General features: G+C 67.9%; 64 protein-coding genes, 1 tRNA gene and 1 riboswitch (1 of these 66 only partly in view). Of the genes, 37 read left to right on the forward strand and 28 right to left on the reverse strand.

The window, feature by feature from the left end:
- Positions 1 to 646, forward strand: partial view of an LLM class F420-dependent oxidoreductase gene (locus G6N47_RS12145; protein ID WP_083131309.1) — the 3' portion only. 344 nt of this gene lie to the left of the window's left edge; the window shows 646 of its 990 coding nt (coding positions 345-990); the start codon falls outside the window, past its left edge; its stop codon occupies positions 644 to 646.
- Here G6N47_RS12145 and G6N47_RS12150 read toward each other — a convergent pair.
- Complete coding sequence (locus G6N47_RS12150; protein ID WP_083131310.1) at positions 643 to 936, reverse strand: putative quinol monooxygenase; 294 nt, start codon at positions 934 to 936, stop codon at positions 643 to 645. The genes G6N47_RS12145 and G6N47_RS12150 overlap by 4 nt on opposite strands.
- A gap of 111 nt (positions 937 to 1,047) precedes the next feature.
- On the opposite strand from G6N47_RS12150, the gene G6N47_RS12155 reads away from it, so the two are divergent.
- Entirely contained in the window at positions 1,048 to 1,473 is a 426-nt protein-coding gene (locus tag G6N47_RS12155; protein WP_083131457.1) for a Zn-ribbon domain-containing OB-fold protein, read from the forward strand.
- Complete coding sequence (locus tag G6N47_RS12160) at positions 1,470 to 2,612, forward strand: thiolase family protein (RefSeq protein ID WP_083131311.1); 1,143 nt, start codon at positions 1,470 to 1,472, stop codon at positions 2,610 to 2,612. The genes G6N47_RS12155 and G6N47_RS12160 overlap by 4 nt, the downstream gene beginning before the upstream one ends.
- A 98-nt stretch (positions 2,613 to 2,710) precedes the next feature.
- Here the strand turns inward: G6N47_RS12160 and G6N47_RS12165 are convergent, their stop codons facing one another.
- The gene (locus tag G6N47_RS12165) at positions 2,711 to 4,360 is read right to left on the reverse strand and encodes a DNA repair helicase XPB (protein WP_083131312.1); all 1,650 of its coding nucleotides are present in this window, start codon (positions 4,358 to 4,360) and stop codon (positions 2,711 to 2,713) included.
- A 9-nt stretch (positions 4,361 to 4,369) separates the two neighbouring features.
- Complete coding sequence (locus tag G6N47_RS12170; protein WP_083131313.1) at positions 4,370 to 6,610, reverse strand: helicase-associated domain-containing protein; 2,241 nt, start codon at positions 6,608 to 6,610, stop codon at positions 4,370 to 4,372.
- A gap of 58 nt (positions 6,611 to 6,668) precedes the next feature.
- Between G6N47_RS12170 and G6N47_RS12175 the strand changes: the two genes are divergently transcribed.
- From G6N47_RS12175 to G6N47_RS12190, 4 genes are read left to right on the forward strand one after another with little or no spacing between them, the layout of a single operon-like run.
- Positions 6,669 to 6,869, forward strand: a complete 201-nt coding sequence (locus G6N47_RS12175) for a hypothetical protein (RefSeq protein ID WP_083131314.1) — start codon at positions 6,669 to 6,671, stop codon at positions 6,867 to 6,869.
- Positions 6,870 to 7,352, forward strand: a complete 483-nt coding sequence (gene moaC / locus G6N47_RS12180) for a cyclic pyranopterin monophosphate synthase MoaC (RefSeq protein WP_083131315.1) — start codon at positions 6,870 to 6,872, stop codon at positions 7,350 to 7,352.
- Complete coding sequence (locus G6N47_RS12185; protein ID WP_083131316.1) at positions 7,352 to 7,831, forward strand: MogA/MoaB family molybdenum cofactor biosynthesis protein; 480 nt, start codon at positions 7,352 to 7,354, stop codon at positions 7,829 to 7,831. The genes moaC and G6N47_RS12185 overlap by 1 nt, the downstream gene beginning before the upstream one ends.
- A complete protein-coding gene (locus tag G6N47_RS12190; protein ID WP_083131317.1) occupies positions 7,828 to 8,253 on the forward strand; it encodes a molybdenum cofactor biosynthesis protein MoaE in 426 nt (141 codons plus the stop codon). The genes G6N47_RS12185 and G6N47_RS12190 overlap by 4 nt, the downstream gene beginning before the upstream one ends.
- 3 nt (positions 8,254 to 8,256) lie before the next feature.
- Here the strand turns inward: G6N47_RS12190 and G6N47_RS12195 are convergent, their stop codons facing one another.
- The 4 genes from G6N47_RS12195 to G6N47_RS12210 all read right to left on the reverse strand — a co-directional run bounded on the left by G6N47_RS12195 (position 8,257) and on the right by G6N47_RS12210 (position 11,445).
- Entirely contained in the window at positions 8,257 to 9,258 is a 1,002-nt protein-coding gene (locus G6N47_RS12195; RefSeq protein ID WP_083131318.1) for a transglycosylase family protein, read from the reverse strand.
- Positions 9,259 to 9,267: 9 nt separating this feature from the next.
- A riboswitch (cyclic di-AMP (ydaO/yuaA leader) is annotated at positions 9,268 to 9,408 on the reverse strand.
- 280 nt (positions 9,409 to 9,688) lie between these two features.
- Positions 9,689 to 9,967: a MoaD/ThiS family protein gene (locus G6N47_RS12200; RefSeq protein ID WP_083131319.1), complete on the reverse strand. Its 279-nt coding sequence runs from the start codon at positions 9,965 to 9,967 to the stop codon at positions 9,689 to 9,691.
- A 3-nt stretch (positions 9,968 to 9,970) separates the two neighbouring features.
- Positions 9,971 to 11,053: a GTP 3',8-cyclase MoaA gene (gene moaA / locus G6N47_RS12205; RefSeq protein WP_083131320.1), complete on the reverse strand. Its 1,083-nt coding sequence runs from the start codon at positions 11,051 to 11,053 to the stop codon at positions 9,971 to 9,973.
- Positions 11,050 to 11,445 carry a YccF domain-containing protein gene (locus tag G6N47_RS12210; RefSeq protein ID WP_083131321.1) on the reverse strand — a complete coding sequence of 132 codons (396 nt, stop codon included), beginning with the start codon at positions 11,443 to 11,445 and terminating at the stop codon, positions 11,050 to 11,052. Before G6N47_RS12210 ends, moaA begins: the two co-directional genes overlap by 4 nt.
- Before the next feature lie 145 nt (positions 11,446 to 11,590).
- On the opposite strand from G6N47_RS12210, the gene G6N47_RS12215 reads away from it, so the two are divergent.
- From G6N47_RS12215 to G6N47_RS12225, 3 genes are all read left to right on the forward strand, one after another.
- Complete coding sequence (locus G6N47_RS12215; protein ID WP_083131322.1) at positions 11,591 to 12,001, forward strand: cold-shock protein; 411 nt, start codon at positions 11,591 to 11,593, stop codon at positions 11,999 to 12,001.
- A gap of 105 nt (positions 12,002 to 12,106) precedes the next feature.
- Complete coding sequence (locus tag G6N47_RS12220; RefSeq protein ID WP_083131323.1) at positions 12,107 to 14,044, forward strand: acyl-CoA dehydrogenase family protein; 1,938 nt, start codon at positions 12,107 to 12,109, stop codon at positions 14,042 to 14,044.
- Complete coding sequence (locus G6N47_RS12225; RefSeq protein ID WP_083131324.1) at positions 14,041 to 15,048, forward strand: glutathione S-transferase family protein; 1,008 nt, start codon at positions 14,041 to 14,043, stop codon at positions 15,046 to 15,048. Before G6N47_RS12220 ends, G6N47_RS12225 begins: the two co-directional genes overlap by 4 nt.
- Here the strand turns inward: G6N47_RS12225 and G6N47_RS12230 are convergent.
- Together G6N47_RS12230 and G6N47_RS12235 are read right to left on the reverse strand one after the other, a co-directional pair.
- Entirely contained in the window at positions 15,045 to 15,536 is a 492-nt protein-coding gene (locus G6N47_RS12230) for a DUF2771 domain-containing protein (RefSeq protein WP_083131325.1), read from the reverse strand. The genes G6N47_RS12225 and G6N47_RS12230 overlap by 4 nt on opposite strands.
- Entirely contained in the window at positions 15,533 to 17,074 is a 1,542-nt protein-coding gene (locus G6N47_RS12235) for an MFS transporter (protein ID WP_083131326.1), read from the reverse strand. The genes G6N47_RS12230 and G6N47_RS12235 overlap by 4 nt, the downstream gene beginning before the upstream one ends.
- A gap of 130 nt (positions 17,075 to 17,204) precedes the next feature.
- Between G6N47_RS12235 and G6N47_RS12240 the strand changes: the two genes are divergently transcribed.
- Positions 17,205 to 17,978 carry a DUF3027 domain-containing protein gene (locus G6N47_RS12240; protein WP_083131327.1) on the forward strand — a complete coding sequence of 258 codons (774 nt, stop codon included), beginning with the start codon at positions 17,205 to 17,207 and terminating at the stop codon, positions 17,976 to 17,978.
- Here G6N47_RS12240 and G6N47_RS12245 read toward each other — a convergent pair.
- Positions 17,975 to 18,427: an SRPBCC family protein gene (locus tag G6N47_RS12245; protein WP_083131328.1), complete on the reverse strand. Its 453-nt coding sequence runs from the start codon at positions 18,425 to 18,427 to the stop codon at positions 17,975 to 17,977. The genes G6N47_RS12240 and G6N47_RS12245 overlap by 4 nt on opposite strands.
- Positions 18,428 to 18,440: 13 nt before the next feature.
- On the reverse strand, positions 18,441 to 18,713 hold the full coding sequence (locus tag G6N47_RS12250; protein ID WP_083131458.1) for a DUF2530 domain-containing protein: 273 nt from the start codon (positions 18,711 to 18,713) through the stop codon (positions 18,441 to 18,443).
- A 125-nt stretch (positions 18,714 to 18,838) separates the two neighbouring features.
- Between G6N47_RS12250 and G6N47_RS12255 the strand changes: the two genes are divergently transcribed.
- From G6N47_RS12255 to G6N47_RS12265, 3 genes are read left to right on the forward strand one after another with little or no spacing between them, the layout of a single operon-like run.
- Positions 18,839 to 19,270: an Rv0880 family HTH-type transcriptional regulator gene (locus G6N47_RS12255; protein ID WP_083131329.1), complete on the forward strand. Its 432-nt coding sequence runs from the start codon at positions 18,839 to 18,841 to the stop codon at positions 19,268 to 19,270.
- Positions 19,267 to 20,082: a TrmH family RNA methyltransferase gene (locus tag G6N47_RS12260; RefSeq protein WP_083131330.1), complete on the forward strand. Its 816-nt coding sequence runs from the start codon at positions 19,267 to 19,269 to the stop codon at positions 20,080 to 20,082. Before G6N47_RS12255 ends, G6N47_RS12260 begins: the two co-directional genes overlap by 4 nt.
- A gap of 48 nt (positions 20,083 to 20,130) precedes the next feature.
- Complete coding sequence (locus G6N47_RS12265; RefSeq protein ID WP_083131331.1) at positions 20,131 to 20,409, forward strand: DUF2537 domain-containing protein; 279 nt, start codon at positions 20,131 to 20,133, stop codon at positions 20,407 to 20,409.
- On the opposite strand, the gene sepH is transcribed toward G6N47_RS12265, so the two are convergent.
- Complete coding sequence (sepH, locus tag G6N47_RS12270; protein ID WP_083131332.1) at positions 20,406 to 21,185, reverse strand: septation protein SepH; 780 nt, start codon at positions 21,183 to 21,185, stop codon at positions 20,406 to 20,408. The genes G6N47_RS12265 and sepH overlap by 4 nt on opposite strands.
- Before the next feature lie 89 nt (positions 21,186 to 21,274).
- Positions 21,275 to 22,393 carry a phosphoserine transaminase gene (gene serC, locus G6N47_RS12275; protein ID WP_083131333.1) on the reverse strand — a complete coding sequence of 373 codons (1,119 nt, stop codon included), beginning with the start codon at positions 22,391 to 22,393 and terminating at the stop codon, positions 21,275 to 21,277.
- Positions 22,394 to 22,551: 158 nt separating this feature from the next.
- Here serC and G6N47_RS12280 point away from each other — a divergent pair, with 158 nt between their 5' ends.
- The 3 genes from G6N47_RS12280 to G6N47_RS12290 are packed head-to-tail and all read left to right on the forward strand — an operon-like array spanning position 22,552 to position 25,557.
- Complete coding sequence (locus G6N47_RS12280) at positions 22,552 to 23,568, forward strand: AurF N-oxygenase family protein (protein WP_083131334.1); 1,017 nt, start codon at positions 22,552 to 22,554, stop codon at positions 23,566 to 23,568.
- Between the two features lie 8 nt (positions 23,569 to 23,576).
- Positions 23,577 to 25,265: a 4Fe-4S binding protein gene (locus tag G6N47_RS12285; protein WP_083131335.1), complete on the forward strand. Its 1,689-nt coding sequence runs from the start codon at positions 23,577 to 23,579 to the stop codon at positions 25,263 to 25,265.
- Between the two features lie 31 nt (positions 25,266 to 25,296).
- Complete coding sequence (locus G6N47_RS12290) at positions 25,297 to 25,557, forward strand: hypothetical protein (protein ID WP_139799440.1); 261 nt, start codon at positions 25,297 to 25,299, stop codon at positions 25,555 to 25,557.
- Here G6N47_RS12290 and G6N47_RS12295 read toward each other — a convergent pair.
- Positions 25,554 to 26,018: a VOC family protein gene (locus tag G6N47_RS12295; protein WP_083131337.1), complete on the reverse strand. Its 465-nt coding sequence runs from the start codon at positions 26,016 to 26,018 to the stop codon at positions 25,554 to 25,556. The genes G6N47_RS12290 and G6N47_RS12295 overlap by 4 nt on opposite strands.
- 73 nt (positions 26,019 to 26,091) lie before the next feature.
- Positions 26,092 to 27,222, reverse strand: coding sequence for a citrate synthase 2 (locus G6N47_RS12300; protein ID WP_083131338.1), 1,131 nt, complete (start codon positions 27,220 to 27,222; stop codon positions 26,092 to 26,094).
- A gap of 82 nt (positions 27,223 to 27,304) precedes the next feature.
- Here G6N47_RS12300 and pdxH point away from each other — a divergent pair, with 82 nt between their 5' ends.
- Together pdxH and G6N47_RS12310 are read left to right on the forward strand one after the other, a co-directional pair.
- On the forward strand, positions 27,305 to 27,964 hold the full coding sequence (gene pdxH / locus G6N47_RS12305; protein WP_083131339.1) for a pyridoxamine 5'-phosphate oxidase: 660 nt from the start codon (positions 27,305 to 27,307) through the stop codon (positions 27,962 to 27,964).
- A gap of 225 nt (positions 27,965 to 28,189) precedes the next feature.
- Complete coding sequence (locus G6N47_RS12310; protein WP_083131340.1) at positions 28,190 to 29,485, forward strand: citrate synthase; 1,296 nt, start codon at positions 28,190 to 28,192, stop codon at positions 29,483 to 29,485.
- A gap of 46 nt (positions 29,486 to 29,531) precedes the next feature.
- Here the strand turns inward: G6N47_RS12310 and G6N47_RS12315 are convergent, their stop codons facing one another.
- Both G6N47_RS12315 and G6N47_RS12320 read right to left on the reverse strand, forming a co-directional pair.
- On the reverse strand, positions 29,532 to 30,971 hold the full coding sequence (locus tag G6N47_RS12315; RefSeq protein ID WP_083131341.1) for a phytoene desaturase family protein: 1,440 nt from the start codon (positions 30,969 to 30,971) through the stop codon (positions 29,532 to 29,534).
- Between the two features lie 11 nt (positions 30,972 to 30,982).
- Entirely contained in the window at positions 30,983 to 31,246 is a 264-nt protein-coding gene (locus tag G6N47_RS12320) for a DUF2630 family protein (protein WP_083131342.1), read from the reverse strand.
- A 35-nt stretch (positions 31,247 to 31,281) separates the two neighbouring features.
- Between G6N47_RS12320 and G6N47_RS12325 the strand changes: the two genes are divergently transcribed.
- Genes G6N47_RS12325 through arfC form a run of 4 tightly spaced genes read left to right on the forward strand, consistent with a single transcriptional unit; the run spans position 31,282 to position 32,596 of the window.
- Positions 31,282 to 31,644: an FKBP-type peptidyl-prolyl cis-trans isomerase gene (locus G6N47_RS12325; RefSeq protein WP_083131459.1), complete on the forward strand. Its 363-nt coding sequence runs from the start codon at positions 31,282 to 31,284 to the stop codon at positions 31,642 to 31,644.
- A 44-nt stretch (positions 31,645 to 31,688) separates the two neighbouring features.
- Complete coding sequence (gene arfA, locus G6N47_RS12330) at positions 31,689 to 32,282, forward strand: channel-forming protein ArfA/OmpATb (protein ID WP_139799441.1); 594 nt, start codon at positions 31,689 to 31,691, stop codon at positions 32,280 to 32,282.
- 12 nt (positions 32,283 to 32,294) lie between these two features.
- Positions 32,295 to 32,447: a channel accessory protein ArfB gene (gene arfB / locus G6N47_RS29185; protein ID WP_169717254.1), complete on the forward strand. Its 153-nt coding sequence runs from the start codon at positions 32,295 to 32,297 to the stop codon at positions 32,445 to 32,447.
- Entirely contained in the window at positions 32,447 to 32,596 is a 150-nt protein-coding gene (gene arfC, locus G6N47_RS12335) for a channel accessory protein ArfC (protein WP_163659634.1), read from the forward strand. The genes arfB and arfC overlap by 1 nt, the downstream gene beginning before the upstream one ends.
- Here arfC and G6N47_RS12340 read toward each other — a convergent pair.
- Both G6N47_RS12340 and prrA read right to left on the reverse strand, forming a co-directional pair.
- A complete protein-coding gene (locus G6N47_RS12340; protein WP_083131343.1) occupies positions 32,593 to 33,933 on the reverse strand; it encodes a sensor histidine kinase in 1,341 nt (446 codons plus the stop codon). The genes arfC and G6N47_RS12340 overlap by 4 nt on opposite strands.
- A gap of 10 nt (positions 33,934 to 33,943) precedes the next feature.
- Positions 33,944 to 34,654: a two-component system response regulator PrrA gene (gene prrA, locus G6N47_RS12345; protein ID WP_099539585.1), complete on the reverse strand. Its 711-nt coding sequence runs from the start codon at positions 34,652 to 34,654 to the stop codon at positions 33,944 to 33,946.
- 102 nt (positions 34,655 to 34,756) lie between these two features.
- Between prrA and G6N47_RS12350 the strand changes: the two genes are divergently transcribed.
- Complete coding sequence (locus G6N47_RS12350; RefSeq protein WP_276036325.1) at positions 34,757 to 36,634, forward strand: ABC transporter ATP-binding protein; 1,878 nt, start codon at positions 34,757 to 34,759, stop codon at positions 36,632 to 36,634.
- On the forward strand, positions 36,631 to 37,179 hold the full coding sequence (locus G6N47_RS12355; RefSeq protein WP_083131345.1) for an AAA family ATPase: 549 nt from the start codon (positions 36,631 to 36,633) through the stop codon (positions 37,177 to 37,179). Before G6N47_RS12350 ends, G6N47_RS12355 begins: the two co-directional genes overlap by 4 nt.
- A gap of 17 nt (positions 37,180 to 37,196) precedes the next feature.
- Here the strand turns inward: G6N47_RS12355 and G6N47_RS12360 are convergent, their stop codons facing one another.
- Entirely contained in the window at positions 37,197 to 37,337 is a 141-nt protein-coding gene (locus G6N47_RS12360; RefSeq protein ID WP_371685286.1) for a hypothetical protein, read from the reverse strand.
- Between the two features lie 4 nt (positions 37,338 to 37,341).
- The gene (locus G6N47_RS12365) at positions 37,342 to 37,758 is read right to left on the reverse strand and encodes a MerR family transcriptional regulator (protein ID WP_139799442.1); all 417 of its coding nucleotides are present in this window, start codon (positions 37,756 to 37,758) and stop codon (positions 37,342 to 37,344) included.
- Positions 37,759 to 37,992: 234 nt separating this feature from the next.
- On the opposite strand from G6N47_RS12365, the gene G6N47_RS12370 reads away from it, so the two are divergent.
- Both G6N47_RS12370 and G6N47_RS12375 read left to right on the forward strand, forming a co-directional pair.
- Complete coding sequence (locus tag G6N47_RS12370) at positions 37,993 to 38,415, forward strand: Hsp20/alpha crystallin family protein (protein ID WP_083131348.1); 423 nt, start codon at positions 37,993 to 37,995, stop codon at positions 38,413 to 38,415.
- 260 nt (positions 38,416 to 38,675) lie between these two features.
- Positions 38,676 to 38,996 carry a J domain-containing protein gene (locus G6N47_RS12375; protein WP_083131349.1) on the forward strand — a complete coding sequence of 107 codons (321 nt, stop codon included), beginning with the start codon at positions 38,676 to 38,678 and terminating at the stop codon, positions 38,994 to 38,996.
- A 27-nt stretch (positions 38,997 to 39,023) separates the two neighbouring features.
- Here the strand turns inward: G6N47_RS12375 and G6N47_RS12380 are convergent, their stop codons facing one another.
- The gene (locus G6N47_RS12380) at positions 39,024 to 40,496 is read right to left on the reverse strand and encodes an acetyl-coenzyme A carboxylase carboxyl transferase subunits beta/alpha (RefSeq protein WP_083131350.1); all 1,473 of its coding nucleotides are present in this window, start codon (positions 40,494 to 40,496) and stop codon (positions 39,024 to 39,026) included.
- Between the two features lie 41 nt (positions 40,497 to 40,537).
- On the opposite strand from G6N47_RS12380, the gene G6N47_RS12385 reads away from it, so the two are divergent.
- The 5 genes from G6N47_RS12385 (at position 40,538) to G6N47_RS12405 (ending at position 43,897) form a co-directional block, all read left to right on the forward strand.
- A complete protein-coding gene (locus tag G6N47_RS12385) occupies positions 40,538 to 41,269 on the forward strand; it encodes an enoyl-CoA hydratase (protein ID WP_083131351.1) in 732 nt (243 codons plus the stop codon).
- Positions 41,270 to 41,273: 4 nt separating this feature from the next.
- A complete protein-coding gene (locus G6N47_RS12390; protein WP_139799443.1) occupies positions 41,274 to 42,401 on the forward strand; it encodes an MBL fold metallo-hydrolase in 1,128 nt (375 codons plus the stop codon).
- Positions 42,402 to 42,427: 26 nt separating this feature from the next.
- On the forward strand, positions 42,428 to 42,607 hold the full coding sequence (locus G6N47_RS12395; protein ID WP_062540463.1) for an antitoxin: 180 nt from the start codon (positions 42,428 to 42,430) through the stop codon (positions 42,605 to 42,607).
- Between the two features lie 3 nt (positions 42,608 to 42,610).
- Positions 42,611 to 43,051 (forward strand): type II toxin-antitoxin system Rv0910 family toxin, encoded by a 441-nt coding sequence (locus tag G6N47_RS12400; protein ID WP_083131352.1) that lies wholly within the window; start codon positions 42,611 to 42,613, stop codon positions 43,049 to 43,051.
- A gap of 72 nt (positions 43,052 to 43,123) precedes the next feature.
- Positions 43,124 to 43,897, forward strand: coding sequence for a VOC family protein (locus G6N47_RS12405; protein ID WP_083131462.1), 774 nt, complete (start codon positions 43,124 to 43,126; stop codon positions 43,895 to 43,897).
- Here the strand turns inward: G6N47_RS12405 and G6N47_RS12410 are convergent.
- Complete coding sequence (locus tag G6N47_RS12410) at positions 43,894 to 44,337, reverse strand: cupin domain-containing protein (protein ID WP_083131353.1); 444 nt, start codon at positions 44,335 to 44,337, stop codon at positions 43,894 to 43,896. The two genes, G6N47_RS12405 and G6N47_RS12410, sit on opposite strands and share 4 nt — an antisense overlap.
- A gap of 34 nt (positions 44,338 to 44,371) precedes the next feature.
- Between G6N47_RS12410 and G6N47_RS12415 the strand changes: the two genes are divergently transcribed.
- Positions 44,372 to 44,788, forward strand: coding sequence for a hypothetical protein (locus G6N47_RS12415; RefSeq protein ID WP_083131354.1), 417 nt, complete (start codon positions 44,372 to 44,374; stop codon positions 44,786 to 44,788).
- Here the strand turns inward: G6N47_RS12415 and G6N47_RS12420 are convergent.
- The 5 genes from G6N47_RS12420 to G6N47_RS12440 all read right to left on the reverse strand — a co-directional run bounded on the left by G6N47_RS12420 (position 44,774) and on the right by G6N47_RS12440 (position 49,512).
- The gene (locus G6N47_RS12420) at positions 44,774 to 46,291 is read right to left on the reverse strand and encodes a carotenoid oxygenase family protein (RefSeq protein WP_083131355.1); all 1,518 of its coding nucleotides are present in this window, start codon (positions 46,289 to 46,291) and stop codon (positions 44,774 to 44,776) included. The two genes, G6N47_RS12415 and G6N47_RS12420, sit on opposite strands and share 15 nt — an antisense overlap.
- 209 nt (positions 46,292 to 46,500) lie before the next feature.
- Positions 46,501 to 46,875: a type II toxin-antitoxin system prevent-host-death family antitoxin gene (locus G6N47_RS29650; protein WP_083131356.1), complete on the reverse strand. Its 375-nt coding sequence runs from the start codon at positions 46,873 to 46,875 to the stop codon at positions 46,501 to 46,503.
- Positions 46,876 to 46,903: 28 nt separating this feature from the next.
- A tRNA-Arg gene (locus G6N47_RS12430) sits at positions 46,904 to 46,979 on the reverse strand.
- Positions 46,980 to 47,185: 206 nt separating this feature from the next.
- On the reverse strand, positions 47,186 to 48,613 hold the full coding sequence (locus G6N47_RS29655) for a hypothetical protein (RefSeq protein WP_232080194.1): 1,428 nt from the start codon (positions 48,611 to 48,613) through the stop codon (positions 47,186 to 47,188).
- Positions 48,610 to 49,512 (reverse strand): site-specific integrase, encoded by a 903-nt coding sequence (locus G6N47_RS12440; RefSeq protein ID WP_083131464.1) that lies wholly within the window; start codon positions 49,510 to 49,512, stop codon positions 48,610 to 48,612. Before G6N47_RS12440 ends, G6N47_RS29655 begins: the two co-directional genes overlap by 4 nt.
- 179 nt (positions 49,513 to 49,691) lie before the next feature.
- On the opposite strand from G6N47_RS12440, the gene G6N47_RS12445 reads away from it, so the two are divergent.
- The 4 genes from G6N47_RS12445 to G6N47_RS29315 all read left to right on the forward strand — a co-directional run bounded on the left by G6N47_RS12445 (position 49,692) and on the right by G6N47_RS29315 (position 52,340).
- Complete coding sequence (locus tag G6N47_RS12445; protein ID WP_139799444.1) at positions 49,692 to 50,048, forward strand: XRE family transcriptional regulator; 357 nt, start codon at positions 49,692 to 49,694, stop codon at positions 50,046 to 50,048.
- A 133-nt stretch (positions 50,049 to 50,181) separates the two neighbouring features.
- A complete protein-coding gene (locus G6N47_RS12450) occupies positions 50,182 to 50,787 on the forward strand; it encodes a hypothetical protein (RefSeq protein ID WP_083131357.1) in 606 nt (201 codons plus the stop codon).
- A 34-nt stretch (positions 50,788 to 50,821) separates the two neighbouring features.
- On the forward strand, positions 50,822 to 51,370 hold the full coding sequence (locus G6N47_RS12455) for a DUF6932 family protein (RefSeq protein ID WP_083131358.1): 549 nt from the start codon (positions 50,822 to 50,824) through the stop codon (positions 51,368 to 51,370).
- Positions 51,357 to 52,340, forward strand: a complete 984-nt coding sequence (locus G6N47_RS29315; RefSeq protein WP_232080195.1) for a hypothetical protein — start codon at positions 51,357 to 51,359, stop codon at positions 52,338 to 52,340. The genes G6N47_RS12455 and G6N47_RS29315 overlap by 14 nt, the downstream gene beginning before the upstream one ends.
- Positions 52,341 to 52,417: the final 77 nt, after the last annotated feature.

The following is a 52,417-nucleotide window of genomic DNA, read 5'->3' on the forward strand; positions in this document are numbered from 1 at the left end:
CTGGTACGAACACGAATGGCGCGCTTACGGTTACGGCTTCCCGTCGGCGCGGGTACGGCTCGGCCGGCTCGACGAGGGTGTGCAGATCATGCGCGACGCATGGCGCAACGGGAAAGTCAGCTTGGCCGGCGAGCACTACCAGGTCGACAACGCGATCGTCGCGCCGAAACCGTTGCAGGAGTCCGGAATTCCGTTGTGGATTGCCGGTGGTGGGGAGAAGGTGACCCTGCGGATCGCCGCCAGGTATGCGCAGTACACCAACTTCACGCCCGAGCCCGAAACATTTGCCCACAAGTCCGACGTGCTGGCGCAGCATTGCCGCGACGTGGGCACCGAGTTCGACGCGATCGTGCGCTCGGTCAACGTCAACGCCGTGTTGGGCAGCTCGGATGCGGAGGTGCGTGATCGGCTGCAGCGGATCCGCGACCGGATGGTCGACTACGTGCCCGAGGCCGCGGCGGACTCGATGATCGCCGGCACCAGCGGACCGGAGTCGGCGACCGGCACCACCGAGCAGGTGATCGAGCGGCTGGAGCGCCTGCGCGATCTCGGCTGTCAGTACGTCATCTGCTACTTCCCCGAAGCCGCCTACGACCGGTCGAGCATCGAGCTGTTCGAGCGCGAGGTGATCCCCGCGCTGCGCTAGAGATCGGTGGTCGTGTACCTGGTCTTGACCGGAGGGGCGGCCAACAGGGGAGGGAGCTGCGTGAGCTTGCCTTCGCCGGCGCGAAACCTGCGATAAGCCTCGTCATGCTCGACCGATTCCCAGAGTTCGTAGATGATCCAGTGCGCCTCGTCGGTGTCGTCGACGAGCACGTCGGTGCGCACATTGCCGTCGAACGCGCGGGTGTCTTGCAGCGCGCGGCCCATGAGCTCGCGCCCCGCAGCGACCTCGTCGGGCTTGAACCTCAGTTCGAGTAACACCGTGACCGTCATGGTCGCCAACCTAATGCCACCCTGCCCGCTTGCCGGCTAGGAGAATGGGATTTCCAGTTTTCGGAAGGCTGTTATACGGTGCAGTAAACGGCGATGACGAAGGGATTGCTCATGCAAAAGGCGCTCGCCCCCGACATCTCGACCTGGCCCGACGACAACCCGCAGCTGATCGGCAGTAGATGCGGCGACTGCGGGGCCACCACCTTCCCCGTGCAGGAGCGTTGCCCGCGGTGCAGCGGCGCCGAGATGTCCGAGCTGCTGCTCCCGCGCCGCGGAAAGTTGGTGGCCTGGACGACTCAGGGCTTCCCGCCGGGGCCGCCCTACGCCGGCCCGACGGGCAAGGACTTCGTGCCGTTCGGCGTCGGGCTGGTCCAGCTCGAAGACGTCATCCGCGTCGAGGGTCGGCTCACCGAAAACGATCCGGCCAAGCTGCAATTCGGCATGGACGTCGAGCTGACCATGGTGCCGTTTACCACCGACGACGAGGGCAACGAGATCGTCACGTTCGCCTTTGCGCCAAGAGGAGTCGGGAAATGAACGACGTGGCGATCATTGGCGTGGGCCTGCACCCGTTCGGCAGGTTCGAGAAGACCGCGATGGAGATGGGCGCTGAAGCCATCCAAGCCGCGCTCACCGACGCCGGTGTGCAGTGGAAGGACATCCAGTTCGGCTTCGGCGGCAGCCACGAGGTGTCCAATCCCGACGCCGTGACACGGCTGGTCGGGTTGACCGGCATCACGTTCACCAACGTGTTCAACGCGTGCGCCACCGCCGCCAGCGCCATCCAGCAGACCGCCGACACGATTCGGTTGGGCAAGTACGACATCGGCATTGCCATCGGGCTGGACAAGCATCCGCGCGGTGCGTTCACCGACGACCCGGCCAAATTGGCGCTGCCGCAGTGGTATGCGCAGAACGGGCAATTCGTCACCACCAAGTTCTTCGGCATGAAGGCCAACAAGTACCTGCACGACCACAACATCTCGCAGGCAACGCTGGCCAAGGTCGCGGCCAAGAACTACCGCAATGGCGCGCTGAACCCGAATGCGTTCCGCCGCAAGGCGCTTTCCGAAGAAGAGATCCTCAACTCCACCGTGCTCAACTACCCCCTGACCCAGTACATGTTCTGCGCGCCCGACGAGGGAGCGGCGGCGGTGGTCATGTGCCGGGCCGACATCGCGCACAAGTACACCGACAAGCCGGTGTATGTGCGAGCATGCGAGATCCGCACTCGCCGCTACGGCGCCTACGAGGTGCATGCCACTTTCGCGCCACTCGACGAGGACGTCTCCCCAACGGTTTACGCGTCCCAGGCGGCCTACGAGGCGGCGGGTATCGGGCCCGAGGACGTCGACGTGGCCCAACTGCAGGACACCGACGCTGGCAACGAGGTCATCCACATGGCCGAGACGGGTCTGTGTGCCGACGGTGAGCAAGAGAAATTGCTGGCCGACGGCGCCACCGAGATTCACGGGTCGCTTCCGATCAACACCGATGGCGGTCTGATCGCCAACGGCGAACCCATCGGTGCATCAGGCCTGCGGCAGATGCACGAGCTGGTGCGTCAGTTGCGGGGCGAGGCGGGCGAGCGTCAGGTGCCCGGCAACCCACGCGTCGGTTTGGCGCAGGTGTACGGGGCGCCCGGTACCGCGTCGGCGACGATCGTGTCGCTCTGACCGATAGCCGACTCTGCGGTTTCATACGCGACACGCCGAGGGAGACGTCTCAAACCGCAGACTCGGGGTGCGCTGAACTGGACGGTGCGTGCTCGCGCTCAGATGGCCGGGCCCAGAAGGTCATCCGCGTCGCGGATGACGTAGCCGTAGCCCTGCTCGGCCAAGAAGCGCTGGCGGTGTGCGGCGTACTCGGCGTCCTGGCTGTCGCGGGCCACCACCGAATAGAATTTGGCGCCGCCGCCGTCGGCCTTGGGCCGCAGCAACCGGCCCAGCCGCTGCGCCTCCTCCTGCCGCGACCCGAAGGTGCCCGAAACCTGCACGGCCACGGACGCTTCCGGCAAGTCGATGGAGAAGTTGGCCACCTTGGACACCACCAGCGTGGTCACCTCGCCGCGGCGAAAGGCGTCGAACAGCGCCTCGCGTTCGGCGGTCTTGGTGGACCCCTGGATCACCGGCGCGTTCAGTACCTCGCCGAGTTCCTCGAGCTGGTCCAGATAGGCGCCGATCACCAGGGTCTGCTCGCCGGGATGGCGACTCAGGATCGAGCGCACCACCGCGATCTTCGAATGCGCCGTCGAGCAGATCCGGTAGCGTTCGTCGGGCTCGGCGGTGGCGTAGGTCATCCGTTCACTGTCGGTGAGCGTGACGCGCACCTCGACGCATTCAGCCGGCGCGATCCAGCCTTGTGCCTCAATGTCTTTCCACGGCGCGTCGTAGCGCTTGGGGCCGATGAGGGAAAACACGTCGCCCTCGCGGCCGTCCTCGCGGATCAGCGTGGCGGTCAATCCCAGCCGGCGCCGTGACTGCAGGTCGGCGGTCATCCGGAACACGGGCGCCGGCAGCAGATGCACCTCGTCGTAGATGATCAGTCCCCAGTCGCGGCTGTCGAAGAGCTCCAGATGCCGGTACTCGCCCTTGGTGCGACGGGTCATCACCTGGTAGGTGGCGATGGTGACCGGCCGAATCTCTTTGCGCTCACCGGAGTATTCGCCGATCTCGTTCTCGGTCAGCGACGTGCGGGCGATCAGTTCGCGTTTCCACTGCCGGCCTGCGACGGTGTTGGTGACCAAAATCAGCGTCGTCGCACTGGCTTTCGCCATCGCGGCCGCACCCACCAATGTCTTGCCCGCCCCGCACGGCAGCACCACCACGCCGGATCCGCCCGACCAGAACGACTCGGTGGCCATCTCCTGGTAGTCGCGCAGATGCCAGCCGTTCTGGCGCAGGCTGATCGGGTGCGCCTCGCCGTCGACATAGCCGGCCAAATCCTCCGCGGGCCAGCCGATCTTGAGCAGCATCTGCTTGACCCGGCCCCGCTCGCTGGGGTGCACGATCACGGTGTCGTCGTCGATGCGGGCACCCAGCATGGGCGCGATCTTCTTGTGCCGCAACACTTCTTCGAGCACTGCGCGGTCCAGGCTGACCAGTGTCAGGCCGTGGGCGGGGTTCTTGACCAGCTGGAGTCGCCCGTAGCGGGCCATGGTGTCGACGATGTCGACCAAAAGCGGCTGGGGTACCGCGTAGCGGGAGAAGCTGACCAAGGCGTCGACGACCTGCTCGGCGTCGTGGCCGGCGGCGCGCGCGTTCCACAGCGCCAGCGGCGTGATCCGGTAGGTGTGCACGTGCTCGGGTGCGCGCTCCAGCTCGGCGAACGGCGCGATCGCCGCGCGCGCGGCCCCGGCCAGCTCGTGCTCGACCTCGAGCAGCACCGTCTTGTCGGACTGCACGATCAACGGCCCGTCAGTCATAAAGCCCCATTATCCGGACTCCGCCGACACGGACGTGATGCGATGGATGGCGAACTCGCGGGCCTGCCCGGACGTCGAATCGAAGGCCACCAGCTGCCCGCCGACCACCGTGATCGGCGACACCACCCGCTGGGTGGCCACCCCGGCGGCATCGACGTAGCCGATCACCACGGTCTCGTCTCGCTGTGCGGCGCGCTGCAGCAGCGACATGGCGACCGCGGGGTCGACCCGCACGTTGGCGAACGGCGCGCTGCTCACCTTGCGCAGCACCGCGACGATCCCGCTCAGCGACTCGGTGCTTGGCCGGGGGATCGGCCGGGGCGCTCGACGCTGCTGGGGTGTGGGCACCCGCGCGCCGCGGGCCCGGATGTCGACGATGGTGCCGGTGGAATCCTCGGCGGCCGGCGCGAACCCGGCGTCGCGCAAGGCCGTCAGCACCTCGGCGATTGGCGCTTGGGAGATCGCCACCGTCGGCGCCAGCACCCGCAGTCCCAGGTGGTCAGCCGCGGCCACCGCCTGGGCCAGCAAGGCCGGGTCCTCGCAGCGGACGAACGAGGTGGCCATGCCGATCCGCAGCTGCCCGTGCCGACGGGCCACGTCGTCGATGAGGTAGCTAAGCGATTGCGGCACCGGCGTTTTGGAGTGCTTCTCGAACAGCGCGCGGATACTGTCGGCGGTTTTCCCGATGTCGAGCGCATGCCGGATCGAGGCTTCGCTGATCCGGTACACCATTGCCGCGCCGGCCGACTCGACGGTGGCGACCGCGGCGAGGTCGTCGGCCAGATGGCGTTCCAGCGGCCCGGGCACCACCACGGTCAGGTCGGCCTGGACCAGGAAGTGGTCGATCGGCTCGGGCAGCGCCCGGTTCATCGTGTCGACGACGGAGTCGTCGTGGTCCAGCAGCGCGCGCCCCGGTGTGCTGATTGCTCCGCGGCCGACCAGACCGAGGAAGTGCGCCTCGTCGAGCAGGTCGGCGACCGGCCCGGGCTGCAGCCGTTTGCCCCACCGCGGCCGCCGCCACACCAGGGCAGCCGACGCCGACGTCTCGTCGACACCGGTACCGGCGGGCAGCTCGGCCAGCAGGCCCAGCAACAGCCGACGATCCAGCGGCGCAGCCGTGGAATACACCGAATCTGACAGTGCGCCATAGGGTTTGGCGTCCGGACCACGGGTGCCGATCAGCCCTGGGCGTCGCGGCAGGTCGAGCCAGGTCCTGGCCAACAGATGCCAGCGCTCTGCGGTGGACGCCTCCGCGTAACGGTCGGCGGCCACCGTCGGCGCCCAGTAGGGCCCCTCGCCGTCCTCGGGTGGTGGTTCGGGCATGCCGACCGCGATCAGACCGGCCGCCGCTGCCAGTTCCAGGATCAGGCTCAGCCGGGCTTCGTCGATGCCGGTGATCTTGGCCAGCCGCTTGACTTCGCGTACCCCGAGTCCGCCGCTTCTCAGCTCGGGAACCGGTGCAGCGCTAAGGGTTTCCAGCAGCATGTCGAGTTCGCGCAGCAGGTCGATGACCGCTCCGGCGGCGGAGGCATCGACGTCGGCTTGGGTGGTGGCCGTGACGGCCGGATCGGGGGCGGCGAGCTGAGTCGGACCCGGGTCCTCGCCACGCAGCACGTGTCCGACCTGGCGCGGCAGGATCACCGTGTCGGCGTCGATGCGGCGCAGCAGACCCTTGGCCAGCAATCGGGGCACCGGGCGGTCCGGCGGGGCGCCCGGCGCGGCGTCGCGGGTGCGCCCCAGCGGCGACCCGTCCGACAGCTTGTCCAGCACGAGCAGTGCGTCGTCGTCGAGTTCGTCCAGCAGCTCGATGATCTGGTCGCGGGTGTGCGGCTCGTCTTCGAGGATCGCTTGCCCGGGATACCAGGGCAGTCCCGCACCGGCGTCGGCGGCCACCCGGACCTCGGTCTCACCCCACACCAGGGCGCGCTCCCTGAGGTCGTCGAGCGCACCCAGGACGTCGGCTTCGGCCGCGCGGTCGCCGATCAGCGCGACGAGCTTGGCGACCGGTACCGGCGCGGAGTCGGCGTGCAGCACCAGCAGCGCGTCGATGACCGCCAGCCGCAGGAAGTCCAGCTCGTCGGTGGCGGCCCGGATCGACTGGCGGGCCGCAGCGCGGGCAGCCAGCGCGGCGATGCTGCCGGGCGGCGGCTGGGCAAGATCCGGGCGCAGTTCCAGCAGGCGCACCAGCCGCTCGTCGGGCAGGTCGGCCAGCCAGGACCCCAGCGGGATGCTCGGGGTGTGTTCTGTCATTGCTGACCAGCGTAAAGCAGCCGCCCAATGTCCACGCGCCGCAAGACGACCTGTCAGAATGGACCGCGTGGCTGACAATGCTGACAAGAAGACCAGGTACGTCGACCCCGGCTGGCCGACGAGCGACCCCGACGACCACGCGGTGAGCGAACTGGCGACGGATCGCACGGGTGCGCTGTCCCCTTTTGGTGACCTGGTGTTCCCGCTGCCGTCCGACGAGCTGCCCTACGTACACCCGGTCACCGTCGTCAACCGGTAGATGTCCGGCTCCCCGTCTTCTCGGCTGTCGCATATCGACGAGGGCGGAGCCGCGCACATGGTCGACGTCACCGACAAGGGAGCCACCAAGCGCACTGCCGTCGCGGCCGGCACGTTCCACACGTCGGCGGAGGTGGTGTCGCTGGTCTCGGCTGGCGGACTGCCCAAGGGCGACGCGCTGGCCACCGCGCGGGTGGCGGGCATTCTCGCCGCCAAGCGCACCAGCGACCTGATCCCGCTATGCCACCAGCTGGCGCTCACCGGCGTCGACGTCGACTTCACCGTCGGCGAGTCCGCCATCGACATCACCGCGACGGTGCGCAGCACCGATCGCACCGGGGTGGAGATGGAGGCGCTGACCGCCGTCAGCGTGGCCGGCCTGACTCTCTACGACATGGTCAAGGCGGTGGATCCGGCCGCCCGCATCGACGACATCCGGGTGCTGCGCAAAGACGGCGGCAAGACCGGAACCTGGACGCGGTGATGGCCGGGCGATCCGCGCGCATCATCATTGCCTCGACTCGGGCGTCCGCCGGTGTGTACGAGGATCGCTGCGGGCCGATCATCGCCGAATGGCTTGAGCTGCGCGGCTTTTCGCCCGTTAAGCCGGTGGTGGTGCCCGACGGCGACGCGGTCGGTGCGGCGTTGCGCGAGGCTGTCGGTGACGGCGTGGACGTTGTCATCACCTCCGGCGGCACCGGGATCTCACCCAGCGACGACACCCCGGCCCAGACGGCCGCGGTACTCGACTACGAGATCCCCGGGCTGGCCGACGCCATCCGCCGTTCGGGGCTGCCGAAGGTGCCGACGTCGGTGCTGTCCCGCGGCGTGTGCGGGGTGGCCGGACGCACCCTGGTGGTCAACCTGCCGGGGTCGAGCGGCGGCGTGCGCGACGGCCTCGGGGTGCTCGCCGACGTGCTGGACCACGCGCTGGACCAACTGGCGGGCGGGGACCACGGATGACTCTGGTGTTGCGCGCCGCGCTGACCGAGCAGCCGATTGTGCTGGCCGAGCACGAAGAACTGGTGAGCCATGAGGCTGCGGGTGCGATCGTGGGGTTCGTCGGGATGATCCGCAACCACGACGGTCAGCGGCCCGTACTGCGGCTGGAGTATTCCGCGCACCCGTCGGCCGAACAGGTGATGGTCGACGTGTTGGCCGAGGTCGCCGAGCAGTCGAGCGGCGTGCGGGCCATTGCCGCCAGCCACCGCATCGGCGTCCTGCAGATCGGTGAGGCGGCGCTGGTGGCCGCCGTCGCCGCCGACCATCGCCGCGCCGCGTTCGAGACCTGTGCGCATCTGGTGGACACCATCAAGGCGCGGCTACCGGTGTGGAAGCACCAGTTCTTCGCCGATGGAACCGACGAGTGGGTGGGTTCGGCCTGACCGTTACGGCGTCGGGTTCGCCGGTTGCTGGGCCAGCGCGGCCAGCGCGTCGTTGCCGTTGACGCCCTGCGCCTGGATCGCCTGCCAGAGGTCCTTGAGGAAACCGGGATCCATGTTCTGCGGCGCCGCGGCGGGCAACCCGTTGGCGTCGGCGGGCAGGTTGGTCGCCTGGTCGAGCAGCGGCGCGAACTGCGACGGCACCTGCACGTCGTGCGCGGCCGAACCGGCGGCGGCGGGATCGACCGGCAGGGCGGGGTCGCTCGGGGCCGGGGCCGCCGGTGCGTCGGTGACGACCGTCCAGTTCCCCACCGACTGGGCCTCGTGAATCCCCTCGGGGGCGTCGGCGGGTGGCGCCTCGTCCAGGGCGGCGGGTTCGACCGGGGCGGGCTCGTCCACGGGCGCCGGCTCGTCTACAGGCGCGGGCTCTTCAGCGGGCGCTTCGAACGCGGCGGGCTCGGCCGGCTCGTCGGCGGGAACGGACTCGTCGACGGCTGCCAGCTCTACCGCCGGCGCGTCCTGCGGTGGCGGGGCGTCGTCGGCCGGGGGAGGCGCCGGGGCGTCGAACGCGACGGGCTCGGCCTCGGGAGCGGGGTTGTCCTCCGGCGGGTTAGCCGGGGCATCGGCGACGACTGTGCGCGGCGTCGGGGCGGACAAGCCGTGGCCGCATACCGGCCAGGCGCCGCGGCCCTGGGTGGCCAGCACCCGCTCGGCGACCGCGATCTGCTGTTCCCGGGTGGCCATGTTGGCGGCCGGGGCGAACTCGCCGCCGCCATGAGCGGCCCAGGTGCCGCGGTTGAACTGCAGGCCGCCCTGGTACCCGTTGCCGGTGTTGATCGACCAGTTGCCGCCCGACTCGCAACGGGCGACCTGGTCCCATTCGCCGTCGGTGGCCGCCGATGCGTGGCCCGCGAGGGCGATGCCGCCGCCGCCGATCACCGCGCCGGTGAAGGCGATCTTGGCGACGCTGACGCTAGATGTCGTGGGCTTACGATGCCGTCCACTCATACGCCGGTGCTGTCCTCTCTGTATGCGCCTGCGAGGTCAGCTGTCGGGTTCGGGCTCAAGAGAGGTTGCCCGGCCACTGCCGCTTGTCGGCGGTGGCTTCACCCCAAGGGGCCGCGCGCGGCCCCGGTCCGATCACGGCGGACTGGTTGGGTCCCCCGCCTCCATCCACGGTTGTCGTCGGCCCCCGCCTGCTGGATGGAGCTCGGCGCTACAAGCGGGGAAGGCCCGCCGCTCAACAAGATTCGGCAAGCCCGCGGAGAACGGTAGCGGGTCGTGGCGCTCGATGCACGTCTGCGCGAATGCCGCGTTTCCGAGCGCGATGCCCGGCTAAAATGCCAGGAAAGCGTTCGATTTGCGCAGGTCAGACCCCGTCGCAACCGGGTCGTTGCCGTGCTGTGATCAATCCGTTATGTGACGCAAATCACGTGCGTCAGCCACCGGCGAAGGGCGGGAGAACGTCGATCGTCTGGCCCGCGCGGACAACGGCGGACTCGTCGCGGACGGCGACACCGTCGCACAGATATGAGCATCGCTTCAGGACGGTCGCAAGCCGCTCGTTGTGTTCGGCGAGGGCTTCGACCAGCTGGGCGACTGTGGTGCCGGGCCGCAGCGTGGCGGTCTCGGTTTCGGTGCCGGCCGCCGCCCGCGCCGCCGCGAAATAGCGGACCGTGACCTGGATTCCCGTCAGCTCGTCGGGCACTTGGGTCATGGGTCAGCCGCCGATCGCGCTCATCGGCCGGGCCGGCTGGATGAAGCCGGGGTCGTTGATGCCGTGCCCGGCCGGCTTGCCCCACATTGCGGTACGCCACGCGGCTTCGATGGCGTCGTCGTCGGCGCCGGTGCGCAGCAGCCCGCGCAGGTCGGTCTCCTCGGTGGCGAACAGGCAGCTGCGGATCTGGCCGTCGGCGGTCAGCCGGGTGCGGTCACAGTCCGCGCAGAACGGGTGCGACACCGAGGCGATGATCCCGACCTTGCCCGACGGTCCGCCCGGGCCGGTGTCGACCAGCCAGAGTTCGGCCGGCGCCGAACCGCGGGGCGCGGGGTCGGGGCGCAGGCGGAAGTGCGGTCGCAGCGCGGCCATCACATCGTCGGCGCTCAACGAGGCGCCCCGGCGCCATTGATGTCCGGCATCCAGCGGCATCTGTTCGATCACCCGTAATTGGTAGCCATGTTCGAGGCAGAACCGCAGCAGCTCGACGACGTCCTGGCGGCCGGTCGCCGGGTCGAGCACCGCGTTCACCTTGACCGGTTCGAAGCCGGCCGCCTTGGCCGCGGCGAGGCCGGCCAGCACGTCGGAGAGCCGATCGCGGCGGGTGATCGCCGCGAAGTGGTCGCGGTCGACGGTGTCCAGCGACACGTTGACCCGGTCCAGACCAGCCTGCGCGAGGGCGGCCGCCCGCCGCTCCAGGCCGAGGCCGTTGGTGGTCAGCGAGATCTCCGGGCGGGGGCGCAATGCGGCGGCCGCAGCTACCACGTCTTCCAGGTGGCGGGCCAACAATGGTTCACCGCCGGTGAACCGCACATTGGTGATGCCGAGCCGCGTCACCGCGATGCCCAGCAGCCGGGCCAGTTCGTCGGGCCGGAGCAGCTCCTCGCCGGGTAGCCAGTCGAGCCCTTCGGCCGGCATGCAGTAGGTGCAGCGCAGGTTGCAGCGGTCGGTCAGTGACACCCGCAAGTCGGTGGCGACCCGACCGTACGTGTCGACCAGCGGACCGGTGGCGGGCGCCGGCCCGTGGCTGCCCGGGTCGTCTGCGGGGCGGCGTACTGTCGGCACGCCGAGCGCGATCACCGTCATGACAGCACCGATTCCGGACGGCTCACCGGAACGATCTCCTTGCCCAGCGGCACCAGCGACACCGGGATCAGCTTGAGATTGGCCAACGCCAGCGGGATGCCGATGATCGTCACCGCCATTGCGATGGCGCTGGCCAAATGCCCGATCGCGAGCCAGATGCCGAACAACAGCACCCAGATCACGTTGCCGATCAGCGCGCCGGTCCCGGCGCCCGGCTTCTCGACGATCGTGCGCCCGAACGGCCACAGCGTGTACGACGCGATGCGCAGTGCCGCGAAGCCGAAGGGAATGGTGACGATCAGCAGGAAGCAGACAAGCGCCGCCAGCAGATAGCCGACGGCCAACCAGAGGCCGCCGAAGATCAGCCAGATGACGTTCAGGATCAGGCGCATTTCTTCCTCCAGCGGTATTGCCAGGGTACCGGCCAATCAGGGGTGATCGTGCGCGCGGCATCCGAGTAGGATCACCAGTCATCGCGTCCTGCACTCGCGGGACGCTTCGTCGTGTAGGGATCCGTCAGACAAGCAGGTGAGACCAGTGCCGACCGGCAAGGTGAAGTGGTACGACCCGGACAAGGGTTTCGGCTTCCTGTCCCAGGAGGACGGCGAGGACGTCTACGTTCGCTCCTCGGCGTTGCCTGAGGGTGTCGAGGGGCTGAAAGCGGGCCAGCGCGTGGAGTTCGGTGTCGCCACCGGCCGCCGGGGGCCGCAGGCGTTGAGCCTCAAGCTGATTGATCCGCCGCCGAGCCTGTCGCGTGCTCGCCGTGAGGGACCCGCCGCCGAACACAAGCACAGCCCCGACGAGCTGCACGGCATGGTCGAGGACATGATCACGCTGCTGGAAAGCACGGTGCAACCCGAACTGCGCAAGGGACGCTACCCGGACCGCAAAACGGCCCGTCGGGTCTCCGAGGTGGTCAGAGCCGTGGCTCGCGAGCTCGACGGTTAGGCGTTTGGCGACGGCCATTCCGCCAAAGCGCGTGTAGAGAACTGCGCCACGGGCAACACTAGTTACTGGCGAGTAAACTAGTGTCGCAAGACCAGGGAGTGTCCGATGGCGCAGCAAGTACAGGTCACCGAGGAGCAGGCGAGAGCCGTAGCCGAAGAGTCACGCGAAAGCGGTTGGGATAAGCCATCTTTCGCCAAGGAACTCTTCCTGGGCCGCTTCCCGTTGGAGCTCATCCATCCGTTTCCCCGCCCGTCCGACGAGGAGGCCGCCCGCACCGAGGCGTTCCTGGCCAAGCTGCGGGAGTTTCTCGGCACGCTCGACGGTGCCGTCGTCGAGCGCGATGCCCAGATTCCCGACGAGTACGTCAAGGGCCTGGCCGACCTCGGCTGTTTCGGCATGAAGATTCCCGCCGAGTACGGCGGTTTGGGCATGTCGCAGGTCGCCTACAACCGGGCGTTGATGATGGCGTCGTCGGTGCATCCGAGCTTCGGTGCACTGCTGAGCGCACATCAGTCGATCGGGGTGCCCGAACCGCTCAAACTGGCCGGGACCGAAGAACAGAAGCGGAAGTTCTTGCCGCGCTGTGCCGCCGGGGGAATATCGGCGTTCCTGCTCACCGAACCCGACGTCGGTTCCGACCCGGCGCGGCTGGCCTCGACCGCGACGCCGATCGACGATGGCGCGGCGTACGAACTGGAGGGGGTCAAGCTGTGGACCACCAACGGCGTCGTCGCCGATCTGCTGGTGGTGATGGCCCGGGTACCCAAGAGTGAAGGCCACCGCGGTGGCATCAGCGCGTTCGTCGTCGAGGCCGACTCCCCCGGCATCACCGTCGAACGGCGCAACAAGTTCATGGGATTGCGCGGGATCGAAAACGGCTTGACCCGGCTGCACAAAGTCCGGGTTCCGCGCGAAAACCTGATCGGGCGGGAGGGCGACGGTCTGAAGATCGCGCTGACGACGCTGAACGCCGGCCGGTTGTCGATTCCGGCGATGGCCGCCGGTGCCGCCAAGTGGTGTTTGAAGATCGCGCGGGAGTGGTCGTGTGAACGGGTGCAATGGGGCAAGCCGGTCGGCGAGCACGCGGCGGTGGCCAACAAGATCTCGTTTATCGCCGCCACCACGTATGCGCTGGAGGCGGTGCTGGAACTGTCCGGCCAGATGGCCGACGAGGGCCGCAACGACATCCGCATCGAGGCCGCGCTGGCCAAGCTCTGGTCCAGCGAGATGGCCTGCGTGATCGCCGACGAGCTGGTGCAGATCCGCGGCGGTCGCGGCTACGAGAGCGCCGAGTCGCTGGCCGCGCGTGGTGAACGCGCAGTGCCGGTGGAACAGATCGTGCGCGACCTTCGGATCAACCGGATCTTCGAAGGCTCCAGCGAGATCATGCGGCTGCTGATCGCCCGGGAGGCGGTGGACGCGCACCTGACCGCCGCCGGCGATCTGGCCAACCCGAAGGCGGATATGCGGCAGAAGGCCAAGGCCGCCGCCGGCGCGAGCGGCTTCTACGCAAAGTGGTTGCCGCAGCTGGTTTTCGGCGAAGGTCAGCTACCCACCACATACCGCGACTTCGGCCGATTGGCAACGCATCTGCGCTTTGTCGAGCGCTCGTCACGCAAGCTGGCCCGCAACACCTTCTACGGGATGGCCCGCTGGCAGGCCGCGCTGGAGCAAAAGCAGGGATTTTTGGGCCGCGTCGTGGACATCGGGGCCGAGCTGTTCGCCATGGCGGCAGTGTGCGTTCGTGCTGAGGCGCAACGGGTTTCGGACCGGGCCGAAGGCGAGCAGGCATACGAGTTGGCCGAGGCGTTCTGCCAGCAGGCCACGCTGCGGGTCGAGGCGTTGTTCCATGCGTTGTGGTCCAACACGGATGCCACCGACGTCGGGCTGTCCCGAAACGTGTTGGGAGGACGCTACACCTGGCTGGAGGAGGGGGTCCTCGACCAGTCCGAGGGCACCGGGCCGTGGATCGCGCATTGGGAGCCGGGCCCGTCCACCGAGGAGAACCTGGCCCGGCGGTTCCTGACCGTATCGGAACCATGAGTGCCGCCTACGTGGCCGAGTCGGGTGAGTTCACCCGCGACACCAACTACATCGCGACTCGCATCACCGCCGACGGGCGTGACGGGTATCCGGTCGAGCCAGGCCGGTACCGGCTGATCGTCGCCCGGGCCTGCCCGTGGGCCAATCGGGCGATCATCGTGCGGCGCCTGCTGGGCCTGGAAAAGGTTATCTCCATTGGTTTTTGCGGGCCCACCCACGACGAGCGGAGTTGGACTTTCGACCTGGATCCCGGCGGCGTCGACCCGGTGCTCAAGATTCCGCGGCTGCAGGACGCCTACTTCAAGCGCTTTCCCGACTATCCGAAGGGCATCACCGTCCCTGCGATCGTCGACGTGCCGACCGGCGCGGTGGTCACCAACGATTTCGCGCAGATCACGCTGGACTTCTCCACCGAATGGACGGCTTATCACCGCGACGGCGCGCCGCAGCTGTACCCGGAGCCGTTGCGCGCCGAGATCGACGAAGTGGCGCAACGGATTTACACCGAGATCAACAACGGGGTATATCGGTGCGGGTTCGCCGGCTCACAGCAGGCCTACGACGCGGCCTACGACCGGTTGTTCGCCGCGCTGGACTGGGTGAGCGATCGACTGGCGCGACAGCGATACCTGGTGGGCGACACCATCACCGAAGCCGACGTGCGGCTGTTCACCACGCTGGCCCGGTTCGATCCGGTCTATCACGGGCATTTCAAATGCAATAGGTCCAAGTTGTCCGAGATGCCCGTGCTGTGGGCGTATGCGCGTGACCTGTTCGGTACGCCGGGTTTCGGTGACACCGTCGACTTCGTCCAGATCAAGCAGCACTACTACATGGTGCACACCGACATCAATCCCACCCGCATCGTGCCGAAAGGCCCCGACCTGGCCAACTGGCTCACCCCGCATGGCCGGGAAGACTTGGGTGGCAAGCCATTCGGCGACGGCACTCCACCCGGGCCGCCGCTCGAGGGCGAACAGGTACCCGCTGGCCACGGCGCCTAAGTCCAGTTTGTTCGCACCGACCACTCGGCGTGTGGGACATCGCGCAGCTCGCCCGCGGGGTCGACCACCAGGGTCATCAACTGCACGACGATGCCGCTCAGCCGCCCGCGCTGCGGGTCGACGGTGGCGATGGTGACGGCCAGTCGGCTGCCCGGCCGGAAGACGGTGGTCGTGGTGTTAGCCGGGTCCTCGTAGACCCGCAGCAGCCGCCACGGCGCCCGGCCGACCGCCGCCGGCACCGAAAGCTGCACGGGGTCACGGGAATTCACCGGCAGCTCGCCCTGGGCGTGTGGGGTTTTACAGTCGGTGAGGTCGAGCACGTTGCAGTACAGGTACGGCCCGACCCGGGTCAGGTGGCCGTGCGAATACGCGCTGATCTCGGGCAGCGACGGACCATGCTCGCGCGCAAGCAGCCACGCGCCGGCACCGGCAGCCGCCGATGCTGCCAGCACCAAGGCCGCGAGCAGCACGACGACGGGGCGCTTCACTGCGGCGTCGCCATTGCGCGGTCGCCCTCCTGCTCGACCATCACCGGCCGGTTACCGCCCAAGCCGGGGATCAGCGAGTCGCCGCGGAAGCTGACGATGGTCTGCGCCAGGCCCGGGATGAGCAACGCGCTCACGGCAGTGAACCCGATCCACAACTCGGTGTACACCAGCACGCCCAGCGCGCCGCCGAGCACCCACGCCAGTTGCAGTGTCGATTCGGAACGGCCGAACGCCGACGCCCGGGACTCCTCCGGCAGGTCGTCCTGCAACGAGGCGTCCAACGCGGCCTTGGCGATCGCGCTGGCCCCCGACGTGATCAAGGTGGCGACGGTCGCGACAACCAGGGTGCCGGCGACCGCCCCGGCCAGTGCGGCGACCGTGACCGCGACGGTGCAGCGCACTACCAGCACGGCGGGCCGGCCCAATTGCAAACGGGCACTGGTGAAGTTGCCGACGAAGTTGCCCACGGCGGCGGCCGCACCGATGAGCCCCAGCATGCCCAGCTGCACCCATCCGCTGGCGTCGTGCGCCTTGGCGACGAACGCCGGATACAAGAACAGGAACCCGACCATGACCTTGATCGTGCAGTTGCCCCACAGCGAAGTAATGATGTTGCGGCCCAACGGTTGTCGAAGCGCCCGCCGCAGCGAGTTGCTGTGCCGGCGATAGCTCAGCGTGGCGGGGACCTCGCCCGCGGTCACCTCCACCCAGCGCGGAATGCGCATGGACAGCCACGCGCCGGCCAGTGTCACCGCGACGATCACGAACAACGCGCCCGGCAGCTCGAACAGGTGGTCGCAGACGAACTCGACGCCGCTGGCGATCGCGCCGCCGGCGATGGTGCCGCCCAGCAGACCGAACATGGTCAGCCGCGAGTTGACCCGCACCAGGTCGATGGTCGGCGGCATCACCCGCGGGGTCACCGCGCTGCGCAGCACCGAAAAGGATTTCGACAGCACCATCATGGCCAGCGCACACGGGTAGAGCACCCACGACGGGAAGCTGCCGCTCACCCCGTCGTAGTTGGCGATCAGCACCAGGGCCAGCGCCGTGCGCAGCACGAACGAAAGCGCCAGTGCGACGCGCCGGCCGTGCTGCAGCCGGTCCAGCGCCGGACCGATCAGCGGCGCGATCACGGCGAACGGCGCGATCGTGATCAACAGGTACAACGCGACCCTGTCCTTGCTCTCGCCGGTGGCCGCCGCGAAAAACAGCGTGTTGGCCAGCGCGACGGCCATCGCGGCGTCGACCGCGGAATTGGCCACCACCGGCCAGGTCAGCGCGGTCAGCCCCGACTTGTCGGCGCCGTCGGCCGTCGCGGCCCGGTGCACCAATCCGTACATGCGCGAACCCATTTCGCGGCTGCGCTGCGCCGCCACCCGGGTGACGGTGACGCGCTCGGAAGTGGGCGGCGGTTCGCTGCGACGGCTGGGTGGCGGCTCACGGTGCAACGGCGGCAAGTAGCGGTTGGCGCTGGGCATCGTGGTACGGGGCGACCGCCGGCGGTAGCCCGGATCGTCAGCCGGATAGTTGGCCATGCCGGGGTGCTGGGTGTGTTGATCACGCCGCCGTCCGGACACGCATCAATTCTCACCCATCGCGGGTGATCGAGCGCGCAGGCGACCGGTGTGGCTGGCCACTCGGCCGTTACGGCAGTATTGAAGACGTATGGAAACAGCGGACAGCGTGACCACGGCCGAGTGGGCGGAGGGCCTGGCGCCGATCCTCACCGGCGCCGTCGAGCAGGCGCGCGCCGCCGTCGCCGAATTCAGCGGCGCCGACACGGTAGGCGACTACCTCGGGGTCAGCTACGAGGATCCGACCGCAGCCACCCACCGGTTCCTGGCCCATCTGCCCGGTTACCAGGGATGGCAGTGGGCCGTCGTGGTGGCCGCCTACCCGGGTGCCGACCACGCCACCGTCAGCGAGGTGGTGCTGGTGCCCGGGCCGACGGCGTTGCTGGCGCCGGAATGGGTGCCGTGGGAACAGCGGGTCCGGCCCGGCGACCTGAGCCCGGGCGACCTGCTGGCGCCGCCGCCGGACGACCTGCGTCTGGTGCCCGGCTATCTGGCCAGCGGCGATCCGCAGGTGGACGACGTCGCCGTCGAGCTCGGGCTCGGGAGGCGACGGGTGATGAGCGCCTGGGGCCGCGCCCAGGCCGCCCAGCGTTGGCACGACGGTGACTACGGTCCCGGCTCGTCGATGGCGCGCTCGACCAAACGGGTGTGCCGCGACTGCGGCTTCTACCTGCCGCTGGCGGGCTCGCTGGGCGCGAAGTTCGGGGTCTGCGGCAACGAGATGTCCGCCGACGGGCATGTCGTCGACTCCGAATACGGCTGTGGCGCACACTCCGACACCCCGGCCCCGGCGGGCAGCGGTTCGCCGATGTACGACCCCTACGACGACGGGGTGCTCGACATGGTCGAGAAAACCGACGACTAACTTTCGGCGGCGGCCTTGATCTTGGCCAGCGAGGTGTTCATGCCGTCGACCAGTTCCCGCTCGAAGCTGTCCACTCCGCCGAACAGCGCGTTCACCGTCATCGTGGAGATCGGTTTGACGCCGTTCTCGGCGTGCCGGCTTTCGATCAGCCGGGTGCCCTCCGGAATCGGCTGCAGCTCGTAGCTCCAGATGACGCCGTTGGCGTGGACCTTGAACGCCAGCTTCTGCTCGGGAATGACCTCGGTGAGCGTGCACGTCGTCGGCCAGAACAAGAAGTTGCGGCGGTTCAGGTTGAGCGTGCGGGTGCCCTGGCGTACCGGACCGAGCGGCATCATCGCGCGGCACTGGGGACTCCACTGCGGCATCCGGCGGACATCCGACACCAACTCCCACACCTTTGCGACCGGCGCGTTGATGTCGACCTGTGCTTGCAATAGCGGCGCTGCCATCGACCGTTCCCTCCTACTTGGTGGTCCGCAAGTGCCCGAGCCCGGTTTGCGCACCGCGTGCGCCGCGCCGGACGGCGTCGCGCTGCCACAGGAAGATACCGGTGCCCAACAGCCCGACGCCCAGCCCGGCCAGCGTCACGGGTCGCCAGCCGTCCAGGCCCGGGACGAGGAAGGCGGCGACCGCCGCGCCCAGCCAGGCCAGCGCGCCGACCCCGACCACCGGCCACACCTCGAGCAGCACAGCGGGAAGCATCGGCGGGTTGGGGGTGGAGCCGGGCTCGGACATCGAGATCACGCTAGCCCGGCGCCGATGCGGGCCGTGAAGCGGCCTGAGGAGAAGCCGGGCAATCAAACCTAGCTGATCGGTGGTTCGGTGTTGACGCTGCAAGGTTGTGTCGTAACCTTCGCGCTGTGACCGACGGCGACACGCGGCTGGCCAGCGACCTGTCGCTGGCGGTCATGCGACTGTCGCGGCAGCTGCGTTTCCGACGGCCGCAGTCGCCGGTGTCGTTGTCGCAGCTGTCGGCGCTGTCGACGCTGTCCAAGGAAGGGCCGATGACGCCCGGCGCGCTGGCCATCCGGGAGCGGGTCCGTCCGCCGTCGATGACACGGGTGATCGCGTCGTTGGCCGAACTGGGTTTCGTGGACCGGGTCGCCCATCCCGACGACGGGCGCCAAGTCCTGGTGTCGGTGTCTAAGGCCGGCGCCGAGCTGCTGGAGGCCGAGCGTCGGGCCAGCCAGGAGTGGCTGGCGCAGCGGCTGGCGGGTCTGGGCCGCGCCGACCGTGAAACCCTGCGCGACGCCGCCGATCTGATGCTGGCCATCGTCGACGAAACCCCGTGAGCGCCGTCTGCGACGTCAGCGATCCCGACGATCCACGGCTCGACAACTTCCGCGACCTGAACAGCATCGATCGCCGTCCGGATCTGCCGACCGGCAAGGGCCTGGTGATCGCCGAGGGCGTGCTCGTGGTGCAGCGCATGCTGGCGTCGCGGTTCACGCCGCTGGCGTTGTTGGGCACCGACCGCAGGCTCGCCGAACTGCGGGCCGACCTGGATGGCTGCGACGCACCCTATTACCGGGTCTCGGCCGACGTGATGGCCCAGGTGGTCGGTTTTCACCTCAACCGCGGCGTGCTGGCCGCGGCACGCCGAGCTCCCGAGCCGAGTGTGGCCGAGGTGCTCGACGGCGCCCGCACGGTCGCGGTGCTCGAGGGTGTCAACGACCACGAGAACCTGGGGTCGATCTTCCGCAACGCAGCCGGTCTCGACGTCGACGCGGTGGTGTTCGGCAGCGGCTGCGCCGATCCGCTCTACCGGCGGGCGGTGCGGGTGTCGATGGGCCATGCGCTGCTGGTGCCGTATGCCCGTGCCGCGAACTGGCCCGGAGACTTGAACCTGTTGCGGGAGAAGGATTTTCGGCTGCTGGCGATGACGCCGAGCGTCGATGCCGTGACGCTGCCGGCGGCGATGTCGACGGTCGCCGACGAACGGGTGGCGGTGCTGGTGGGCGCCGAAGGCCCGGGTCTGAGCCATGCCGCGATGCGGGCAAGCGACCTGCGGGTACGCATCCCGATGTCGCGTGGCACCGACTCGCTCAATGTCGCCACCGCCGCGGCGCTGGCGTTCTACGAGCGCGTTAGGCTCGGTTCGTGACCCGCGCCGGCGACGATGCAGAGCGAAGCGATGGGGAGGAGCGGCGCCATGACCGACGAATCCACGCCCTGGGCAACGGGTTTGACGGTCGCCGCCTTTGTCGCTGCGGTCACGGCGGTCGCGATCGTGGTGCTCAGTCTCGGGCTCGAGCGCGTGCATCCATTGCTGGCCGTCGGACTGAACGTCGTGGCGGCCGGGGGATTGGCGCCGACGCTGTGGGGGTGGCGGCACACGCCGGTGCTGCGCTGGTTCGTGCTGGGCGCGGGCGTGGGCGTGACGGGCGCGTGGCTGGCGTTGCTCGCGCTGGCGATCGTCGGATCCGGTTAGCGCTGTCCGCCGGAGCGGACACCGAGCAGCACGTCCTCCCACGCCGGCACAGGTGGCTTGCGGCGACGGGCACGCGCCGACTCGCGTTGCGGTTCGGGCGCGGCTTCTTCGGCTGGCGCGGCTTCGGGTTCGGGCTCGGGTTCGTCGAAGTCCAGTTGGGCGACGGTGGCCAGCGGCCGTAGCGGACGGTCGAAGTCGGGGTCGACCAGCTCGCTGGCAGCGTCGTCGACCGCGGTCACCGTCCCGCCGTGCGCGCCCGGGGCGAAGCGGAAGTGCGCGACGTTGTCCGAGCGGCCGGCCTTCCAGCCCAGCTGCACGGTCCAGCGCCCGTCCTCATTGCGCCAGGCGTCCCAGGTGGTGCTGTCCGGGTTGAGCCCGCGGGCCACCAGCGCGGCGGTGACCGTCTCCAACAACGTCAGCACCGCGGGCCCGTCGGCGAGGACTGGATGCGCGGCGGTTGCCAGCTCCGCGGCCCGGGACCGCTCCAGCAGCACCGGGTGGGCGAATCGCTGGACGCGTTCGATGTCCACCCCGGCGGCCGCAGCGACCTGCTCGACGGACGCCCCGGCGCGGATCCGGGCCTGAATTTCCTTGGGACGCAGCATGCTTGGGACCTCGTAGTCGATCTGGGTTTGTGCTACCCGCGCGCCGTCGCCGCGTACCGCGGCGCGCAGCCGGTCGTCGACTCGCAGCTTGAACTTCTCGGCCGGTTCGTCACTTTCGCAGATGATGTGTTTGCCATCGACGTCGAGTCCAACGACCTTGAGCTCCCGCATGGCACCTCCTCCGGGCCGCTGAACCGGACCCGATTGCTGGGCACTCTAGTGCAGTGAACGGCCGAAACAGCGCTGCCACGCCGGAGCGGTTAGAGTCGCTCGACCACCCAGTCGATGCACTCGGTGAGCGCGCTGACGTCGTCGGGCTCCACCGCGGGGAACATCGCGACCCGCAACTGGTTGCGGCCGAGTTTGCGGTACGGCTCGGTGTCGACGATGCCGTTGGCGCGCAGCACCTTGGCGACCGCGGCCGCGTCCACCTCGTCGCTGAAGTCGATGGTGCCCACCACCTGGGACCGCAGCCGCGGCTCGGCCACGAACGGAGTGGTGTAGGGCCTGGCGTCCGCCCAGCTGTACAGCCGCTGCGACGAGTCCGCGGTGCGCTTGACCGCCCAGTCCAGCCCGCCGTTGCCCAGCAGCCAGTCGATCTGCTCGGCCAGCAGCACCAGCGTGCCGATCGCCGGGGTGTTGTAGGTCTGGTTCTTGCAGCTGTTCTCGACCGCGATCGGCAGCGACAGGAAGTCGGGCACCCAGCGGCCGGAGCCGGCGATGGCCTCGATGCGCGCCAGCGCCGCCGGGCTCAGGATCGCCAACCACAGGCCGCCGTCGGCGGCGAAGTTCTTCTGCGGCGCGAAGTAGTAGGCGTCGGTCTCGGTGATGTCGACCGGCAGCCCGCCGGCGCCGGAGGTGGCATCGATGACGACCAGCGCCTCGCCCGAACCCGCGGGACGCGCCACCGGCACCGCCACCCCGGTCGAGGTCTCGTTGTGCGCCCAGGCGATGACGTCGACCGCGGGATCGCTCTGCGGCTCGGGGGCACTGCCCGGATCGGCCTTGACGACGATCGGTTCGCCGACGAACGGGTTCTTGGTGACGGCGCTGGCGAATTTCGAGCTGAACTCGCCGTAGGACAAGTGCAGGGACCGCTTGTCGATCAGCCCGAACGCCGCGGCGTCCCAAAACGCCGTGGCCCCGCCGTTGCCGAGGATGACCTCGTAGCCGTCGGGCACCGAGAAGAACTCACGCAGCCCGGTGCGTACCCGGCCGACCAGGTCTTTGACCGGCGCCTGCCGGTGCGACGTGCCGAACAGCCCGGCGGCGCTGGTCGCCAGGGTCTGCAACTGCTCGGGCCGGACCTTGGACGGCCCCGATCCGAAGCGGCCGTCGCGGGGTTTGATGCCGTCGGGGATCGTGAGCGTCTCAGCCATGGTGACCAGGCTAATGAACCCGGTAGTGTGACTCAGACCACATCAACGTCGCGAATCGCGGCTGCGCCACAGTGCTCGCATTGGGTATGGAAAGTTGCCGATACCTGCGGTACTGTGTACATAACACGTCCAAATGTAAACCTCATCGGGAGGCTTCGATGGCTCGGACGAAAATCGTGCAGCGCTGGCGCCGCAACATGGAAGTACAGGACGACACAGAGTACGTCGAGATGTTGCGCACGCTGTCCGAGGGGTCGGTGCGTCGCAATTTCAACCCGTACACCGACATCGACTGGAAAGCGCCCGAGTTCGCGGTCACCGAGAACGACCCGCGCTGGAAGCTTCCGGCGACCGACCCGCTGGGCCGCCACCCTTGGTACAAGGCGCAGCCCGAAGAGCGCCAGATCAAGATCGGCATGTGGCGTCAGGCCAACGTAGCCAAGGTCGGCCTGCACTTCGAATCGATCCTGATTCGCGGCCTGATGGAGTACGCGTTCTGGGTGCCCAACGGCTCACCGGAGTACCGGTACTGCCTGCACGAGGCGGTCGAAGAGTGCAACCACACCATGATGTTCCAGGAGATGGTCAACCACATCGGCGCCGACGTGCCCGGCATGCCGCGGCTGCTGAAGTGGGTCCAGCCGCTGATCCCGCTGGTTGCCGGCCCGTTGCCGATTCCGTTCTGGTTCGGCATTCTCGCCGGCGAGGAGCCTATCGACCACACGCAGAAGAACATCCTGCGTGAGGGTAAGGAGCTGCACCCGATCATGGAACGGGTGATGGCCATCCACGTGGCCGAGGAGGCCCGCCACATCTCGTTCGCCCACGAGTATCTGCGCAAGCGTGTGCCGCACCTGCCGCGCCGCAAGCGGTTCTGGCTGTCGCTGTACGTGCCGGTCACCATGCGGATCCTCTGCTCGGCAATTGTGGTGCCGCCCAAGGCTTTCTGGCGTGAGTTCGACATCCCGCGCGAGGTGCGCAAAGAGGTGTTCTTCCGGTCGCCGGAGTCGCGCCAGATGCTGCGCGACATGTTCGGCGACGTGCGGATGCTCTGCCACGACACCCGCCTGATGAATCCCGTCGCCAAGCTGATGTGGCGGATCTGCAAGATCAACGGCAAGCCGTCGCGGTATCGCAGCGAGCCGCAGCGCCAGCATCTGACCGCGGTCGCCTAGAGGGGTCCATGCCGCACGTCATCACCCAGTCGTGCTGTAACGACGGGTCCTGTGTTTTCGCTTGTCCGGTGAACTGCATTCACCCCACACCGGACGAGCCGGGGTTCGCCACCTCCGAGATGCTCTACATCGACCCGGATGCGTGTGTGGATTGCGGCGCGTGTGTGAGCGCGTGCCCGGTCGGCGCGATCGCGCCCGACAGCCGGTTGGATGCCAAGCAGTTGCCGTTCGTCGAGATCAACGCGTCGTTCTACCCTGAGCGGCCGCCCGGCACCAAGCTGCCGCCGACCTCGAAGCTGGCGCCGGTGATTCCGGCCGCGGAGGTGCGTCAGGACGGGCACCGGCTGACCGTGGCGATCGTCGGCTCCGGCCCGGCGGCGATGTATGCCGCCGACGAACTGCTGACCCAGCCTCGGGTCCGGGTCAACATGTTCGAAAAACTGCCGACGCCTTATGGATTGGTGCGTGCAGGCGTGGCGCCGGACCACCAGACCACCAAGCGCGTCACGCGGTTGTTCGACAAGGTCGCCGCTCGGCGGGGTTTCCAGTTCTTTCTCAATGTCGAGGTCGGCAAGCATCTGAGCCACGCGGATCTACTCGCCCACCACCATGCTGTCATCTACGCCAGCGGCGCACCCAACGACCGCCGGCTCGACATCGAGGGAATGGGCTTGCCCGGCACGGCCACCGCCACCGAGGTGGTGGCGTGGTACAACGGCCACCCCGAATTCGCTGACCTGCCAGTCGATCTCGGCCACGAGCGGGTGGTGATCATCGGCAACGGCAACGTGGCGCTCGACGTGGCCCGGGTGCTCACTGCCGACCCCGACGACCTGGCCCGCACCGACATCTCCGATCACGCGCTGGAGATGCTGCGCGCATCCCAGGTCCAGGAGGTGGTGATCGCAGCACGCCGCGGTCCGGCGCACTCGGCGTTCACGCTGCCCGAGCTGATCGGGCTGACAGCCGCGTCCGACGTGGTGCTCGACGCCGAGGACCACGAGTTGGTGCGACGGGACTTGGCAACCGCCTCCGACGCCCTGACCCGCCAGAAGCTCGAGATTCTCAGCAAACTCGGCCAGGCCTCGGTTCCACCGCGACGGCCGCGCATCCGGCTGGCTTACCAGCTGACACCGGCCCGTATCCTGGGCGAAGACCGCGTCACCGGGATCGAGTTCGCCGTCACCGGCACCGACCAGACGCGCCGGCTCGACGCCGGCCTGGTGCTGAGCTCAATCGGCTACCACGGCAAGCGGATTGCCGATCTGCCGTTCGACGACACCGCCGGAGTGGTACCCAACGACGGTGGCCGCGTGGTCGACCCGGACACCGGCCAGCCGGTGACGGGTGCGTACGTCGCGGGGTGGATCAAGCGCGGCCCGACCGGATTCATCGGCACCAACAAGTCCTGCTCGCTGCAAACCGTGCAAGCGCTGGTGGCCGACTTCAACAAGGGCCTGCTGTCCGACCCTGTGGCCGGGCCGCGGGCGCTGGCCAGGCTGGTGCACGCCCGCCAGCCCGACGTCGTCGACGCGGCCGGATGGCACGCCATCGACGCCGCCGAGGTGGCGCGGGGCAGCGCCGAAGAACGGCCCCGCGACAAGTTCACCTCGGTCGCCGAGATGCTCGCGGCTGCGACGTCCGCGCCGGCAGTGCCGCTGCATCGGCGACTTCTGGCTGCGGTGCGGGGACGATAGCCGTAACCCGTTGTGTGCCATGCTGTCCCGCATGACCAACTACCCGCCCTATCCGCAGAGCCCTCCACCGCCGCAAGAGACCCAGCCCGCACCGACCGTAAAGCTGCGCGGCAGACGGATTTCCACGTTCTGGATCTGTCTGTGCATCCTCGCGGCCGGTCTGTTCATCGGGTTGATGGCGAAGCATCCCGATCCGAACAAGGAGCCGGTAGAGCATTCGGTCGGCTCGGGAGACAACCATGGGGTCTGCTGGACTAGTGAGTCCGGCATCTCCTGTTACCCGACGCGCTAGCCGGAGGGCTGGCCCATTGCCGCGGCAGCTGCGGCGATCTGGTCGTAGTCGACCTCGCGCACCGGCTGCCCCAGCGACCAGCGGTGGCCGAACGGATCCTCGACCATGCCGTAGCGGTCGCCCCAGAACTGGTCCTCCAGCGGCATCACGACGGTGGCCCCGGCGTCCAGCGCCCGCTGGAACTTAGCGTCGACGTCGGTAACCGTCAGATGGATGGTGACCGGGGTCCCGCCGAGCGATTTCGGAGTCATCGACTTGCCGCCGGACATTTCCGGGAAGTCGTCGTTGAGCATCACCAGAAAGCCGTTGATGCGCACGGCGGCGTGGATGAGTTTGCCGTCCGGCCGGGGCACCCGGCCCAGTTCGACGGCGTCAAATGCCTTGACGTAGAAGTCGATTGCCGCGGCGGCATTGTCGACGACGAGGTGCGGGGAAACTGCGGGTTCGACGGCGATTGCCATGGTGGCCTCCTCGGGTCATAGGGACAGACACCGGTATAGACCACTGCACCGACAAAAAGTCATCAGCAGGGCGTCACGCCGTGCGAACTTGGTCCCACCCTTCGACCGATTCCGGGCTGCGTGGCTCGGGGCCGACATAGATGGCCGACGGGCGCACCAGCTTGCCCAGCTTCTTCTGCTCGAGAATGTGCGCGCACCAGCCTGCGGTGCGACCGCAGGTGAACATCGCCGGCATCATCTTGGCGGGGACCCGCGCGAAGTCGAGGATCACCGCGGCCCAGAACTCGACGTTGGTCTCGATGGCGCGGTCCGGGCGTCGCTCGCGCAGTTCGGTCAGCGCGGCCTGCTCCAACGCCTTTGCGACCTCGTAGCGCGGTGCGCCCAGCCGTTCGGCCGTCGCCCGCAGTACTCGCGCCCGCGGGTCCTCGGCGCGGTAGACGCGGTGCCCGAAGCCCATCAGCTTCTCGCCGCGGTCCAGGATGCCCTTGACCAAACCGCGCGCGTCGCCGCTGCGCTCGACCTCTTCGAGCATCGGCAGCACCCGGGCGGGCGCGCCGCCGTGCAAGGGGCCGCTCATGGCCCCGATCGCCCCGGACAGCGCCGCGGCCACGTCGGCGCCGGTCGACGCGATCACCCGGGCGGTGAACGTCGAGGCGTTCATTCCGTGCTCGGCAGCCGAAACCCAGTATGCGTCAACGGCCTCGATGTGGCGTGGATCCGGTTCGCCCTGCCATCGGGTCATGAAACGTGCTGTGACAGTGGGACATTCGTCGATGATCCGCTGCGGCACCGCCGGCTGGTAAATGCCGCGGGCGGACTGGGCGACGTAGGACAGCGCCATCACCGACGCCCGGGCGAGTTGCTCGCGGGCGGTGGAGTCGTCGATGTCGAGCAGCGGTTGGTAACCCCAGATCGGCGCCAACATCGCCAGACCCGCCTGCACGTCGACCCGCACGTCGCCGCTGTGGATCGGCAGCGGGAACGGTTCGGCCGGCGGCAGTCCGTGACCGAACTTGCCGTCGACCAGCAAAGCCCACGCATCGCCGAAAGTGACCCGCCGACTCACCAAGTCTTCGATGTCCACCCCGCGGTAGCGCAGCGCGCCGCCGTCCTTGTCCGGCTCGGCGATCTCGGTGGTGAAGGCCACCACTCCGTCGAGGCCGGCGACGAAATTCTCCGGGATATTGTCCGGGATCACAGTCATAGCTGAATTCTCGCACGCCGGTCCCGGCTGGTCGCTACCGGTCGGTAACGACGGGCCGCCCACCGGTAGTAGCGTTGGCGCGGTGGCCGGACCAGACAACGAGCACTTGGCAGCAATGCGTGTCGAGTACGGCTCCGCCGAAAAGGACGGCAGCCCGGACCTCGACACCGATTGGCTGGCGGACGGTTGGGTTGCCCTGCTGCGCAAGTGGATTCGCGATGCCGAAGACGCCGGTGTCGCCGAACCCAACGCCTTTGTGTTGGCCACTGTCGCGTCCGGGAAGCCAGTCAGCCGCTCGGTGCTGTGCAAGAGCATCGACGAGCGCGGCATCACCTTCTACACCAACTACGACTCGGCCAAGGGGGCGGAGCTGGCCGCCACGCCCTACGCGTCGGCGACCTTCCCGTGGTATTTGCTGGGCCGGCAATTCCACATTCGCGGTCGGGTGACCAAGGTCGACCCCGAGGAGACGCAGGAGTACTGGTCGAAGCGACCCCGCGGCTCGCAGCTGGGCGCGTGGGCGTCGCACCAGTCCCGGCCGATCGCGTCGCGGGCGGCGTTGCTCGAGCAACTCGCCGAGGTGACCGCCCGGTTCGCCGACACCGAGCACATCCCGGTCCCGCCGAACTGGGGAGGTTACCGCATCGCGCCTGAGGTGGTCGAGTTCTGGCAGGGCCGGGAAAACCGGGTGCACAACAGGATTCGCGTGGTAGACGGCCGCATCGAGCGCCTGCAGCCGTGAGGCGCCCCTTGGCGCGAGCGTGCGTGTTTGTCCGCGACACGCCGCGCAGATGCGGACAACCGCGCACGCTCGCCGCAGAAGGGGCCCGGCCGGGCCCGCTGGTGGCCGCGCCGGCGTTCGTCGGCTACCGCAGGCCAGCACCCCGGTCAGGCGCGTCGCCGCGATAGCGACTACCTTCAGCTATACGCAACCTAGGCAGCATCAGCAGAGCGCAAAGGGGTTCTTGTGGCCGCAACCGACGACACCGCCACTCTCAAATACCCGGGTGGTGAGTTGGACCTGGAGATCGTCCACGCCAGCGAGGGGGCCGACGGGATCGCGCTCGGCTCGCTGCTCTCCAAGACCGGATACACCACGTTCGACAGCGGGTTCATGAACACCGCGTCGACGAAGAGCGCCATCACCTACATCGACGGCGACGCCGGCATCCTGCGTTACCGCGGCTACCCGATCGAGCAGCTTGCCGAGAAGTCGACGTTCCTCGAGGTGAGCTATCTGCTGATCTACGGCGAGCTGCCGAGCAAGGACCAGCTCGTCGAGTTCACCCGGCAAATCCAGCGGCACACGATGCTGCACGAGGACCTCAAGCGGTTCTTCGACGGCTTCCCACGCAACGCCCACCCGATGCCGGTGCTGTCCAGCGTCGTCAACGCCCTGAGCGCCTACTACCAGGATTCGCTGGACCCGATGGACAACGACCAGGTCGAACTGTCCACGATCCGGCTGCTGGCCAAGCTGCCGACCATCGCCGCATACGCGTTCAAGAAGTCGGTCGGTCAGCCGTTCCTCTACCCGGACAACAAGCTGACCCTGGTGGAGAACTTCCTGCGGATGACGTTCGGGCTGCCGGCCGAGCCCTACCAGCCGGATCCCGAGGTAGTACGGGCGCTCGACATGCTGTTCATCCTGCACGCCGACCACGAGCAGAACTGTTCGACGTCGACCGTGCGGCTGGTGGGCTCGTCGCGGGCCAACCTGTTCACCTCGATCTCCGGCGGCATCAACGCGCTGTGGGGCCCGCTGCACGGCGGCGCCAACCAGGCGGTGCTGGAGATGCTCGAGCAGATCCGGGAAAGCGGCGGCGACGTCCGCGAGTTCGTCCGCAAGGTCAAGAACCGCGAAGAAGGCGTCAAGCTGATGGGCTTCGGCCACCGGGTCTACAAGAACTACGACCCGCGGGCGCGCATCGTCAAGGAACAGGCGGACAAGATCCTCGCCAAGCTGGGCGGTGACGACGACCTGCTGACCATCGCCAAGGAACTCGAAGAGGCGGCCCTGACCGACGACTACTTCGTCGAGCGCAAGCTTTACCCCAACGTCGACTTCTACACCGGGCTGATCTACCGGGCGCTGGGCTTCCCGACGCGGATGTTCACCGTGTTGTTCGCGCTCGGTCGGCTACCCGGTTGGATCGCGCACTGGCGGGAGATGCACGACGAGGGCGATTCCAAGATCGGGCGGCCCCGCCAGATCTACACCGGCTACACCGAGCGCAACTACGCGACCATCGACTCTCGCTAGACGCCGAGTGTGGCCTTGTGCCACGCGAATTCGCCTGGCGCGTGCATTAAGTCCACAGTCGGCGCAAGTTAAGCACAGCCATCGCGGCGTTGTGGCCGCCGATGCCCGACACCGCCCCGCCGCGGCGCGCACCCGAGCCGCAGAGCAGGATCCGGGGATGCGCGGTCGCCACGCCCCATTGCCGTGCGGGGGTGTCCAGCGGGTCGTCGTCGTCCGCGAACGGCCAGCACAATCCGCCGTGAAAGATGTTGCCGCCGGGCATGTTCAGGGTCTTCTCGAGATCCAGCGTGGTAATGGTTTCGATGCACGGCCGGCCGTTGACGTCGTCCATCAGCACGTCCTGAATCGGTTCGGCCAGAACAGAATTCAGCGATGCCATAACCGCCTCGGTGTGGTTGCCGGGCAATCCGTGCGGCGTGTGCAGGCCGAACACGGTCAGGGTGTGAGCGCCGCAGGCGCGCAGCGCCGGCGACAAGATGCTCGGGTCGGTCAGCGAATGGCAATAGATCTCGCATGGCAGCGGATCCGGTAACCGGCCCGCGGCCGCTTGCGAAAACGCCGCGTCCAGTTGCGTCCAGCTCTCGTTGACGTGCAGCGTGCCGGTGAACGCCTGCTCGGGTGTCGCGGCGGCGTCGCGCAGCCGCGGCAGCCGTCGCACCAGCATGTTGACCTTGACCTGCGCGCCCGCAGCGCCCGGTGGCGCCGGTTCGCCGAGCAAGTCGGCCAGCACCGCCGGGGCGACGCCGGCCAGCACGAACCTGCCATGGACCACACACTCGTCGTCGCCGCAGCGGTACCGCACCTCGCCGTCCGGATCTATCGCGTAAACGTCTGCGCCCGTGACGATTTCGGCACCGAAACCAGCCGCCGCCGTGGCCAGCGCCGCCGTCACCGCACCCATCCCGCCGACCGGGACCCGCCACTGTCCGCCCAGCAGGTGATAGAGGAAGCAGACGTTCTGCTGCAGCGACGGATCGTCGAGCGGGGCGAAGGTGCCGATCAGCGCGTCGGTGGCGACCAGCCCGCGCACCAGGTCATCGCTCAGTCCTTCGGCGATCGCGTGACCGATCGGCTGCTCGATCATCGCCTGCCAGGCGGCGGCCGCGTCGGGATCGCGGTCAACCAGACGGCGGGTCGCCTCTCGGGTGCGCAGCGGCTCCAGCAGCGTCGGCCAGAGCCATTCGGTCACCAGCCGGCAGCGCCGATAGAACTCACGGACATCGGCAACCTCGTCGACAGGGGGATACGACGAATAGCGGCGCCGCGCCAACTTCACCGGTGTGCCCAGGTCGTCGACGATGCGCGGCGGCAACAGGCTGACCAGGTAGGCGTACCGCGACAGTCGGGCGTCCACACCATCGAAGAGCTGGGCCGACACGGCCGCCCCGCCGACCTGCCCCAGCCGCTCCAGCAGCCGCACCCGCAGCCCGGCCCGGGCTGGATACGCCGCCGCGACAAGGCCGTTGTGCCCGCCGCCGACGACAATCGCGTCGTGCGTCAGCTGAGGTAGCCCTCGACCTGGCCGGGCGGGCGCACCGACGCCTCGCGCGGATCACCACCCGTGTCGCGCAGGGCCCGACGCTGCCGCAGCAGGTCCCAGCACTGGTCGAGCTCGGTCTGGACCACGCGCAGCCGCTCGTGCTCGTCGGAGGCGCTGATGTCGCCGTGCTGCAGTTGCTCACGCAGCGCCTTCTCCTCGGCGACAAGGTCGTGGATACGTGCCAGGGCATCTGTGTCGGTCGGTTTTCTGTCCTCTGCCACGTGTCCAGTGTGCACCCATCAGTAGGGTGGGCCCGGTGACGCAGAAACCAGAGATCGATTTCCCGACCGGCCCGGCCCCCGCAGAACTCGTCATCAAAGACCTGGTGATCGGCGACGGCCCCGAAGCCGTTCCGGGCGGCACCGTCGAGGTGCACTACGTCGGTGTCGAGTACGACACCGGCGAAGAGTTCGACAGCTCGTGGAACCGCGGCGAATCCATCGAGTTTCCGCTGCGCGGCCTCATCCAGGGCTGGCAGGACGGCATTCCCGGAATGAAAGTGGGCGGCCGGCGTCAACTCGTGATTCCGCCCGCGCAGGCCTACGGGCCGGCGGGTTCAGGCCACCAGCTGTCAGGCAAGACGCTGATCTTCGTCATCGACCTGCTCGCCACTCGGTAACCTGCAAGTCACGCGGCGGGACGAACTCGATGACGGAGGGGCCCATGGCGGATTCCGACGAAGCAGCCGAAACCACACAGGCCGCCAAGTTCTACCGACGGCCCCTCGGGGTGCCCTGGCTGATCGCCCTGGTGGTAATTCCGCTGCTGCTGGCGGCAATCGGCTACGGCTTGTCGGAACGAACCAGGTCCCAGACCACCGGACCCACCGGCGCCTTGCCGACGCTGGCCCCGCCCACCTCGGCCGGCGCCTCGCCGTCGGCGCCGACCATTCCGCCGATATCGTTGGCGCCGGCGTCAATCACCCGCAACGGCAAGGACATTACGCTGCGCGGCGAATTTCCCGACGAGAAAGCCAAGAGAGCGTTGCTCGACGCGGTGATCGCATCGGTGGGCTCGGAAGCCAACGTCATCGACAACCTCGGCATCAACCCGGATGTCAACGCGCTCGACTTCTCCGATGCCGAACCGGTTTTCAAAGCTGCGGCGTCGATTCCTGATTTCAGTCTGTCGGTCAGCGGCGACACCGTCACACTGACCGGCACCGCCGCATCGGTGGATCAGGCCGACGCCGTTCTGCAGGCCGCCGACGACGCCTGGCCCAACCTGAATATCGACAACCAGATCGAGGCGAGCTGAGGAGGATCCGACGTGGACTTCGTCATCCAATGGTTGTGGTACCTGCTGGCGTTCGTGGCGGGCTCGGCGGTGGCGTGGGTGATCACCGTCGTATCGATTCGGCGCACCAGCGAAGAAGAAGCCCTGGCCGACCTGCCCGGCTCGCGCGAGATAGGAGCGCGGTAATGCACGACCCGAACTGGTGGCTGATGGTGCTGTCCTTTGTGCTCGGGTTGGCGCTGACCTTTGCGCTGACGGTTCGTCGAGTGAAACGCGAAGTGCCGCTAGGCGCTTCGAACCCTGAGGCCGCCGAGAAGAGCGACGACGCGTCCTAACTGGGCGCGGGCAGACGCAATAGCAGCCGCACCCCGCCCAGCGGGCTGTCCTCCAACGACGCTGTCCCGCCGTGTAAGTGGGCCTGCTGGGCTACCAGCGCCAGCCCCAAACCCGAGCCGGAATGCGAGGCCGTCGACCCGCGGGAGAACCGCTCGAACACCACCTGCCGCTCGTCCTCGGGAACTCCGCTGCCGTTGTCGTCAATGGCGATTTCCACGCCCTCCCGCGAACTGACCGCTGACAGCTGAACCCGGCTGGCGCCACCATGTTTGACGGCGTTGGCGATCGCGTTGTCGACTGCAAGACGCAGTCCCGCCGGCAGCCCCACGATGATGCAGGTCGGCGACGGGACCAGCGACACGTCGAGGTTGGGGTAGATCCGCATCGCGTCGTGTGCGGCGCGGTCCAGCAGCTCCGTAATATCAACCGGCACATGGTCGTCCGACGTCGACAGCTCGCCCTGGGCCAGCCGTTCCAGCGCGGAGAGCGTGGATTCGATGCGCGACTGGGTGCGCACGACGTCGTTGAGCACTTCCTTGCGCTGGTCGTCGGGCAGGTCGAGGGTGGAGAGCACTTCGAGGTTGGTGCGCATCGCCGTCAGCGGCGTACGCAGCTCATGCGCCGACACCGACGCGAAGTCACGTGCCGACGCCAGCGCCTCCTTGGTGCGTTCCTGCTCCTTCCAGATGCGCTGCAGCATGCCCCGCATCGCCTCGGCGATCTCAACCGCTTCGGTGGCGCCGCGAACCGCGACCTGCGGCGCCTCGTCGCCGGCGTCGATCGAGCGGGTCTGCTGGGCCAGCCGTTTGAACGGTCGCACCGCGAAAGCGGCCAGCAGCCAAGCGAATACGGCCGAAGCGCCGATCGCCAAACCGCAGATGATGATGACCCGACGGTGCCGGTTGTTGGTCCGCGCAATCGTCTCGTCGTAGGTCGCCCCGACTTCGACCGACGTGGCCTGCGGCGCCGGGATCTCTACCGTCCGAACCCGGTAGCGCACCCCGTTGACGTAGGTGTCGTCGTATCCGGGAGGCAGCTCCGGCAGCACCACCGTCGAGTTGGACGTGACCTGGTTGCCGCGACGCACGGTGATGACGGTGTCCTGGTCGTTGGGCGATCGCGGAATCTCGTCCAGGCCGCGCGGCAGGAACGGGATCGCGAACCCCGCGGCCTCGTCGAGGCGGCGGTCCAGGCGCTCCTTGCTGTCGCCGGTGATGCCGAACCATACGACGGCGCCCACAATGAGCACCGGAATCGCCGCGCCGATCGCCGTCGCGATCACCACCCGGGTACGCAGCGAGGGCGTACGGGTCAGGATCCGGGACAAGACGTTCATGGTCGCGGTGCTACTGCATGCGCAGCACGAATCCCACTCCTCGCACGGTGTGCAGCAGCCGCGGCGCGCCGTTGGCCTCCAGCTTGCGCCGCAGGTAGCCGATGAACACGTCGACGACGTTGGTGTCGGCGGCGAAGTCGTAGCCCCAGACCAGCTCCAGCAGCTGCGCGCGGGACAGCACCGCGGTCTTGTGCTCGGCCAGCACGGCGAGCAGGTCGAACTCCCGCTTGGTCAGGTCGACGTCCACGCCGTTGACTCGGGCTCGGCGGCCCGGGATGTCGACCTCCAGCGGACCGACCGTGATGGTTTCCGACGACGACGTCGCCGTCGATCCGCGTCGGCGCAGCAGCGCCTTGACCCGCGCCACCAACTCGGCCAGCACGAACGGTTTGACCAGGTAGTCGTCGGCGCCGGCCTCCAGGCCCATCACCCGGTCGTCGACCGAGCTGCGCGCCGACAGCACGCACACCGGCACGTCGTTGTCCATCGCGCGCAGCGCGGTGACCACGCTCACGCCGTCCAGCACCGGCATGTTGATGTCGAGCACAATCGCGTCCGGCCGGGTCTCGGTGGCACTGCGCAGCGCCTCGGCGCCGTCGACCGCGGTCGACACCTCGAATCCGGACAGCCGCAGCCCGCGCTCCAGCGACGCGAGCACGTCGGAGTCGTCGTCCACCACCAAAACCCGGGGTGAGGTCACACCAGTGTCCATGCCGCCCATAATGCCTGATCGAGCCGCGTAGCAGTGGGAAGGATCCGCCCGCGGCCCGGCGCGTCGGTTGACCTCATCCTTTGTTGAGGTTTTACCGTGAAGCGCGTGAATATGGAATCGGCGGCCAGCCGCGCCCTGTACCGGCAGATGCATGCGCCGTCGGGCGAGCTTCGCTCGTTGGTGGGACGCGATCTGGTCGGCCGGATCTGGCGCTTCTCGGGCCGCCATCACCGCAGGCTGGGCGCGTTTGTCGGGGTCAGCGTGGTCAGCGCGCTGTTGACCGTGGCCACTCCCATGCTGGCCGGCAAGGTGGTCGACCGGATCGTGGCCGGGTCGTCGACCACGGCGGTGGTGCTGCTGGCGGGTGTCATCGCGCTGGTGGCGGTCGCTGAGGCGGCGGTGTCGCTGGTCACCCGGTGGCTGTCGTCGACCATCGGGGAGGGTCTGATCCTGGACCTGCGGACCGCGGTGTACGACCACGTGCAGCGGATGCCGGTGGCGTTTTTCACCCGCACCCGCACGGGCGCGCTGGTCAGCCGGCTGGGCAACGACGTGATGGGCGCCCAGCGGGCGTTCTCCGACACGCTTTCGGGCGTCGTCTCCAACCTGGTCACGCTGACGCTGACGCTGGCGGTGATGGCGGGGATCTCCTGGCAGATCACGGCGTTGTCGTTGCTGCTAGTGCCGCTGTTCGTGGTGCCGGCGCGGCGGATCGGCACCACGATGGCGCGGCTGAGCCGGGAACGCGCCGCGTACAACGCGACGATGAACAGCCAGATGACCGAACGGTTCTCCGCGCCGGGCGCCACCCTGGTCAAGCTGTTCGGCGACCCGCTGCGAGAGTCGCGCGAGTTCGCGCTGCGCGCCGGGCGGGTGCGCGACATCGGGGTGCGCTCGTCGATGTTGCAGTCGGTGTTCATGAACTCGCTGACGCTGATGTCGGCGCTGGCGCTGGCACTGGTGTACGGGCTGGGCGGGGTGCTGGCCATCGGCGGTCATCTGCAGGCCGGCGCGATCGTGTCGCTGGCGCTGCTGCTGACCCGGCTGTACGCGCCGCTGACCGCGCTGGTCAACGCCCGAGTGGAAATCGCCAGTGCGCTGGTCAGTTTCGAGCGGGTTTTCGAAGTGCTGGATTTGGAGCCGCTGATCGTCGAGCGACCGGGCGCCGTGGCGGTGCCCGACGGTCCCGTCTCGGTGACCTTCGACGACGTGCGATTCGGCTACCCGTCGGCCGACAAGGTGTCGCTGGCGTCGCTGGAAGAGGTCGCGGTGCTCGACGCGCGCGGGGGAGACGAAGTGCTGCACGGGATTTCGTTCACCGCAGAGCCGGGACAGATGGTGGCGCTGGTCGGGTCGTCCGGGGCCGGCAAGTCGACGATTGCGGCTCTGCTGGCCCGGCTCTACGACGTGGACTCCGGCGCGGTGCGGCTGGCCGGGGTCGACGTGCGCGACCTGACCACCACGTCGCTGCGCCAGACCGTCGGCCTGGTCACCCAGGACGGCCACCTGTTCCACGAGTCAATCCGGTCCAACCTCCGGCTGGCGGCACCCGGTGCGTCCGACGACGAGCTGTGGGCGGCGCTGCGGCGCGCGCGGCTGGCCGACGTCGTCGCCGAGATGCCCGACGGCCTGGACACCGTGGTCGGGGAGCGGGGCTATCGCCTGTCGGGCGGTCAGCGGCAGCGGCTGACCATCGCCCGGTTGCTGCTGGGCCGGTCACGGGTGGTGGTCCTGGACGAGGCGACGGCGTCGCTGGACTCGGCTTCGGAAGCCGCTGTGCAGCAGGCGCTTTCGGAGGCGCTGGCGGGCCGGACGTCGATCGTCATCGCGCACCGGCTGTCCACCGTGCGGGCCGCCGACCAGATCCTGGTCGTCGAGGGCGGCCGGATCACCGAGCGCGGCACGCATGACCAGCTGCTCGCTCGCGGCGGGCGCTACGCCGAGTTGTATCTCACCCAGTTCGGCGGCGACGACGAGGCCGCGGCATGAGCCGGCTCGGGCAGGTGGTCGTTGTCACCGGCCCGCCCGGATCCGGAAAGTCCACGGTCGCAGAGGTTCTCGCCACATCGGCGCAGCGACCGACTGTGCACATGCTCACCGACACGTTCTACCGGTGGATCCGGACCGGTTACATCGCGCCCTACCTCGAGGAAGCGGCGCAGCAGAACGAAGTCGTGATCGGTGTCATCGCCGACGCGGCAGCCCGATATGCAATCGGAGGCTACGACGTCATTCTCGACGGGATTGTGGGCCCATGGTTTCTCGACAAGCTGCATACCGTCCTTCGACGGCATGAGATAGCGACGTCGTATGTGGTGCTGCGGCCTCGGCTGGACGTTGTGCTATCCCGGGCCACTGGTCGCGGCCATGACGAATTGACTCTGCCCGAACCCATTTCGCAGCTGCATGCACAATTCAGCCACCTCGCGAAGCTGGAGCGCCACGTCGTCGACTCGAGTGAGCAGGCCGTCGAGCAGACCGTGGCGCAGATCAGGGATGGCTTGGCGCGCGACGACTATTTACTCCCGCGTTGAGCAGGAACCGCCGGCGCTCACTCGTCCTCTGGCACCGGGACCACGATCGCCTGGTCGATCAGGTCGGCAGGGTTGGCATCGCGCTCGGCGACATCTGCGACATACGAAGTGTCCAGACCGGTCTGGTCGTCGGCATCGACGAGGCGTTGCTGGTCCATCGCATCAGCTTCGGGTGTTTCGTCGACCGGCACGATTCCCTCGACGTTCTTCATGGTCGGTGTCCCTCCTTCCCCTTCGCGATGCGTTGCCGCCGGGCGCGGCGCGACGAGCCTTGAGTTCGGCGTTGTCGGACCGTAGTTGAGTGTTGTCGGACTCTAGCTGGGAGTTGCGCTCTTCCAGATTGAGGATCTGCACGACACCGGCTAGGTTTATCCCTTGGTCGACCAATTCGCTGATTCGCTTCAGCCGGTCGAGGTCGTCATCGCTATAGCGTCTGGTGCCGCCGTCGGTGCGCGACGGGGTCAGCAGTCCCCAACGCTCATAGAGCCGCAAGGTTTGCGGCCCAATGCCCGACAACTCGGATGCCACCGAGATGCCGTAGACGCCCCGCGCAGAGCGCGGTGTTGCGTCGCTGGTCAACTGCATCTCCATTCGTCGTCAGAGCCTCGTGGTTGGCGTATACACAAAGCTATCATAACGGATACGACAAAGCTGTGTCAGCAAGCATAGATTTCCGATCTTAAGAGCTGGATGCCCTTGGCCGGTTTTTCTAGAAATCTGCTGACTACCTCTTGCATAATACTGTCGCTAGTGCTATCACAAAGTTATGTCAGTAGACATAAGTCATCTGGCAACGACTCGGGAGGTTAAGTCATGGCGCTGATGCGTACCGATCCGTTCCGTGACCTCGACCGGTGGACCCAGCAAGTGCTCGGGACCGCAGCCCGGCCGGCGGTCATGCCGATGGACGCCTGGCGAGACGGCGACAAGTTCATCGTCGAGTTCGACCTGCCTGGCGTGAACGCCGATTCGCTGGACCTGGACGTCGAGCGCAATGTGCTCACTGTCCGTGCCGAGCGGCCTGCGCTGGATCAAAACCGCGAAATGGTTTCCGCTGAACGTCCGCGCGGCGTATTCAGCCGGCAACTATTCCTCGGCGAAAACCTTGACACCGACAAGATCGAGGCCAACTACCACGACGGTGTCCTGCGGCTGACGATTCCAGTTGCTGAGAAGGCCAAGCCACGCCGCATCGAAATCAGCCACGACGGCCACCAGACGGCGATCAACGCCTGACGGCTGAGCCGACGTACCGCACGACGATGAGGAGGTGATGCGTCGACAGTCGAAATGCACAAGCGGTGATCCCCGTGCCGTCCACAAGGATTGCTACCTGAGCGCGGCCGACGCAGTATCGCGCACGCATCGCCACCGATAGTGGCCATTTTGGTGGACCGCACGGACCTCATCGACCTGGGGTGGGTGCGTTTGTGGCCCGATACGCGCCCACCCCGCTACACGACTGTCGGCCCGGGTGGAAGGCTCCGGTGCCTGAGATGGATGATCCCTACTCGGTGCTCGGCGTATCGCCGACGGCGACTCAGGCCGAAATCACCCATGCCTATCGGCGCCAGTTGCGTGACTATCACCCCGACAGACGTTCGGGGGAGCCGAATTCCGGAGCGGACGAACGGCTACGCCAAATCCTGGCTGCCTACGCGCTGTTGCGCGATCCCCGTCGGCGCGCGGCCTATGACCGTGCCCATCCGGTTGTCCGCAAACGCACTACCCCGACCCGGATTCCGGTGACCCGCAGACGTTCTCGCGACGACGATGAGCCTCCGCTGCGGGCCGGTCCCGTCCGCTGGCACCGCTGATTAGCTCATGGCAGCGGGTCGCCGCCATCAGACCAGCCCGATCCGCCGGTGGCGTTGCAGGCGGGCGGTCACGCGCTGCGGTTCGGGTACCGCTCGCAGCGTGTGTAATTCGTGGGCAATGGCTCGCGACATCCGTTTGGCGAACACGATCGGTTCGTCGGCGGCATCGGGATACTCGGGCACGACGACGTCGACAATGCCCGATGCGTGTAGGTCCTTCGACCGGATACCCTGGGCCGCAGCAAGTTCGGGGGCATGGTCGGTGTTGCGGTACATGATCGCACTGGCCCCCTCCGGTGGCAGCGGAGCCAGCCAGCCATGCAGCGCGGCCAGCACGCGGTCGGCGGGCAGCATCGCCAGCGCGGGCCCGCCGCTGCCCTGACCCAGCAGCACCGACACCGTCGGCGTCTGCAGTGTGACCAGTTCGGCCAGGCAGCGCGCGATTTCACCGGCCAGCCCGCCCTGCTCGGCGGCTTCGGACAGCGCGGGGCCGGCGGTATCGATGACGAGCACCAGCGGTAGCCGCAACCCCGCGGCCAGCGCCATCCCGCGCCGGGCCTCGCGCAGCGCGGCCGGACCCACGATGCCGCCGAAGACACGCTGCTGGCCGAGTACGACGGCGGGCTGGCCGCCGAACCGCGCCAACGCGAGCAGCGTGCTGCCCGCCTCGCCATGGCCGGTACCCGACAACAGGACCCGCTCGGTGGCGCCGTGGCGCAGCAGCGTTTCGACCCCGGGGCGGTCCGGTCGGCGCGACGCCACCACCGAATCCCACGCCGGCACATCAGGTATCGACGCGTGGTCGGGCGCCGGCGGGCGGCCCGCGGGCGGATCGACCAACACCTTGAGCACCCGCTCGAGGGTGCGGCGCAGCCATCGCAGCGGAATGACACCGTCGATCACGCCGTGACGTTGCAGATTCTCGGCGACCTGGATGCCCGACGGGAACGGCTCACCGTAAAGCTGCTCGTAAACCCGGGGCCCCAGGAAACCGATCAGCGCACCGGGCTCGGCGATCGTGACATGACCCAGCGATCCCCACGACGCGAACACCCCGCCCGTGGTCGGATGGCGCAGATACACCAAATACGGCAGATGTGCTCGCTTGTGCAGCGCGATGGCCGCGCTGATCTTGACCATCTGCACGAAAGCGACTGTGCCCTCCTGCATCCGGGTGCCGCCGGAACTTGGCGAGGCCAGCAACGGCAGCCGCTCGCGGGTGGCTCGTTCGATCGCGGTGGTGATCCGCTCGCCCGCGGCCACTCCGATCGAGCCGGCCAAGAAGTCGAACTCGCAGGCGATCACGGCCACTCGCCGCCCGTGCACCCGGCCCTCGCCGGTGACCACCGACTCGCTGCGCCCGGTCGCGGCCCGGGCGGCGGCCAGCTCGGCCGCGTACGCGTCGTTGGCCGGCACCGCGAGCGGCTCGGTGTCCCAGCTGACGAACGATCCCGCATCGAGCACGGCGTCGCGCAGTTCGTCGGCGCTGATCCGGCTCACCGAACGAGCGTAGCCAGCTCGTGGCTCGATAAGGTGTTCCAATGATCGGTGTCACCCGTGACGAAGACGTCCTGACCATTGAGATGCAGCGCGCCGAGCGCCGCAACGCGCTGAACTCCCAGCTCGTCGAGGAGCTGCGGGAAGCCGTGCAGAAGGCGGCCGCCGAGAACGTCCGCGCCATCGTGCTGACCGGCCAGGGCACGGTGTTCTGCGCCGGCGCGGATCTGTCCGGGGACGCCTTCGCCGCCGACTATCCGGACCGGCTGATCGAGCTGCACAAGGCCATGGATGCCGCGCCGATGCCGCTGATCGGGGCGATCAATGGTCCCGCGATCGGTGCCGGTTTGCAGCTAGCGATGCAATGCGACCTGCGGGTGGTGGCGCCAGAGGCGTTCTTCCAGTTTCCGACGTCGAAATACGGCCTGGCCCTTGACAACTGGAGCATCCGTCGGCTGTGTTCGCTGGTCGGTCATGGCCGGGCCCGGGCCATGTTGCTCTCGGCGGAGAAGCTGACCGCCGATGTCGCGCTGCAGACCGGGATGGCCAACAGGATCGGGTCGCTGGCCGACGCGCAGGCCTGGGCCACCGAGATCGCCGGCCTGGCGCCACTGGCGCTGCAGCACGCCAAGCGGGTACTCAACGACGACGGAGCCATCGAGGAAGCCTGGCCGGTCCACAAGGAACTCTTCGACAAGGCGTGGGCCAGCCAGGACGTCATCGAAGCGCAGGTGGCCCGCATGCAAAAACGACCACCGAAGTTCCAGGGAGCCTGATCGGATGCTGCGCGGAGCGCTGCGACTGGTCGCCGGCACGGTCACGCTGGCCAGCGGCGGGTGGGTGCTGCGCGCGCTGCACGGTGCACCGGCGGCTCTGGGCGCGGACCCTGCCGCGATACGCGCGGTGGCCGGCCGCTCAGCGAATTTCCGCGACGGCGTCTTCGTCAACCTCGAACCGGCTTCGCTGTTCAGCATGGACCGCGAGCAGCAGCGGCTGATCCTGCGCGAGGTCATCGGCGGCCGCGCCGCCAGCCGGCCGTGCGCCGCGATCCCGCTGGCCGAGCCGCAGCCCATGGGCAGCGCTGTCGACCTCGCGGTCTGCTGGCTGGGGCACGCGACGGCGCTGCTGGAAATCGACGGCTACCGGGTGCTCACCGACCCGGTCTGGAGCGACCGCTGCTCGCCGTCGGATGTCATCGGTCCGCAGCGGATGCATCCGCCGCCGATCGAGCTGGAGGGGCTGCCGGCACTCGACGCGATCGTCATCAGCCACGACCATTACGACCACCTCGACATCGACACAGTCCTTGCACTGGCCCGCACCCAGTGGGCGCCGTTCGTCGTCCCGCTCGGGGTGGGCGCGCACCTGCGGTCGTGGGGCATTCCCGAGGAGCGCATCGTCGAACTCGACTGGAACGAGCACGCCAACGTCGACGAGCTCACCCTGGTCTGCACGCCCGCACGGCACTTCTCCGGCCGGTTCATGAACCGCAACACCACGCTATGGGCGTCGTGGGCAGTGATCGGGCCGAAGCATCGCGCGTACTTCGGCGGCGACACCGGCTACACGAAGAGCTTCGCGCAGATCGGCGCCGAGCACGGGCCGTTCGACCTGACGCTGTTGCCCGTCGGCGCCTACAACAAGGCGTGGCCGGACATCCACATGAATCCGGAGGAGGCGGTCCGGGCACACCGCGACCTCGGCGGGCGGGTTTTGCTGCCTGTGCACTGGTGCACCTTCCGGTTGGCGCCGCATCCGTGGGCCGAGCCGATCGAACGGCTGCTGACGGCGGCCGAGGCATCCGATGTCCGAGTGGTGGTGCCTAAACTCGGGCAACGCGTGGATCCCGCCGAATCAACGGAATGCGAACCCTGGTGGCGACTTCAGAGCGACAAGGCCCGACGGTAGGGTCGACTGACGGAAAGGATGAACTGATGGGATTTTTGGACAAGGCCAAAAGCCTGCTGTCGCAGAACGCCGACAAGGTTGAACAGGCGATCGACAAGGCGGGCGACATCGTCGACGACAAAACCGGCGGCAAGTACAAGGACGCCGTGGACAAGGTGCAGGACGCGGCCAAAAAGGCTGTGGACAAAGGCAACCCAGAGAACTAGCCCATGGCGAAAGTCTCCGGATCCATCGACGTACCCCTGCCGACCGAGCAGGCCTGGGAGCATGCCGCCGACCTCTCCCGCTACAAGGAGTGGCTGACCATCCACCGGGTATGGCGCAGCAAGCTACCCGAGAAGTTGGAGAAGGGCACCGTCGTCGAGTCGATCGTCGAAGTCAAGGGCATGCCGAACCGGATCAAGTGGACGATCGTGCATTACAAGCCGCCGGAAGCCATGACACTCAACGGAGTTGGCGTCGGCGGCGTCAAGGTCAAGCTGCTCGCCAAAATCAAGCCTAAGGGCGACGGCTGCGAGGTCAACTTCGACGTGCACCTCGGTGGCCCGGCGCTGTTCGGCCCGATCGGGATGATCGTTGCGGGGGCGCTGCGGGGCGACATCCGCGAGTCGCTCGACAATTTCGTCAAGGTGTTCGCCCCGGTGCGATGAGTTTTGGAGCCGGCGACGGTCGGTATCGGTGAACCCCGACACGGGGCCCACACCGTATCGAAGGAGACCACCATGCCCGTCCGTCACGGCGCCCCGCTGGGCGCCCCCTGCTGGATCGACCTGGCCTCATCCGACCTCGATGGTGCCGTCGACTTCTACGGCACTGTCTTCGGCTGGACATTTGAATCCGCCGGACCGGAATACGGTGGATACGTCACCGCCGCCAAGAACGGCCAACCGGTCGCCGGCCTGATGGCCAACAACCCGGAATGGCAAGCGCCGGACGGGTGGACCACCTACTTTCACACCGCCGACATCGATGCCACGGTGTCGGCGCTGACCGCGGCGGGCGGCTCGTCCTGCATCGAGCCGATGGAGATACCGGCCAAGGGATTCATGAGCATGGCCACCGACCCGACGGGCGCACCGCTCGGTCTGTGGCAACCATTGGGGCACCAGGGCTTCGAGGTGATCGGCGAGGCCGGCGCGCCGGTCTGGCACCAGCTCACCACCCGCGACTACCGCGCCGCGGTCGACTTCTACCGCGAGGTGTTCGGGTGGCAGACCGAGCAAGTCGCCGACACCGACGAATTCCGGTACACCACTGCGTGGTTCGGTGATCAGCAATTGCTCGGCGTGATGGACGGCGCCGGCTGCCTGCCCGCCGAGGTCGGATCGAACTGGACCATCTTCTTCGGCGCCGAAGACGTCGACAAGACACTGCAGGTGATCAGCGACAACGGCGGCGCGGTGCTGCGCGGCGCGGAAGACACCCCCTATGGGCGGCTGGCGGCGGCCGCCGACTCGACGGGCGCGGTGTTCAACCTGTCGTCGTTGCAGGATTAGTCGGCCGGGCCGAGGCCGAAGTCGGCGTAGTCGAAGCCCGGCACTACCACGCAGCTGACCAGGCTGGGCTCGTCGTCGCGGGGCCGTGCCCGCTGCCAGTATCGGGGCGGCACCAGCACCTGGGGGCGCTCACCGGCGATGATGTCGCTGCCGAGCACATGCGTTGTGGTGCTGTGCCTTTCGCTTCCGATGTCGAGAAGCAACGGGCTGCCGCGATGGTGCAGCCACAGCTCGGCGCTGCGCACGGTGTGCCAGGCGGACTGCTGGCCGGGCATCAGCAGTAGCAGTATCGCTGTTCCGGCGCTGCGCGGCCCGGTATAATCCGGTGGCAGCGCCGACTGGCCCACTGTCACATCGCTGCGCCAGGTCTGCCGAAACCAGCCGCCTTCGGGGTTGGGTGCCAGGTTCAACTCGCGGGCCCAGTCCGGTAGCTCGGTCATCGCTCCACACTAAAGTGCGCGCTAGTGTCGCACTATGACCCGTCTGCATCCTGGTTGGCTGGTCGCGCTATTCGCCGCGATACTGTCGGTCAGCGCCTGGCTGCCGTGGCTGACCACAACGGTCAACGGCGGCGGCTGGGCCAATGCTGTTGGGGGCAGCATGGGCAGCCTGCATCTTCCGCGCGGTTTCGGGATGGGTCAGCTGATCGTGTTGCTGTCCTCGACGCTGCTGGTGGCCGGTGCGACGGTCGGTCGCGGGTTGTCGGCGAGACTGGCATCGGTTGCCGCGCTTGCTCTTTCACTGCTCATCGCCGGGTTGACGTGGTGGTACTACCGCGTCAACGTCAATCCGCCGGTCGCAGCCGGCTACGGTCTGTATGTCGGCGCGGTGGGCGCGGCCGGCGCGGTGATCTGCTCCGGGTGGGCGCTGGCGTCGTCACTGCGTCGGTGACAACCCGATCGGGTCGGCGGAATGCCAGCGCCGCAACTGCGGGCCGGGCGCCCACGTCGCGTGGGTGCCGCTGGAAATACGTTCCGGCAGTTGGAGTTTGCACAACGGTCCGTCGCTGACTCGAGCGGCGTCGAAGATCAAGCAGTAGGACGCGTCCGCGTTCATGTCGGTGGCCAGCGTGACCAGGTAGCCGTCGTCTTCGCCGCCGCGGGTTGCGCGGGGTGCCATCGCGGTCTCACTGCCGTAGATCCCGTCGCCGAACGAATAGCGTTGCTCGTGGCCGGTGAGGACGTCGTGTCGGACCAGCCCGTCGAACAGAAACCAGCCTGGCTTTCCGGTGGCGGCATAGCTGTAGCGGTATTCGGTGGCGGCGTAGTCGGCGTTGATCACTCCGAATTCGGTGATGGCCTCCGATAGTTGCTCTTCGGCCACGGCGCCGGTCACCAGGTTCAGCCGCCACCGGTGCAGCCGGGCCTGCATGCGGTCGAGCGCCAGAAAGCGAAACGCCCGTTGCCATTTGCTGCCGGTGCCGGTGTCGGCGGGCTCGGGATCGGCCTGGAAGAAGCCGTCGAGCACAATCTCGTCGCCGTCCTCGTAGGCGTTGACGAAGTGCAGCACGAACGTGGGCTCGGCTTCGAACCAGCGGATATCAGCGGTCTGGCCGCGCCGCGGCAGCACCGCGAACCGCGACGGCATGTCCGGATGGAAACGCGCCACGTGCAGGTCGCGCGACAGCAGCTCGGGCTCCCAGAAAAGCGGGAAATCGTTGAGCACGACGTAGTTTTCGGTGAACGCCATGTCGTGCGGCAGTCGCGGCCCCGGCAGCGGAACGTCGACGTAATGCACCAGCTCGTTGCTAGCGTCAACGACGCCGTAGTGCATGTAGGGCGCCTGCTTGCTGTAGTTGAAGAACAGCAACTCGCCGGTCTTGGCGTCGACCTTGGGATGCGCGGACACTCCCCAGTCGAACGGGAAGCGGCCGTTCCAATGTTCTTTGCCAAGGGTTTTGGCGGTGTACGGGTCTAGCCGATACAGGTCGCCGCATTGATAGAAACTGGTCAGCGCGATACCGCGGTGCACGACGACGTCGGTGCTCGACGCGTCCTTCAACAGGCCCCGAGCGCCCCAGCCGTCGGTCCGCTTGGCCAGCGACACGGGTTCGGCCAACCCCGGCCACAACGGTCCGCCCGCTTCGTTCTCGGCCAGAAAGCCGTCGGTGCGGACGAAGCGGTTGCGGTAGAAGGCCTTGCCGTCGCGGAAGCCGACCACATGCAGCATCCCGTCGCCGTCGAACGGGTGATACGTCTTTAACGCCGGATGCAACGGGTTTTCGGTGTTGCGCAGATATATGCCGTCCAGATCGGGCGGTATCTCGCCGTCGATCGCCGCCAGGTCGTCGGCGTCCCATTCGGTGGCCTGCGGCCGCCACGGCCCGGTCCGGTACGGGTGGTCGTCATCCTCGGGCAGGGTGGATAAGAACTTGGCGACGATCTCGACGTTCACCGAATGAAGCCCTCGCGCATAGCGGCACGGTAGTACAACTGATGGCGGCCCCGTCGGCTCTCGGCTGAACTGACGGGACCTAAGCGAGCGCGCAGGTCGACCTACGCGTCCACCTCAGGGGCGCATTGCCGTTAGCACCAAATGACAAACATTGTCGGTGTGCTCGCCCGGCGTTGGGTAGCTCTGCCCGCGGGATCTGACACGGCGCGTCAAGCTTTCAAGGTTGGACTCAGTGCCGCACTCACGATGCGGGTATCGCTTGTCGCGATGGTGAGATTTCGGCGTGCCGCCTGTGCGACGATCATCCGATCGATTGGGTCTTTGTGCTCCCACGGCAATCGACAAGCCAGCGTGGCATCGCTTGCATCGATCGGCAGATCGCTCGCTGTCATGTCGGTTTCCCAGGCCGCCATCTCGCTGTCGGGAAGCGAATCGTCAAAGTTTTCCGGCACAGCAAGGGTGGGCAGTTGACCGACTTTGCGTCGACGTCGCTGTGCCGGGGTCAGGACGGCGACCGGCCGGCCATGAGTGGTGATGGTAACCGATACGCCAGTGCGCTCCGCTTCCGCCAAGAGGGAATTCAGTTTTGCAAATGCTCTTGACCTGCGAAAATGGTGCCCCCGGCAGGATTCGAACCTGCGACACCCGCTTTAGGAGAGCGGTGCTCTATCCCCTGAGCTACGAGGGCGGGGGACGTCTTTGAATACCTGACTAAAACCCTGGCGAGGCGCGATTTCAGCGGTGTTCTGGACGTCGTGGTGCCGTGGTCGGCGTCGCGACGGTGGGCGTCGTGTTGTCGAGTCCGGCGGGTCTGAGTTTAGCTGGCGTGACGAATGCCACGCGACGCTTGGGCGTCCGTGGGCAGCTGGGGGTCGCTCGTCGTGCTGGCGGGCGTTAGGCGGCTCGCTCGTCGGGGTGTCGTCGTCGGTGCAGATAGGCTGCGATTGCGTTGCGGCCCAGAGCGAATCCGAGCATCACGGTTAACTGGCGTGTTGCGGTGTAGGCGATCATGCGCCCGCCGTAGAGGGTGCGGTCGAGGGTGTTGTTAAGGCTTTCGGCATCCTCGCGCCAGCCGTAGCAGCGGTCGTAGACGCTGTCGCCGTCCTCGGTTTTGATGTGCTGGCGTAGGTGCTCGGCCCGGTTGTAGCCACGGTTGCGGTCGTCGTCGGTGGTGTCAATGCGCTCTCGGTGCACGGTGCCGCACGTGGCAGTCGCGAACTCGATGTACCACCGGTGATTTCCGTCGGCGTTGCGGCGCGAAAAGATCTTGGCGATCGGACACGGCTGGAGGTGTTTTTCTCCGGTGTCGAGTATCTGGCGCTCACAGATGCGTCCATCTTGGGTCCACAGGTCGTGGACCTCGCCACACGTGCACTCAAGGTGTGCGAGCGCGGCGGGTTTGCGGGTACCGTCGTGGATCGGCGACAGCACGGTCAATCCGTGTTTCATGGCGTGGTCGATGTGGGTGCCGCGGAACGCGCCGTCATAGCACACCCCGTCGCAGCGGATTTCTGTGTCGGCCACGACGCGGTCGATCATGTCGGTGGCGACGCGGGCCTCGCCTCCGTAGCCTTTGCCCGCGGGCACGGCTGCGACGTCGAGGATGACGCGGTTGTTGCGGATGGTGTCCGGACGGGTGGCAAGTATGGCGAACTTGATGCCGTAGCGGAATTCGGTGTCGTTCTCGCCGTTTTGGGCTTCGACGCCGGCGTTGACGTGGCGTCCGCCGTGTTCGTCCCACCGGTCGGCGGTGGCTTTGCGGACCGGAGCGGCGACGACGGTGCCGTCACCGACAACGAATTGGCCCCGCGCCGGGTTTGTGTGGGAGACCGACCGGGTCGGGTCGAGGCAGCCGAGTTCACGGGCGAGCCGGCGCGCGAGTGGCCGGAATGCGTCGAGCAGCTGGTCGGTGTGCTCGTCGAGCAGCTGTTGGGCGTAGTTGTGGTGCCAGCGCTGTGGTGGCTTGCGCTGCGCTTTCGGCGCGTGGTGGGCGGCGGCGCGATGGCGGATCGAGCGCCAGTACGCGGGATGGGCCATCGCGCGCGCGGCCTTGCTGTGCGAGCCCAGCACGCTGGCGAGGGCCTTGTGCAGCAGGTGAACCCACGGCGGATAGTGCGGCCGCCGCCCTGGACTGCCGGGCTGATGGATGGGCAGGGTTTGGGCGAGTTGATATATCAGCTCGCTAGAGGCGACGGCGTCGATGGTGTCGATCTCGAGCGGGGTGAGCTCATCGGCGCAGCTGCGCCTGTGAAGGTCGTGTTGCTGGATCCGCTGCGCGCCGTAGGCTTGGGTTAGCTTGCTGGAGGTCGTCTTTCGGTTCATGGTGTGCCGCCGTCGTCGTGCCAGTGGTAGCCGATGAGGGCGGCGGTGGTGTCCAGCGAGGGCGAGCCGATGAGGTGGGCGGCGTCCTCGATGCGGCCGGTGCGGTCGAACTCGCGGCGCGCGGCGTAGGCGGTCAGCGATGCGGGTCGTAGCCCGTTGTCGTCGGATAGTCCGGCGCGGGTGAGGATGTCGCGCACGGTCACGCACACTCTGGCTTGTTTGTGTGCGTTGCTGCCGTGGGCGCCGGTGCACAACACCGGTGGGTGACCACCGGCGGGAAGTGGGTCGGTGAGGTGGGCGGTGCGTTCGGCGAGTACCCGCGCCGACCAGGTGTCGAGTCGCAGGGTGCGGGGGCGATGTTTGCTTGACCCGTGCGCCCACACCGTGGCGGAGTGGTGATCGATGTCGGCTGCGGCGATGTGGCCCAGCTCGGCGGTGTGCGCGCCGGCCAGCAGCAGTGCGGCGGTGGCGGCGTGGCGGGTTGGGGTGGCGTGTTCGGAGAACAGCCGCACCAGCGCGGCTTCGTCATCGGCGAGCGGGCGCCGGGCCGACGATCCGCGGGCCGGGACGTCGATGTCGGTGGTGGGATCGTCGAGGGTGAGCCGCAGCCGGCGGGCGGTGCGGTAGAAGGCGCGCAGCGCGGCGCGACGGTTGTGCATGGTCGCTACCGCCGCCTGCGACACGACTCCGTGTCGGGTGCGGCCTTTGGCGGCAACAAATTTCGCGACCAATCCTCGATCGGCACCGGCCAGCGTGGTGACGTCATGGGCGGCGGCGAAGCGGGCGAACCGCCGGATAAGTAACCCGAACTTGTCGAGGGTCTGCGCAGCCAACATGCCGTCGGCGATCCACGCGCCGGTCACGGCGGCCACCGCTGCGCTCAAGCTGTCGTCAGCCATGGCCGGCCCCCAACCCAGCGGCAACAGCAACTGCTGCCCGGCGCTCACCACGGGCCGACCCGGTTCGTGAAACGTTGACCATGCCGCCTCCATCCGTAATGGTGCATGTATGCACCATTCGAGCAGGGGGGTCCGACAGGTTGTCCGACTACGGCGGGGCCGCGGGATAGGGTGGGCTGGTGGCGCGCAGCAACGGCGACAAGCCGCCGGTGGCCTACGTGGCCAGCGGCGTCTGGCCCAACGCCGACATGAAACCCGATGCCCCGCCGTCGGCGTCCGCCGCACAACACCTGGCCCGCGCTCTCGGGGAAGCAATGGCCGAGACCGCTACCGGCCAGCGGGCACTGGCCGTAACCAGTGGGGTTGCGCACACCACCATCGGGCGCATCCTGGCTGGCACCGTGCTGTGCGACATCGGCTCGCTGGCTCGCCTGGAAACCGCCCTGGGCCGGCGGCTCTGGCCCGAACACCCAGACGCCGTCACCCATCGGCGCTCCCGCCGGAAACCAACCGCCCGTAATCGGACTGCCGTCTGACACATGAGGCAGATTACAGAACCGTTATTCGGTTGGGATGTAACCCGGCCCGCGTGTTGCGCTTGACTCGTGTTCCACGCGGCGCAACAATGGGTCTCGCGCGTCAGGCTAGCCAGGGAGTGGGTGTCAAGCCATGGCCAAGACCAGCAAGTCACTGATCGACCTGATCGAGCTCGCCGCCACTCGGCACGGCGGGGCGTCCGGGCGCCGCCTGGCGGAGCTGGCGCAGCGCGCCGGCCACGATATCTCGCACGCCACGCTGAATCGGCTGCGGCAGGGCACCTACGCCACCCGCCCGTCGGACGCGTCGATCCGGGCGATCGCCTACCTGGCCGACGTGTCGGAGAACGTCGCGTTCGCGGCGGCTGCGGTGACCGCCCCGGCTGCTGCGGTGTATCAGCCCCCAGCCGAAGCGCAGCGGATGACCACGCGGCAGCGCAAGGCGCTCGACGAGCTGATCCGCGCATTCGCCGCCGACGACAAACCGGCACCCGCCGCCGGGGTCGACTTTGGCCGGCTGCTGGCCGCGCGGGAGCGCCTCACTACCGCGTTGACCGCCGGGGGTGAGCGCGTCGCGGCCGAGCGGCTGGCCGAGGCGGCGTGGGAAGCGGTGGCCGGTATCGACGAGGTGATCGACGCGTTGTTCGCCGCCGCGAGCGACCAGGACCCGACCGGGGGTGAATCGCTGTCGGATTTCACGGGATTGAGCACAAAGCACCCCGCCCGCGCGGTCGGGTAAAGCCAACAGACCGCATGGTGGGAGGGGCTATGGTGTGATTCCGGAGTTCGAGCCCTCCGGTGGGCTACTGCCACCCGGTCGCTACCGGGCAAGCCGGGCCGAGGTCTACGAGCGATTCACCGACGGGCGCGGCGAGCACCGGCAGCGGCTATGGCGGGACTGGGAGTCGGCGACAAGCCTGCTTTGTCGCCACGTGCACGTCAACGCCTGCTGGCTGTACGGACGGTTCCTCTCCGAGGAGCCCGAACCCGAGGTCGTGTCGTGTGTGTATTGGGCCGAGGACCTGGAGTTGTCCAAAGCCAACCTCGACCCGGCCAGCGCCAACATCCTGCGGGCGTTCGCCCAGCGCGCTACGCTGCGTCGCGTTGTCGGAGTGCGGGTGGATACTTCGGTCGTCGCCTGGCACTGCCAACCCGACACCGAGATTGAGGATCGCTACCTGCCCCAATACTTGGAGCGACGAGGCCGGGTCGATGATTACCTGCAGCGAATGCGTTCTGGCCCAACGGGTTCGCCGCCAGCGCGCGAGGATGCGCTGCCGCGCTGCGGATATGTGGAGGTGATCGTCGATGACTACCAGTGAGGATGACCTCGACCGGATGCAGGCGGCGATCCTGGCGGCGATGGCCGACGACGACACGCCAACCTGGAGTACTCCCGATGACCTGTCCCGCATCAGCGTCGAGGCCCTGATCGCCGATGACACCCTCGGGCGAACGCTGCCATCGCGTGGCAACATCCGCATCAGCGGCGACGGCGTGACCGGGGCGTCGGCGCGGGTGTCCGAAGTCGCCCGCGTGATGGCCGGATTTCAACGCCTGGCCACCGCGGTCGGGGCCGCCCAACAGGGCGATAAGGCGCTGGGGCGCCAGCCCAACGCCGATGTACGCCGCCGCACCGACCTGTTACTGAAGGCCTCACCTGGGCCCGGATCGATCATCTTGACCCTCACCCCGGCGATCTCGCCGATCACCGAAACTGGCCACGGCGGCGGCAAAGTCGGCATGTTCGCCGAACTGGAAACCGACGACCAGTTGCTCGACACCGCAATTGGTGCGGCCATCGATGTGTTCAGCGCCGGCAACGACATCGGGCCCAGCCCAGCGCAATCCCGGTTCGTCCAACAGCTTGCCGAGATGGGACCACGTACCGCCTCGGCCCTACGCGACCTGTCCAAAACGCTGGACCGCGGGGGATTCGACGTCGAAATCGACTGGCAGCAACCATCGCGCGCCACCCGCCGCGTCACGGTGTCCTCAACGGCCGCCGCCTACATCGCCGCCACCGTCGAAAACGCCAACCTCGACGAACAACCCGTGCAAATCATCGGCGAATACCTCACCGTCAGCGCGGTCTCGTCCTGGCTCATTCAGCAAGACGACGGAGAGACCGTGACGGTCAAACTCGGCCGCATCGGCAAGGACCAAGCGCGCGGCCTGGCAGTCGGTGATCGCGTCCGCATCGATGCACTCATGAAAGTCGAAACCACCCCCGGCGGCGCTGTCAAAACCACCTACACCGCCCAAGCCGTACGCAACCTAAACAATGAATAACGCTGAAGCATGCAGAACCCTATATCGTGCGTCCGGCAACTAACGCGGGGCAGGCCGGGGTGGTCGCGACCGCGGTA

The organism is Mycobacterium branderi (genome assembly GCF_010728725.1).
Classification (GTDB): domain Bacteria; phylum Actinomycetota; class Actinomycetes; order Mycobacteriales; family Mycobacteriaceae; genus Mycobacterium; species Mycobacterium branderi.

Bases quoted from the DNA above. Each gene is read 5' to 3' on its own strand.
- G6N47_RS12150 (WP_083131310.1), bottom strand. From the start codon at position 936: ATGACGGTCACGGTGTTACTCGAACTGAGGTTCAAGCCCGACGAGGTC.
- G6N47_RS12155 (WP_083131457.1), top strand. From the start codon at position 1,048: ATGCAAAAGGCGCTCGCCCCCGACATCTCGACCTGGCCCGACGACAAC.
- G6N47_RS12160 (WP_083131311.1), top strand. From the start codon at position 1,470: ATGAACGACGTGGCGATCATTGGCGTGGGCCTGCACCCGTTCGGCAGG.
- G6N47_RS12165 (WP_083131312.1), bottom strand. From the start codon at position 4,360: ATGACTGACGGGCCGTTGATCGTGCAGTCCGACAAGACGGTGCTGCTC.
- G6N47_RS12170 (WP_083131313.1), bottom strand. From the start codon at position 6,610: ATGACAGAACACACCCCGAGCATCCCGCTGGGGTCCTGGCTGGCCGAC.
- G6N47_RS12175 (WP_083131314.1), top strand. From the start codon at position 6,669: ATGGACCGCGTGGCTGACAATGCTGACAAGAAGACCAGGTACGTCGAC.
- moaC (WP_083131315.1), top strand. From the start codon at position 6,870: ATGTCCGGCTCCCCGTCTTCTCGGCTGTCGCATATCGACGAGGGCGGA.
- G6N47_RS12185 (WP_083131316.1), top strand. From the start codon at position 7,352: ATGGCCGGGCGATCCGCGCGCATCATCATTGCCTCGACTCGGGCGTCC.
- G6N47_RS12190 (WP_083131317.1), top strand. From the start codon at position 7,828: ATGACTCTGGTGTTGCGCGCCGCGCTGACCGAGCAGCCGATTGTGCTG.
- G6N47_RS12195 (WP_083131318.1), bottom strand. From the start codon at position 9,258: ATGAGTGGACGGCATCGTAAGCCCACGACATCTAGCGTCAGCGTCGCC.
- G6N47_RS12200 (WP_083131319.1), bottom strand. From the start codon at position 9,967: ATGACCCAAGTGCCCGACGAGCTGACGGGAATCCAGGTCACGGTCCGC.
- moaA (WP_083131320.1), bottom strand. From the start codon at position 11,053: ATGACGGTGATCGCGCTCGGCGTGCCGACAGTACGCCGCCCCGCAGAC.
- G6N47_RS12210 (WP_083131321.1), bottom strand. From the start codon at position 11,445: ATGCGCCTGATCCTGAACGTCATCTGGCTGATCTTCGGCGGCCTCTGG.
- G6N47_RS12220 (WP_083131323.1), top strand. From the start codon at position 12,107: ATGGCGCAGCAAGTACAGGTCACCGAGGAGCAGGCGAGAGCCGTAGCC.
- G6N47_RS12225 (WP_083131324.1), top strand. From the start codon at position 14,041: ATGAGTGCCGCCTACGTGGCCGAGTCGGGTGAGTTCACCCGCGACACC.
- G6N47_RS12235 (WP_083131326.1), bottom strand. From the start codon at position 17,074: ATGGCCAACTATCCGGCTGACGATCCGGGCTACCGCCGGCGGTCGCCC.
- G6N47_RS12240 (WP_083131327.1), top strand. From the start codon at position 17,205: ATGGAAACAGCGGACAGCGTGACCACGGCCGAGTGGGCGGAGGGCCTG.
- G6N47_RS12245 (WP_083131328.1), bottom strand. From the start codon at position 18,427: ATGGCAGCGCCGCTATTGCAAGCACAGGTCGACATCAACGCGCCGGTC.
- G6N47_RS12250 (WP_083131458.1), bottom strand. From the start codon at position 18,713: ATGTCCGAGCCCGGCTCCACCCCCAACCCGCCGATGCTTCCCGCTGTG.
- G6N47_RS12265 (WP_083131331.1), top strand. From the start codon at position 20,131: ATGACCGACGAATCCACGCCCTGGGCAACGGGTTTGACGGTCGCCGCC.
- sepH (WP_083131332.1), bottom strand. From the start codon at position 21,185: ATGCGGGAGCTCAAGGTCGTTGGACTCGACGTCGATGGCAAACACATC.
- serC (WP_083131333.1), bottom strand. From the start codon at position 22,393: ATGGCTGAGACGCTCACGATCCCCGACGGCATCAAACCCCGCGACGGC.
- G6N47_RS12280 (WP_083131334.1), top strand. From the start codon at position 22,552: ATGGCTCGGACGAAAATCGTGCAGCGCTGGCGCCGCAACATGGAAGTA.
- G6N47_RS12285 (WP_083131335.1), top strand. From the start codon at position 23,577: ATGCCGCACGTCATCACCCAGTCGTGCTGTAACGACGGGTCCTGTGTT.
- G6N47_RS12290 (WP_139799440.1), top strand. From the start codon at position 25,297: ATGACCAACTACCCGCCCTATCCGCAGAGCCCTCCACCGCCGCAAGAG.
- G6N47_RS12295 (WP_083131337.1), bottom strand. From the start codon at position 26,018: ATGGCAATCGCCGTCGAACCCGCAGTTTCCCCGCACCTCGTCGTCGAC.
- G6N47_RS12300 (WP_083131338.1), bottom strand. From the start codon at position 27,222: ATGACTGTGATCCCGGACAATATCCCGGAGAATTTCGTCGCCGGCCTC.
- arfA (WP_139799441.1), top strand. From the start codon at position 31,689: ATGGCGGATTCCGACGAAGCAGCCGAAACCACACAGGCCGCCAAGTTC.
- arfC (WP_163659634.1), top strand. From the start codon at position 32,447: ATGCACGACCCGAACTGGTGGCTGATGGTGCTGTCCTTTGTGCTCGGG.
- G6N47_RS12340 (WP_083131343.1), bottom strand. From the start codon at position 33,933: ATGAACGTCTTGTCCCGGATCCTGACCCGTACGCCCTCGCTGCGTACC.
- prrA (WP_099539585.1), bottom strand. From the start codon at position 34,654: ATGGGCGGCATGGACACTGGTGTGACCTCACCCCGGGTTTTGGTGGTG.
- G6N47_RS12350 (WP_276036325.1), top strand. From the start codon at position 34,757: ATGGAATCGGCGGCCAGCCGCGCCCTGTACCGGCAGATGCATGCGCCG.
- G6N47_RS12355 (WP_083131345.1), top strand. From the start codon at position 36,631: ATGAGCCGGCTCGGGCAGGTGGTCGTTGTCACCGGCCCGCCCGGATCC.
- G6N47_RS12360 (WP_371685286.1), bottom strand. From the start codon at position 37,337: ATGGACCAGCAACGCCTCGTCGATGCCGACGACCAGACCGGTCTGGAC.
- G6N47_RS12370 (WP_083131348.1), top strand. From the start codon at position 37,993: ATGGCGCTGATGCGTACCGATCCGTTCCGTGACCTCGACCGGTGGACC.
- G6N47_RS12375 (WP_083131349.1), top strand. From the start codon at position 38,676: ATGGATGATCCCTACTCGGTGCTCGGCGTATCGCCGACGGCGACTCAG.
- G6N47_RS12385 (WP_083131351.1), top strand. From the start codon at position 40,538: ATGATCGGTGTCACCCGTGACGAAGACGTCCTGACCATTGAGATGCAG.
- G6N47_RS12390 (WP_139799443.1), top strand. From the start codon at position 41,274: ATGCTGCGCGGAGCGCTGCGACTGGTCGCCGGCACGGTCACGCTGGCC.
- G6N47_RS12395 (WP_062540463.1), top strand. From the start codon at position 42,428: ATGGGATTTTTGGACAAGGCCAAAAGCCTGCTGTCGCAGAACGCCGAC.
- G6N47_RS12400 (WP_083131352.1), top strand. From the start codon at position 42,611: ATGGCGAAAGTCTCCGGATCCATCGACGTACCCCTGCCGACCGAGCAG.
- G6N47_RS12405 (WP_083131462.1), top strand. From the start codon at position 43,124: ATGCCCGTCCGTCACGGCGCCCCGCTGGGCGCCCCCTGCTGGATCGAC.
- G6N47_RS12410 (WP_083131353.1), bottom strand. From the start codon at position 44,337: ATGACCGAGCTACCGGACTGGGCCCGCGAGTTGAACCTGGCACCCAAC.
- G6N47_RS12415 (WP_083131354.1), top strand. From the start codon at position 44,372: ATGACCCGTCTGCATCCTGGTTGGCTGGTCGCGCTATTCGCCGCGATA.
- G6N47_RS29655 (WP_232080194.1), bottom strand. From the start codon at position 48,613: ATGAACCGAAAGACGACCTCCAGCAAGCTAACCCAAGCCTACGGCGCG.
- G6N47_RS12440 (WP_083131464.1), bottom strand. From the start codon at position 49,512: ATGGCTGACGACAGCTTGAGCGCAGCGGTGGCCGCCGTGACCGGCGCG.
- G6N47_RS12450 (WP_083131357.1), top strand. From the start codon at position 50,182: ATGGCCAAGACCAGCAAGTCACTGATCGACCTGATCGAGCTCGCCGCC.
- G6N47_RS29315 (WP_232080195.1), top strand. From the start codon at position 51,357: ATGACTACCAGTGAGGATGACCTCGACCGGATGCAGGCGGCGATCCTG.